The following is a 55,825-nucleotide window of genomic DNA, read 5'->3' on the forward strand; positions in this document are numbered from 1 at the left end:
GATTTCGCCGCGCTTGCGATCCCGACTACCTCATGGTCGCGACCCGCGGCGCCCGGCTTCGCCGCGCTTGCGATCCCGACTACCTCATGGTCGCGACCCGCGGCGCCCGGCTTCGCCGCGCTTGCGATCCCGACTCGGCTTCGCCGCGCTTGCGATCCCGACTACGCTCAACACCCGTGGCGACTGGCGGTGACGTTGATGACCAAATTACTCAGCTCGCCAAATCCGCGGGTCGGGGCGATCGGGCTGCGCTTACGGCATTCATCCAGGCCACGCAGCGCGACGTGTGGCGGATGGTCGCCTACCTGACGGATCCCGGCAGCGCAGACGACCTGACCCAGGAGACGTTCGTGCGCGCGATCGGTTCTCTGCCGCGCTTCGCCGGCCGTTCGACGGCTCGGACCTGGCTGTTGTCGATTGCCCGGCGCGTGGTCGTCGATTCCATCCGGCACAACACCTGCCGCCCCCGGACGGTTCATGTGGCCGATCTTGATGAGGCTCTCACCGGCGGGCAGCCGGCATGGGAGAAGCGGCCCAACCGGATTGAAAACATGGTGGAGATCCGGTTGTTGATCGACGGGTTGGAGGCCACGCGCCGCGAAGCGCTGATTCTCACCCAGGTTCTGGGGCTCTCCTACGCCGAAGCCGCCGACGTCTGCGGATGCCCCATCGGCACGGTCCGCTCCCGGGTGGCGCGGGCGCGTGACGATCTGCTGCGCGCGGCCAACGAAAGCGACCGGGTCGGCTAGCTCACCTGTTCTTGGTCGCCGGGTGATTGCGCGTCAGGAAGGGCAGCATCCACTCCGGCGGAGCCACCCGGAACAGCTCCGAGGAGATCCGGTTGGCGATGCCTGGCACGACGACAGCCTTTCCAGCTGCCAGGCCGTCGATTCCGGCCTGCGCAACCTTGTCGGCCGGAACCCACATGATCTTCGGTAACGCCGCGTCGGCTTCTTCCTTGCTGAAGCCCGCCGCCTCGCCGAATCCGGTGTCCACCGGTCCGGGGCAGAGTGCGGTGACATTGACCCCGGTTCCGCGCAGTTCGCCGCGCAGGCTGTGGGTGTAGGACAACACGAACGCCTTGGCGGCGCCGTAGGCCGCCTGCCCCGGCAAAGGGCCGAAGGCCGCGACCGAAGCGACGTTGAGGATGGCGCCCCGTTTGCGCTCGACCATTCCGGGCAGGATCCGGCTGCACAGGTCCACCACCGCAGCCACATCGACCTCGACGAGATTGAGTTCTTTTTCTGGATCTGATTCCGCAACAACTCCCAGGGTCGACAGGCCGGCGTTGTTCAGCAGGATGTCTGGGGTCAGACCAAGTGCCTCGACGCGATCCAGCAGGCTCGCTCGGTCGGCTCGGTTCGAGAGGTCCGCAGGCAACGGGCGAGCTTTCTCACCCAATCGGCCGGCGATCTCCTCGAGGCGGTCGGCGCTGCGCGCCACCAACACAACCTGATAGCCGCGCTCGGTGAGTATCCGGGCGAACTGCTCGCCGATGCCCGACGATGCGCCGGTGACGATCGCGGCACGGTCTTTTCCTGCTGGTGGGAGAGCCATAGCAGTGACCGTACCGGGCGGGCGGTTGCCCTAAGGCGGTCACTCGGCCTGTGCGAGGACGGCCAACCGATCAAGCGATGCCCGCAACATCTCGGCCGTGGTCGCCTGAGCGCGGACCAAGCGCTTGGTATCGGTCAGTGCCGTCCAGTCGTACGTGTGCGTGACCGTGGTCAGTGTGGGGTTCACCTGGCTGAGCTGAAAACGCCACAGGTGCCCGGGCGGCTGCTTGCGGAGTTCTGCCGGAAGCCAGGCGATCTGGCTGGCCTCGATGAACTCCACGATGTGGTTCTCCCTCACCTCGCCACCGGTCAGCGTCGTCTTGAATACGTCGCCCACTTGGCGGACCCGCTGCCCCGGAGCCGACGACGCCACATTGCCGTTCCCGTCCCACTCCGAGTGGCGGGACGGGTCGGCAATCAACGCGAAGATCCGATCGGCGCTGGCTGAGATGGCGCGGGTGGCGCTGACGATCCGGTCTTGGGTCATATCCGGATCCAAACACGTCCCGCCGGTACCCGCAGGGCGTCAGCCGGCCTGAAGGTTCTCGACCGGCCCGGATAGTCCCGCCTTCACCTGTCGGCTGAGGTCGTCTGCGAGGACCTCAGCGTCGTCACGCTCGACACCGTCGAGGATGTCGCGGGCCACCTGACGTGGGTCGTTCTTCGGTGCGTCGACATCGGCGACCATGTCGGTGTCGGTGTAACCGAGGTGGACCCCAGTGACCAGAGTTCCCTGCCCCTTGAGTTCCATTCGCAGCGAGTTGGTGGCCGACCAGAACGCTGCCTTCGAGGCACCGTAGGCGCCGAAGCCACCCAGCCAGGACAACACGGAGTGGATGTCGATCAGGGCCCCGCCGCCATTACGGGCCAGGACCGGCGCAAAGGCCTTCGCGACCCGAACCGCACCGAAGAAGTTGGTCTCGAAGACCTCCCGAATCACGTCGATGTCCGACTGCAGCAGGCTGTATCCACCGTTGGTGCCGGCATTGTTGACCACGATTTGCGCGTCGGAGGCCGTATCGGCAAGGGCCGCAATGGAATCGCCGTCAGTGACGTCGAGCGGGACGCTCACCACCCGCGGGTCGTCGCTGGGTTTCGGCGCCCGTGCGGTGGCGTACACCTTGGCCGCACCACGCGCCAGCAACTCGTCCACAATGGCCTTGCCGAGGCCACGTTGCCCGCCGGTGACTACGACCGTCGATCCCTGGATGTTGACCATGTTCAAAACTCCTTGAACTAAGTAAAAAGTCTTTGCCTCTGTCAGGCTAGTTGCCGATGACGACATATACAAGTAATCTTTGGCTATGTCGCATCCGTGGTTTGCGTCACAGCGCTACCGGCTCGCACCCGCCCCCGGCGGCTTAGGGCTGGTACAGGATTTCCTCAACACCGTCGGCATCGGCGATTACGGCCCGGACCTACTGGCCGATCCCGAACTCGCGCGCGAGTGGGCGGCGGAAGCAGCCCAGGCCTGGGCCGCGGCACGGGGAGTCGCCGCGGAGCCTCCTGCGCTCACTGACGCCGATGTAGCGAAGCTGTACGGCTTGCGCGACACCATCGCAAAGCTACTCGCCGGCGAAGCCGTGCAAGTGTCGACGAGATCGATCGCGGCAGCGTTCACAATTTCGCCGACCGGGCAGGTGCGGCTTGAGCCCGTTGGGAGTGGCTGGCGTTGGTTGGCTTCGGCGCTCTGGGCCGAGGTGCTGCAGAGTCAGTGGGAAGGCACCTGGCCGCGCCTGAAGCGATGCCGCAACCACCAGTGCGCGTCGACGTTCTATGACCGATCGAAAAACAACAGTGGCGTCTGGCACAACGTAAAAACCTGTGGGAATGCGGCGAATCTACGGGCGTCGCGGGCCCGCAAGCGCGAGCGTGGCGATCACAAGCTCGGCGAAGCCGGGCGCAGTGGGTCGCCACCGTCAAACCGTGGCGATCACAAGCTCGGCGAAGCCGGGCGCAGTGGGTCGCCACCGTCAAACCGCGAGCGGGCCACATAGGGCGGTCAGTACAGCGCCGGAAGCAATCGCAACAAAATAAGGGCAGAACTGGTCGCCACCTCGCCGACGAACCGATTGAAGTTCAACCCGGAATCGGCGCCGGCCAGATCGGACAGCGCGCGAATGACCAGCCAAGGGATGGCGAAGGATTCGCAGATCTGGGCCAGCGCCCCGCCCTCCATTTCCACCGCGAGACCGCCGAAGTCGTTGTGCAGCCGGGCACGAGTGCGTTCGCAGTGCAGGTACTGGTCGCCGGTCAGGATGGTGCCGTAGTTGATCCGTGGCGGCCTGCCGTCACCGCCGGCCGCGATGGACAGTGGCGGCAGAGCGAAGCCCTGAAGAAGGCCCTTGACCCGGTCGATCAGGACAGGATCGGCCGGATGCCCCAGCCGTTCAATGGGGTTGATAAAGGGGATGTGGCCGGGTTGGTAGGTACGCAACCGTTCGGCTTGCAGCAGACCGAAATCGTGCTGCACGACCCGGTCGGCGATGACGATGTCCCCGATACTCAGTTTCGGATCCAGTCCACCCGCGACCCCGGTGAAAATGATTGCGCGGCAGCCGAATCGATCGGCCAGCAACGTTGCGACCAGGCCCGTGTTCACTTTTCCCATACCTGCGGCGGCCACCACCACCGGGTGTCCGTCCAATTCGCCACGATCGAAGTCGATCTCAGCGATCCGCTCTCGGTACGAGCCGTGCAGCACATTACGTAGATGCGCCAACTCTTGCGGTATCGCGCAGATCACGCCGATGGTCACCGCGATATACCCGGCGGCACCAACGGTTTCACGACATTGGATTGTAGCGGCAGGTCAGCAACGCTCGGCTCCGCGCGGCATCACGCGCGGTGCAGTTGTCGGGCGCCGCGAATCGCTTTTCAGCGCGGCATGTAGCGCGTGGCAGGCGCGGGACCTGCTCGCGGCGACTTCGTCACCGGCGCTGTGGCTCTGGTTGATCCGTTTCGGTAATGCGGTCACGGTTATGGTCCTTTAGTGAGTGCGACGTGCTGCGTCGCTTAATCGAATTACAGCCTGGACGCTTTACGGGAGCACCGCGCGCGGGTAAACAGCGTGCTAAGCAGCCTTGTGCTGTCCGGCACAGTGCGAGGGTCTCTCCGACCGCGTCACAGCAAACCGCTTTCAGCGCTTCGCAATTCGCACCATGGTGTCGGCCAGCGAAACCTGGTGCCCTGCGGAACATCTTACTTCGGGCACGACCGCAGCACCGCATCCATCGTGTATCAGTTCCATCGCGCTGGACTCGCCCTGCAGGGTCCGGCCGAATTCGATCAGGCTGATCAGCACCGGATAGAGGTCCCGACCGCGATCGGTGAGCACGTATTCGTGGCGCTTGCGCTGCCCGGGTTCCTGATACGGCCGCTTCTCCAGCAATCCGGCGTCGACAAGCTGACGCAGCCGCTTCGCCGCGATCTGCTCTGTCACCCCGGCGCGACTGGCCAAGTCGTCGAAGCGGCTGCCACCGAAGAAGGCTTCGCGCAGCAACACCATCGCCGAATGCGTTCCGATCAACGTCAGGGCATGTTCCATCGGACACCAGTCGGCGGCCGTCCACCGACTTCGATCAGCGAGTCTGTCGGACAACTTCACTTTGCTCAGATCCCTTCGGCGGTGCGCCGGCGATCAAGGATTGAGTATCAGGCAGCTGCTGGTGGCGGTCGCCAGCAACTTGCCCGTGCTGCTGGTCAGCACTGCCTCGGCGATCGCGGTGCGCTTGCCAAGGTGAGTCACCGTGCCAGTGCACCGCACCGGACCGGTTTCGACTTTGATGGCGCCGACGAAGCGGACCGATAGATCCAGACTGGTGTATCCGACCCCGGGCGGCAGCATGGTGTGGACGGCACACGCCGCGGCGGAGTCCAGCAGCGTGCAGTACATGCCGCCGTGTACGGAACCGATCGGGTTGTAGTGAAATTCCGCCGGAGTCATGGTGAAGACCGCCGAGCCCGCCGAAACGGACTCCAGCTGGCCGCCGATGGTGCTCATCACCGGTGGTGGAGGCACCTCCCCGTCGACCATGGCCTGCAGAAACTCCAGGCCGCTGCGACTGCGCGCCGCCTCCGCCGCACTTTGCGGATCGGCCCACACGATGGTGCGGGTTCGGTCGGCTTCGCTTGTGTCCCAATCGGCTGAGCAGACTGTCTGGCTCACGACGTGCACACCTCCCGGGTTGCATCGCACACGGCAGACGCCGCGCCTCTCAGTCAGCCTGATAGCTGGCTCTACTTTAGTCAAGCCAGCTGAGTGTCGTCTGAGTCACACGTCGGGGGCTCAGGTCGCTGTCATGGCCGCGCGCTCCAGGTCGAGCAACTGCTCGCCGTGTAACTCCTCGTCGTACGCCTTGCGTCCGCCCCGCGCTCCGAAAAGCCGCTTCGAGATCACCAGATACACCACCGCAGCAATGTTGATGACCAGTGTCGCCACCCGGGTCGTCGTGACGCCTTTGAGCATCTCGTGAATCTCCAACGGCAGAAAAACCGAGGTGGCGACAACCGCGAAATACTCCCCCCAGCGCTTCAACAGCCACAGTCCGACTCCCTCGACGATCTGCAGCAACGCGTAGGCACCGAGCAGACAGGTAATCAGCGTCAGGGTGGATGGTTTGGCGGCCAACGCCTTTTCCAACTCGTGGATGGCCGTCATCTGGTCCACCTTGAATCCAGCGGCACGGAAGATCGGCAGATCCCGCTCGAGGGTCGCCTGGATCGCGCCGCGGGAACCGCGAAACGTCCACACCGCCCATGCGGCGAGCCCCAGAATGAGCGCCCGCCCAAGTCGTTCGACGGCCAGTAATCGAATGATTATTGCCTGTCGTAATGCCTTGCCGCGCATGATGAGCGGTGCATCTTCGGGGCGCCCTCGGCCATGCGGCTCCCCGAGCGCGAAGTCGCCACAACGCAGACAGCGCCACACCTCGCCGAGCTCGGTCTTGGCGTGCAGGCGCTCGGCCAGCGCCTCGTCATCCGGTGCATAGGTGGCGTGACCGGAGACTGCGCAGGTGACCAACTCCCACCGGTTGAGGGCGCGATTCTTCTTCATGGCCACGTGCGCTCCTTCGAGGGCGGTTTGAGTCCGGGTTACGCCGGAGTTCGCCGATCATTCAACGCGAGCAGCAAACCATGCAAGGGGACGCGCACACCATCGGCGTCGGAAGACACCTGAAGCCGTCAAAACCTCAGTGCGCTGCGGCGACGCGCGGCATGGGGACTGACGGCGCCGAGTAGGCGGGTGAGGTCGGTGATCGGGTTCGCGTCGATGCCTTCGACCGCCGAGACAATCTGGTCGCGAAGTCCGTCATCGCAGAAAGGTTCGGCCAACCAGCGGAACTTCGCCACGACCCGATCCCAGGACATCGGACGAATGGGCGAACCCTCGTAGTCGGCCTGCTCGTGGCTGAACTTGCGTCCGTCGCGCGTCGTGACATGCACCCGTGCCGCGGTACGCAGTGGATAGTCCGCGGTCAGGTCGGGGGCCGGCCGGACGTCAATCCGAGTCAGCAGTTCCTGCACATCGGAGCGCCGAACTCGTTCGTTCTCAAGCTGTTCGGGGCCCACTCCGCCATCGATCAGGGCGACCGCGCTCAGATATTTGAGGTTGTAGTCGGCCTGCTCTTTGGTCGACGGGCGGTCCTTGTTTCCGTACGCGCCGCCGCCTGCGAAGTCGTAGGCACCTTGAAATACTTCGAGGTTCACCGCGGCGATATCGCTGCCGCGAAGATCGTTGGCACTACGAATCGCCAGTACTGCGTCGATGACGACCTGACCGTGTATCAGTGCGCAGAACTGCTTGAGGTAGGTCTGATCGACGGCAGTGAGTCCTCGGTCGGCGGTGCGGAAATCGATTGGCTGGCCGAAAAGTTGGGTCAGACCGTGTGGTCCGTCGAACAGAGTGCGCGGCCCGGTGACGCCTCGACCCGCCAACATCGTTGTGTAGACGGCGCGCATGCCGGTGATCGCCGGCGAGATGCCCTTCCAGTTCGAGACCGGTTCGGCATGCACGGTCGCGAGCGAGACATTGTCGGCCGTGGAAGCAGAAATGGCATCAGCGGTCCGATCCTCGTTCAACCCCAACAGCTTGGCCGAGCCTGCTGCCACCGACATCGCTAGTTGCAGAGCGTGATTGAGGCCCCGCGCCATGACCGGGACTGCAGCGCTGAATCGGCATTGCACCTCATAGGCAACCGCGAGGGCGAGCAGAAAGTCTGCTCCGGGGGCATCGAGATACTCGGCGACGGCGAGAATGGCGCCGAAGTTATCGGCGGGATGACAAAGTCCGCCAACGGTCAGGTAGGTGTCGAGCAGGTCTGGGTAGCGGACCAGGACCGCGTTGAAGAATGCCGCCTGATCCACCGATGCCCGACCACCACCAAGGAGGGTCGCGGTGGGTCGTCCACTGAATTCTTCGGCGTGGGCGCGGATCGCGGGGATGAGTTCTCCGTCCAACGCTCCGATCGCGCAAGCGATACTGTCAAGCACGTTGCGCTTGAGCATGTTTCGGGATTGTCCAGTCAGATCCGCCTGCCGCGCTCCGACGACAAACGCGGCAAGGTCGTCGACCACATAGTTCTGTGCCATCACTTTTCATCCTCCGTGTCGCTACATACGACTGAAGCGCGACAATGCGGCGGCGTCCAGGACTATTTGCCTACCTCTGTTCGGCCCAGCTTCCTACGGCAGCTCAGCAGGCGCCCACCATCGGCCTTTGGGCGGAGTGCGCCATTCTCGACTGTCGGCCACGGCCAGTAGCGCAGTCACCAGATTGCGCACGCTGGTCCGACTGTCGTCCTCGCGATGCACCAGCGACCACGTCCACACGGGCACCGGATCGGAAATGGGTCGCTGCCCCAGAGTCGGGGGTGCTACGGCGTTGTGGCGCTTGGGCGAGGCCAAAACAGCGGCACCGATTCTGCGAACGTGGGCGAAGAACGCATCGCCCGCAATCCCGCCGTCATTGATCTTCACCACGCGAGCACCGGAAGCTGCCGCGAACTCGCCGGCAAAACGGTTCCAGGACGACCATGCCGACTCGTCAGAGTCGACGAGAACGTTAACTTGTCCTGCAGCAATGGGTTCCGCTGACGACACACCGGGAAGCACGGCGCGCAGCGGCTCGTAGCGCAGCAGATGTGCGGTCAATCCACGCTCTTCGACTTGCTGCGCGGTAATCCACGTCAGCGCGATGTCGAGCGTGCCTTCGGCCACGCGGTCCGCCTGTGCGTGCGACGGAAGCACCCATTCGTCAATGCGCAGTGCTACCGCGGATCCCGCCAGAGCGCTGATGTCGTCGGGCAGCCAACTGACGTAACCGAGGCGGAGCGGCGTGGCGGCCGCCGCGGCGTGCTGCACACGACTCCTGGCGTCATCGGAGAGGGCGAGAATGCGCCGAGCGTCCGCCAGCAGGGTTCGCCCGGCCTCGCTCAGCCGAACCGTGCGCCGGTCTCGAAAGAACAAGTCGGCGCCCAGTTCCCGCTCCAGCGCGATGATCTGTTGCGACAGCGCCGGCCCGGAGATGTGTAACCGATCGGCAGCGCGGCCGAAGTGCAACTCTTCGGCGACAGCCACGAAGTAGCGCAGCTGCCGAAGTTCCATGAGCTGAGCTTAGGTGCGGGTCGCCACCAGCGACGCTTCGTCGACCAGAAGTCGACCGACCGAGCGGATCTGGTTGCCGGTGAGCGGACGCAGTGGATGGACGGCGATGATGAGGGCGATCTCTTGTCGATGGTCGAACACCGGTGCGGCGATGGTGACCACCGGTTGTTTTGCACTGCTGGCGTCTTCGTCGAAAAGTGCACCGCTGGTGGTGAACTCGACGAGTAGCTGATCCATGATCTGTCGGACCGGGGCCGGGACTTCATCGCTTGGCAGCGTGCCGACCAATTGTGCGGCCTGCGCCAGTGCGGGCGTTGTGCAGTCCACGTCGAACCCCCGTTGCCGCGTTCGCGTGAGCACACCTTCCAGGCGCCGCGCCCGCTCCGGATCGGTGCCCGCGCCTCGACGGATCCAGGCCTGCCGTCGTTCATCGGTATCCCATGCCGCGAATGCGACACCGAAGGGCGGCGCGTAGGGGATGCGGTCACCGGGCAGTCCGGACGGCTCGGTGGCCTCGTCACCCTCGAACGCGGTGATCACCAGGGATTCCTCGAACCGCTCGACCACCGAACCCGCATATCCGACCGCGCTGGCTACCCGCAGCACCGCGGCGCGGGCAGCGTGTGAAAGTGGCCGCGCCGAGTCGGTGCGGGCAGCCACCACCGCGAGTGCGGGGCCCAGGGTGAACGTCTTGGCCGCGGGATCGCGACTGGCCCAGCCGCGGTCGCACAACGTTTTCAGGATCGCGTGCGCAGTCGCCTGGGTCAGGTCTAGTTCGCGCACCACGTCGGAGAAGCGCAGCTGTCGGCCACTCGACCGCGCGAGCAGTTCGACGACGTCGAGTACCCGGGCGGTCGGCGCCGATGTCGATCCGCGAATTCCTTGACTCCCTCGGGCGATTGTTCTTAGTGTGATTACGAACATTCGAGACTATATCTCAATTATTCGAGAAAACTAGCGAGGTCGCGCTGTGCGTGCAGTGATTCTGCGAGACGGCAAATTGCACGTCGGTGACACACCGGACCCCGAGCCGGGCACCGGCGAGCTGCTGTTACGGACGTTAAGCACCGCAATCTGTGCCTCCGACGTGCACTTCATGGACCATCCCGAATTGGGCATCGACGATCCGACAGGTCGCTCGCTCTATGACGAGAATCAGGACATCGTGCTCGGTCACGAGTTCGTCGGCGAAGTGATCGGACTGGGTCCCGGCTGTTCGGAGCAGATTACGGTCGGCTCGCGAGTCACCGCGATGCCGATCCGCTTGGTCGATGGTGGCACCGGCGGCCTGCGGATCATCGGGCAGCATCCCGAGGCTCAAGGCAGCTTTGCAGAGTTGCTGGTGGTGTCGGAGGCCGCGGCCAAGCCGGTCTCCGGCAGCGCATCCAGTGACGCCGTCGCACTGACCGACGCATTCGCCGTCGGCGAGTTCTACGTCCGCTCGGCACAACTCCAACCCGGGGAAATCCCTATCGTCATCGGCGCGGGCGCGATCGGCCTATCCGCCGTTGCCGCGTTGGCGAGTAGGGGCATCGAACCGATCCTCGTCGCGGATTACAAAGCCGAGCGTCGCGAACTGGCCCGCGACGGCTTTGGCGCACACGTTCTCGTCGACCCTGCCGAGCAATCGGCATTCGATGCGTTCCGGGAAGTACGGGCCGCGCGCGGGTTACCTGGTCCAGCAGTGGTTTTCGAGTGCGTCGGTGCGGCGGGACTGATTCAGAAGATTGTCGAGTCCGCCGAGATGGGCACCCGGATCTATTGTGCGGGTGGCTGGTACACCGGCGACACACTGGACATCACCACAGCTACCCGCCAAGGCGTCACGCTCCAATTCGGCGGTGGCCCGCACCCGCAGGATTGGTACGGAACGCTTGACGCGATCGCGGCAGGGAAGCTGGATCCGCTGCCCAGCGTCGGCAGCATCATCACGCTCGACGAAGTGCCGGATGCGCTTGAGTCGGCCCGCAGATCAGAAGGACCACCGCGCATAGTGGTTCACCCCAACGGAGACGTCATATGACCGAACGTGAAGACCGACAGGACATTTCCGAACTGCTGGTGCGTTATGCGACCGCAATCGACCGGCGCGAGTATCGACTGCTCGGCACCGTGTTCACCGCCGAGTGCGACGTCGACTACGGCGAGATCGGAAAATGGCACACCGCTGAGGAAGTCATCGAGTTCATGGACTTGGTGCATGCCATGGCGGGGTACACGCTGCATCGACTGAGCAACATGGCCATCACAGTTGACGGCGATCACGCCGAGGCCCGCACCTACATCGACGGACTGATCATGGCCGCCGACAACAACGGTGGCGTCAACGCAGTCGGCTTCTACGACGACGTGCTCGTGCGAACTCCCGAGGGATGGCGAATAGCCAGACGGCAGTTCACCTCGGTGCGCGTAGTGGCAGTGGGTTAGACGTATGACATTCACAGCGAAATACGGACCGTGGGCGTTGGTGGCCGGCGCTTCCGACGGCGTGGGAGCAGCCTTCGCCAAAGGCCTGGGCGAGCGCGGCGTCAACGTGGTGCTGCTGGCCCGACATCAGTCGGTCCTGGAACAGGTTGCCGCAGATATCAATTCATCGGCAGGGGTGCAAACCCGGATTCTTGCTGTAGATCTCGCCCAGCCGGGCGCAGCTGTTTCAGTCGCCGAGGCCACTGAAGATTTGGAGATCGGATTCCTGGTGTACTGCGCCGGCGCCGACCCGAATTACGAACCCTTCCTTGCCAATTCCATCGAGAATGCCGAAGCGATGGTGCAACGCAACTGCATGGTGCCGATGCAGCTCTGCCACCACTTCGCTCCCGCAATGGTCGAACGAGGCAGCGGCGGAATCGTCATCTTCGGGTCCGGCGCCGGGCTGGTCGGTGGACCGAACATGGTCGCCTACGGCGCATCCAAGGCTTTCGACATGGTGTTCGCCGAAGCGTTGTGGTCCGAACTGCACGACAAGGGCGTCGACGTGCTGGGCCTCATCCTGGGCAAGACCGATACCCCCGCGTTGCGCGAGCTCGAGTACAGCCGGGGCCAACTCAGCTCGCCCGACGACGTTCCGTCGGGAGCCGCCACCGTGGACGATGTCATCGCCGAAGCATTCGACAACCTGACCAACGGGCCTACCCTGATGGTCGGCGAGATGATGCGCGCCGCAATGCAGATGGTGGCATCGCTGCCGCGTAAGCAGGCCGTCGAGCTGTTCGCGCAGGTCGCTAAAGCTGCGATGGGCTCTGACACCTAGCCAATGGCACTACGGTCGGAGCTCATGGCCGGGCCGGCCGGCAGTGCGGCGTTCCTCCTTCATCCTCGCTTCATGCAAGTGCCGCGCACCCCCTTGCAGTTCCTGCCGCACACGCCGCTCATGATCGCGAAACACCGACCAGTAGTCGTCGTCGAACTCCTCGACAATCTGATAAGTCCACCGGCCCTGCAGGACATTGCGGCCGACCAAGTCGGTCAGCAGGCGATCGGCGACTGCATCGTGACCGGCGTCGCGTAGCTTGTCGCACGCTTGGCCTAGCAAGAGATCCGCATGTCCCATCAGCTGATGGAACGTGTACAACTCACCACGAGCGCGTTCGACATACTCCAAAGCCTCCGATACCGCACCGACCGCCTGCACCGTCGCTTCATCCACCTCCGGGTGCGGTCTCTCCGGTTCGCTCATAGCGTCTCTATGCCCAGTTCGTCAGACTTCACGCAGCGTCTCGTCGACGGCTAAGCCGGCGATCGCCAGGTGATGATCACCCGGCCATAAAGCAAACGGCTGATCCGGGCGCCGGGAAGTGTTTCCCGCACGTGTGCGCGCAGCTGCGAAAACGTGTCCGGCGGTGGCCATTTGATGGGGGCACTGTGCTCCCACTTCCCCTTGATGCGATTCGTGACGAAACAGGCCACGCCGGACCCCACGTTCCACAAACTGGTGCGGATCGAAAACCTGACGAATGTGACGACGGCCAATGTCCCGCCCGGCCCTACGAGTTCAGCGAGCCTGCCCAGGGCAGCGCGTGTGTCGTCGATGTGGTGAAGGGCGGCATTCGAGACCACAGCGTCGAAACCTCGAGCGGGCAACTCGGCAGTCATGACGTCGCCGTGTATCCACTGGATCGGCGCGGTGGCGAATCGGTTCTTCGCCCGGCTCAACACTGGCGCATCGCGCTCTATCGCAGTGACCTCGGGTATGCGGTCAGCCAGCCGCCCGGCCAGGAACCCGTCGCCACTGCCGACGTCGAGCACGCGCTGAGCACCGACCGGCACCTGGGATTCCAGCAGCGCGTCGTAATGGATGTTGAGGTTCCAAGGTTCTTCGCCCGACACTTCATCGAAGCTATCCGAATCTGGGGCGAGCGTGCGCGCACGGCGCCGAGCGTGCGCTCACGGCTGCTCAAGAGCCACTTCGGTAGCTGTGGCTGCACGCTCGGCGCCACCACCGCAGGCTCGGCGCCACCACAGCCCCGCCAGATGACCACCCCAATCAAGATCATGCGATTCTGGATCGGTGGTGTTCGTATGACGACTACGGAGGCAATTGAGTGACCGTATTTCGGGAAGTGCTGACCATCGTCGGGGTTGGCGGTATGGGGCAGGCCATTGCGCGGCGCCTCGGTTCTTCCAAAACCCTTCTGCTGGCGGACAACAACGAACAGACACTGACTTCCGTATCCGAGTCACTGGCAGCGGACGGCTACGACGTCGAGAGCCAACGTGTCGACGTGACGTCAGCCGACTCTGTGCATGGGCTCGCCGAATTTGCCGCTTCCCTGGGAAACGTCACCCAACTCGCTCACACCGCTGGGCTCTCGCCGGCGCAAGCCTCGGCTGACGCGATCCTTGCGGTAGACCTGCTCGGCGTCGCTCTGGTGCTGCAGGAGTTCGGCGACGTGATCGCGCCGGGCGGTGCGGGCGTGGTGATCGCCAGCATGGCCGGCCACCTGTTCCCTCCGCTGACCGCCGAGCAGGAACGCTTGCTGGCCCACCTCCCGCCGGAAGAACTGCTTCAGCTGGACTTCATCAGCCGGATCACCGAACCAAACTTCGCTTATCCAATAGCCAAGCAGGCGAACCACCTTCGGGTTCGATCCGCCAGCGCACTGTGGGGACGGCGCGGCGCGCGGGTCAACTCCATCAGCCCTGGCATCATCTCCACGTCGATGGGACAGCAGGAGCTGGCCTCGCCCGTCGGCGATGGCATGCGGTCCATGATCGCGATGTCCGGCACCGGTCGCATCGGAACCCCCGACGATATTGCTGCAGCGACCGCCTTCCTACTTGGTCCCGACGCCACCTTCATCACCGGAACCGACCTGCTGGTCGACGGCGGCGTCGTCGCGGCCTTGAAGGCCGGCACTCCGTAACCGGCGGACGTCAGACCAGGTAGTAGAGGGCTGGATCTTCGACCTTCACCCCGTTATTCTGCAGCGGCGCATCCGATTCCAGGGCTGCCCGTTCGGCGTGTGCATAGCGCACCGCCTTCAGGGTCGCCGAGTATTCCACGTCCTCTTCGGGGAATATGCGGTCCTCGGGGAACCAACTCAGCAGGCCGACGTTCTTCAACACGCCAAGCGTGTCCGCGCGCACGCCGGCCAACAGGACGGTCACTTCATGCGCGGAGAGTTCCGTCAAGAAATGGTCGATGCGCTCGATGCAGACGACATCTGGATGCCGTACCCGTTTAAGCCGCAAAACCACGAATTTGATGTCGTCGGCCTTGATCCGCTCTGCGATTGCTGTGAGATGGCGATCCAATTCTGGTGCGGCACCGAAGAACAACTCGCCCTCGAGGTCGTAGATGATGGTCGATGGATCGGTGGGATCGCCCGGAACCCGTTCGCGCACCACGCGTTCGGGAGTGACGATCAGCTCTCTGGCGTGCAGTTTCGCAGCACGCGGCACGAACAGCACAATCGAAAGAATGACGCCGAGCAGAACGGCTTTGTCGAGATCGATGGCCACACCCACGATCGCGGTCACAATCACCAAACCCGCGTCGTAGCGCGACGCCTTCACCGTGTAGATCAGCCGCTTGAAGTCGACCAGTCGCGCGGCGGTGACGAGCAGCAGACCGGCCAGCGCCGGCTGAGGCACGTAGCGCAGCAGTGGCGCGAACAGCAATAGCGCCACGGCAACCGTTGCGGCCGAAACTATTCCGGAGAATCGCGTCAACGCACCTGACTGGAAATTGATGGCTGAACGCGACAGCGACCCGGAGCCCGGAATGCTTTGAAAAAACCCACCACCCAGGTTGGCCAGCCCCTCGGCCATAATCTGCCGGTTGTAGTCGATCTTCTGCTGAGTCTGGTGCGCAATCGCTTTCGCGATGGACAGCGCCTCGATGATGCCGACGAAGGCGATGGCGAGTGCACCCGTCGAAAGTTCAGGCAGCCAACTGGTATCGACATCCGGGATGTGCGGCGTGGGCAGGCTCCGTGGCACCTTGGCGGCCACCGATACCGCCGTCTTGCCGCCGGCACCCGGAATCGACCATCCCGCAAGGTAAGCGATGAGAGCCGTGATGATCAGCACCGCAAGCATGTCGATCTGCGGCAACCCGTAGCGCTGCACGAGTTTGCGCAGCACGACTGCCAGCACTACCGCCGAAAGGCTCAATATCACTGCGCGATAGTTGATGTGGTCGCCGTGAAAAAGGGTGAGGTAGACGCGACGTAGCACCTGCATGTGCCCGTTGCCCTTATCCTTTACGCCGAACGCGTTGCCCAGTTGTCCCAGAGCAAGCAACAGTGAGGCGGCTGCCATGAAGCCGATAATGACCGATTCGGAGATATAGCGAGTCAGGTTGCCCAGTTTGAACACCGCGATGATGATCTGGAACGCGCCAACCAGCACACTCAGCAGGAACAGCGCCTGGAACAGGGCTCCGGTGTTCTCCGAATCGACGAAGGCCAGAGCGGTGAAGACAAGCAGGGAGATCGCGCTGGTCGGCCCGTTGATCAGATGCGAGGACGATCCGAAGATCGACGCGATCACCGTCACCACGATTGCCGAGTAGACGCCGAATCGGGGATCGACCCCGGCAATCAGTGCATAGGCGATAGCTTGCGGGAACGAGATGGCAGCGACAGTGAGGCCGGCGATGACATCAGCCCGCCCTTTCAGCCAGTTGTAGTTGAAACCAAGGCTCACGATGCAGCCTTTCCGCTATGCCGCCGGCGCCGCGGTAACCGGCGGCGCGGAGATGGTGTCGTAGATTCCGTTGTCGCTGAAGAACTTCTGCCGCGCATCGTTCCAGTCGTTGGCAAGAGCGGTGATCGGGAAGAGCTGAAGCTTTGGAAGCTTGGTGGCATATTTCGCCAGGATCTCTGGATTGAAGGGGCGGTAGCCGCGCTGCGCCATCACCTCTTGTGCGGCGTCGGTGAACAAGTAGTTGAGGTACGCCTTGGCGTGGGCCAGAACTTTGGGATCAGTGACATTCGCATCGACCCAGGCCACCGCGGGCTCGGCGCGAATGCTGACCGGGGGATAGACGACTTCGAATTCGTCCTTATTGGCAGCGACCTCGCGCAAAGCCTCGTTCTCCCACGTCAGCTGCACGTCGCCGATCCGCTGAGTGGCGAAACTGACAGCTGCGCTGCGTGCCCCCGCGTCAGAGACCGCGACATGGCTCAACAGCGAGCGGACATAGCCGGCCGCCTGCTCCTGGGTGCCGCCGCGGGTGGTCACCGAACCCCATGCGGAGAGGATGCTCAGCTGCCCGTTCCCCGAGGTGCGTGGGTTGGGCGTCACCACGGCTACGTCGTCTTTGATCAGGTCGGGCCAGTCGTGAATGCCTTTCGGATTGCCCTTGTGCACCACAAAGACGATGGTCGACGTGTAGGGAATCGAGTTGTTCGGCAGGCGGGTCTGCCAGTTCGCCGCGACCAGACCGCGCTTGCGCAGTGTGTCGATGTCACTGCTCAAAGCCAGCGATACCACCTCGGCCTTCTGCGACCCGTCGATGACGCTACGCACCTGTCGACCTGAGCCCCCATGCGACTGCTTGATCTCCAGCCGGGTGCCGGTCTGGTTTTGGTACTGCGCGACGAACGCGGGGTCGAGCGCCGCGTACAGCTCACGCGTCGGGTCATAGGACACGTTGAGTAGCTGGTTGGGTCCGTCGTTGGGCAGATTCTTGATCACGATCGCGGTTGCGGCAACAACGATGGCGACTACACCCAGCACATTCAGCCAGGACACGTGCCAGGGCACGCGCAGCCTTCGGATCCAATGCTGCGCTGACCGGTCGGTGTCTACCATCGGTGTCTCATCTTCGTTTGTGGTTCAAGAGTTTTGACGATGTTAACGATCAGACGGCCGTGCAGGAGTGATGAGAATCGGCCTGAAAATAAGTTTGCGCAGCTCAAGGCCATATCGGTGCAGTACTTACGCTGAGTAAATATCGCGCCTCGGCAAATCCGCGACCCGCGGTGCGCAGTTGAGGTCGGTGTCCGTTGCAATGCCGGCTACTGACGCACGCCTATCGCGTCTTCGCCGAGGCCGGTTACGACCAGACGATCGTCAGCTCGAATGGTGGTCACTCAGTGCAATCCAACTCGCCGACGGCGCGCGCCCCCATCAGCGAATGTTGTACTCGTGCAACACCTGGCTGGTTCCTTCACTGACGGTGACATAATCCTGACCATCGGGATGGAACGCGATTGCCTCACCCTGACGCTCGCTCGCTACGGGAGCCTCCACAGGCTGCTGGCTGAAGGGCGACCAGGAACTGCTGCCCGGTGCGCGGTTCCACAGCAGAACATCGTCATACGTCCGCACCGCCAGTTGCGAACCGTCGGGCGAGAAATCGGCGCTGGTCACGAGTTGTTCATTGGCGTGCGACAGATCCAGGGTGGCAACCTGGGTCAGCGTTTTGGCGGCACTGCTGCTGCCTGCGGCGCTCCAGCCACTGTCCGGCGTTGAGTACACCCGCGAGACATCGCCGCTGGTCTTCTCGATGACCAGCATGTTGTGGTTGACCGGGTCGACGGCCAGCGCCTCGGAGTTGAGTTTCAGGCCACCCGGATAGACCAGCTTCTGTTGCTGGACACCGGTCAGTGTTGCGTTGGTCGGGTTGCTCGCGGTTCCGGTGACGATCGGTTCCTCGACGCGATAGATGGTGACATTGCTGCGCGAATATCCGTTGTCACCGGTGTCGCCGACATAGATGTAGGACTTGCCGTCCGCCCCCTTGGCAACCTCGATGTCCTCCCAGTCATTGGCCGTTGCGCCGGAAAGTTTGTAGGTGGCCAGGGTCTGGCCCGTCTTCGCATCGACCGCGAAGATGCGTGCCGAGTCGCCTGAGTCGTTGTGCACCCAATAGACGTTCGGATTGTTGATGCCTGCGTCGATGCCGGAAACCTCGGCGAGGTTGCTATCTGTGAGGGTCCCGCCGTTGGACGATTTGATGTAGCCGTCGCGCGCCGCGTCAGTGGCGTTGGGCCCGGTCGGATTGGTCGGATTACCCGGATCGGTCGGGTTTCCCGGGTCGGTCGGGTTACCGGGGTCGGTCGGGTTGCCGGGATCCGTCGGGTTGCCCGGGTTCGTGGGGTTGCCGGGATCAACCGGGGTGGCAATCTTCGTCCCCGTCGCCCCTTTCGCGCCGTGATTGCCTGCGATCTGCCCGCCGGATCCACCTGCGCCACCCACACCAGGGGTTTGACCGGACCCGCCGGTGCCGCCGTCGCCGCCGTCGCCCACTAGACCGGCGTTGCCACCTGCGCCCCCGACGCCGCCGAACGCTCCTGCCCCGCCGACCCCGCCGGCACCACCGCTGCCGTACAACCTGCCGCCGTTGCCGCCTCGGCCACCCATCGGGGCGGCACTAGCCGCATCAACACTGGCGCCGCCCGCTCCGCCCGCGCCGCCGTTGCCGATCATTCCGGCGCTACCGCCGTTCCCGCCGGCCTGGCCCTGCCTGCCGGATCCACCCTTGCCGCCATTGCCGTACAGCAACCCGCCGTCGCCGCCGTTCTGACCGGTTCCCGCCAGGCCGTCGGCGCCGTTGCCGATCAGCGAACGGCCCAGCAAGGTGCGAGTGGGTGCGTTCACCAGGTCGAGCGCCGCCTGCTGCAGCGGGTTGACGTTGGCAGCCTCCGCCGCGGCATACGATCCCGCACCGGACTGCACCAGTTGGACAAATTGCTGGTGGAATGCCTCCACCTGCGCGCTCAGAGCCTGATACTCGCGGGCGTGACCGGTGAACAGCGTGGCCAGGGCAGCGGAGACCTCGTCCTGGGCGGCCGCAACAATCCCGGTTGTCGGCAATGCTGCTGCGGTATTAGCGATGCTCAGGGTCGATCCGATATTCGCCAGATCTCTCGCCGCAGATGACAAGAACTCCGGAACCGCTACCAAGTAAGACATCACTGACCATCCACGCCGGCTATATAACCAATCAATTGATCGTATGCACAATAAGCAGGTCGCGTGGACGTTTTCCTCAAATAATCAATCGTTTGATCGTATGCATCGCGCCGGGCCCGCGTTGGCGGTTTCGCAACCCGATGTCACAGATGCCAGGTTCAGGCCAAGCGCCGGCATCGGCGGTGGATACACCAGCGACTGGACAGCCCGCGACTCCAACGTCGCCGAGCAGGGGTAAAGAGGTCGCGCTGAGCGGGCTGCTCAATTGCGCGCGACCGCCTCTTGCGATGCAGCCGCCGGCTTTCCGGATGCACGGTGCAGCCACTCCCGCGGCCGTAGACGCCAGGTGCGACGCGCGTACTCCAACTCCGTGTACGGCCACTGGGTCACGATGCGCCCGGTGGGAGATCGGAAGTAGCTGGTGCACTGCGTCCAGATCGAACGCTCAAGGTCCGCGGAAAGTTCTATGTTGTATTGCTTTTCGATCTCGGGGCGCACCTCGAGGTAGCCGCCGCGGCTAGCGATCCGAGATACCGCGCTGGCCACCAGGCGGGCTCCGGCCTCCAGGATGTAGACGATCGAGTTGCCACCCTGGTTGGTATTGGGTCCGTAGAGCATGAAGAAGTTGGGAAAGCCGGCGACGGCAACACCAAGATAGGCGCTGGGGTCCGCACCCCACCGCTCGTGCAATCGCGCGCCCCCGGCGCCGACGACCTCGATACCTGACAGGTACTGAGACGTCTCAAATCCGGTCGCTAGCACGATCGCATCGACGTCGGATTCACGCTGGGCGGTGACGATCGATGTATTGGTCACTCGCTCAATCGGTTCCGTGACATGCTCAACGTTGTCCTGTTGTAACGCCCGGTAGAAATCCTCGCCCAGCAGCACGCGTTTGCACCGGAACGGATAGCCCGGCGTCAGCGCGCGACGCAACCGCTCCTCGGGTACGGTGCGCTCCAAGAACGAAGTCGCGAACTGCGACCGGGCTGCCACCACCGGGTCATCGGCCATGGTGGCGGTGTTGTCATGCTGGAACTTCCAGATCTGCCAGCGGGTACGCCGCACAGCCAGCGGGTTGCGTCGAAAATTCGCCAATTCACTTGCACTGTAGGGTCGGTCGTCCTTGGGCACCATCCAGGGCGGTGTCCGTTGGTAGACCGTCAGGCGCTTGGCGATCTTGGCAAGTTCGGGAATCACCTGCACCCCACTGGCTCCGGTGCCGACTACCGCAACCGTTTTCCCGGTCAGGTCCACGCCATGATCCCACTGCGCGGTGTGCATGAGTGTGCCACCGAATTCGCTGAGGCCGGCGATATCCGGCAGCTTGATCGATCCGAATAGTCCAACGGCCGATACAACGACGTCGACGATCAGCGTCTCGGCAGTGGACGTCTCCGAGCGTGCGCCGCGGTCCAAAGACAGGCTCCATTGGCAAGTTTCGGCGTTCCAGTGGGCCGACTCCACCCTGGTGTGCAGCATGAGGTGGCGACTGAGATCGAAATCGTCGGCCACCGACTCCAGATAGGTGAGAATCTCGGGCTGCCGTGCGTAAGTGCGACTCCACGATTTGTTGGGTGCGAAAGAAAACGAGTACAGGTGACTCTGGATGTCGCAGGCGGCACCCGGATAGGTGTTGCGCCGCCACGTTCCCCCGACGCCGTCGGCGTCCTCAATGATCACCAAGTCGTCAATGCCGCTGCGGCGCAACGCTACCGCGACACCCAGTCCGCCGAAACCCGCGCCGATGATCGCCACCTTGGGAGAGCGCCGTCTCGAACGACACCACCGGGTCGCGGCCCTGATTCGGCCGACGGTGTACCGGCGGCGGCCCGTCACGGCCCGTCCTGGGCGTGGCGGATCCGGTAGCCGTGCAGATCCCCTTCGGCCCGCCACGCCGCCAGGATGTCGGCGTACTCGGTGGGACCGCCGAAGAAAAAGCTGCCCTGCCGAGTCTTGGCGTCCGCCTTGCCTTCTCTGTTGTAATAACCGGGCGTGCAGGTCTTCGCCCGTTCGGCGGTCGCGATCGAACGTTGCACCACCGTCTCGACCCAGGCCGCCTCCGCGGCGGCGGTTGCCTCGACTTCGCTGACATCGTGCTCCAAGGCCCAGGCGATGACCCACGCGGCGTGCGTCGCCTGCACGTCAAGCAGATAGGGGAAGTTGACGGTCAGCCCTGCCTGGGCAATGCTCTCGATGAAGCAATTCGGGAAACCGTTGGCGCACAGGCCCTGAAAGGTGCGCACCCCGTCGCTCCAGCGATCGGTCAACGTCAGGCCGTCGCGGCCGATCAGTTCGAACCCGCTCCGGCGGCAGTAATCGGTGCCCACCTCGAAACCCGTTGCGAAGATCAGGCAATCGAGTTCGTAGGTGACCCCGCCGACCACCACACCTGTCTCGGTGATCTGGTTGACGCCCCGGCCCGCGGTGTCGACCAGCGTCACGTTCTCGCGGTTGAATGTCTGCAGGTAGTCGTCGTGGAAGCAGGGCCGCTTGCAGAAGTAGCCGTACCAGGGCTTGAGCGCCTCGGCCGTCGCGCGATCAGCGACGATGCCGTCGACCCGTGCCCTGATCTCTTCCATCTTGGCGAAGTCCGCGATCTCGATGTCGCGCGTGCGTTGCTCGGGGCTGATCGTCGCGTCGTCGTCGTGACGCATCACCGGGAGCTTGCGGGTGATGCTCGTCCAAGCGTCGGCGACCAGATCCTCTTCGGCCTGCCCGCCGGACGTGAGAATCTGGAAGTTCTGGATGCGCCTGCGCTGCCATCCAGGCTGTAATGCGTTGGCCCACTGCGGATCTGTCGATCCGTTGGCGCGCACATCGACCGAAGACGGAGTGCGCTGAAAGACAACCAACTGTTGCGCCGCGGCGGCCAGGTGCGGCACGCACTGCACCGCGGTCGCCCCGGTCCCGATGATGCCTACCCGCACGCCCCCGAGGTTCTCCAGGTGTTCGCCGGTGTATCCGTAGTCCCATCGGCTGGTGTGGAAGGTATGCCCACGAAACTCGCTGATGCCGGCAATGCCGGGCAACTTGGGCTTGGCCTGATACCCGTTGGCCATCGAGACGAATCTCGCCCGCATCTCGTCACCGTGATTTGTGCGGATGATCCAGCGCGAAGATGTTGCATCCCAACGAATTTCCTGGACATCGGTGCGCAGGCAGGCATCGCGGTAGAGGTCGTAGCGATCGGCGATGCGCCGGCAGTGCGCAAAAATCTCCGCACCCGTGGAGTACTTGAGCTCTGGTACATAGCCGAGCTCTTCCAACAATGGGATGTAAACGTAGGACTCGACGTCACAGGCGATGCCCGGATACCGGTTCCAGTACCAGGTGCCCCCGACGTCGGCAGCCCTGTCGATCAAACGGATGCTGTCGACCCCGAGTTCGCGCAGCCGTACACCCGTGAGAAGCCCACCGAAGCCGGCTCCGACAATTGCGACGTCTACCTCGTCGGTGAGCGGCTCGCGGGTGTAGTCCCCCTCCGCCCAAGGGTCTTCGCCAAACCTGGCGAACTCGCCGGCGATCTCCACGTACTGCGCGATCCCGTCGGCGCGCAACCGGCGAGCCCGCTCCGCGGCATATTTCTCGCGCAGTGCCTCGACATCCAGCGCGGCCGCAGCGGTCCGGGTGCCGGCAGTCTCGGTCAAGCCTTCTCCCCCGCCGATGGCGGTCTGTCCGCCCCGAACAGTTCCCCCCTGATCATCACCTTGGCCGAGTTCAGCGCCGCGTGGTAATCCTCCGACGGCAGAGTGGCCGCCAGCTCGGTCAAGCCATAGATGAGCGCATAAATCGCTTCCACGGTGGCGCGCGGATCGGGGTCGGGACCGAGATCGCCATTGCGGTGGGCCTCGTCAACCAAGCGCTCGATGATCTCGCGGAACGTCTCGAAACTGGCCCCACGCTCTAGGTCTGCGGGAGCTGGATCGTCGTGGCCGATGACATGTTCTGCCCTTATCGCCCACTCGAACGCCGCCAAGTCCGGGTATTTGCGCATCAGGTTGCCGCATTCGCTGAGCACGGCTTCGATTCGGTCGATGATGTCGCCGGGACCGTCAGCGGCCCTGCGCAAACGCGGGATGGCGGCCTCGGACCTGGCCGCGATCGTGGCCTTGATCAGCTCGGACTTATTGGGAAAGTAGTTGTACAGACTGGCGCTGGTCACGTTGGCCATCCGCGCGATCTCACGGATGGTTGCGTGCGAATAGCCGACCTCGGCCACGCACCTCATGGTTGCGGCCATGATGCGCTGGCGGGTTTCCCCACCACTGGCGCCAATGGGGCGGCCCAGCTGCGTTCGGGCCTGTAATTGCGCCAAGTCGAGCCTCACTCGCGTGTCTGCCCACCCTCCGGGCGACGGGCGGGGTACCGACATCATCGAATATATTCGACTGATCAATTAGTTTCAGCGTCTGGGGAGGACGCGCGGTGGGTGACCAACAGCAATTTGGCGGACAATCGTGACCGCCGCTAAAAGCCAGCCGGGGACCCAAGCGGAACCCCAGGTGGTGTCTCAACTGGGCCGTCCGGTCGGAGCGAATGGCGAGCAGACCCGCAAGCGCATCATCGCGGCGGCCATGCGATGCGTCGCCGAGGTCGGCTACTCCCAAGCAACCATCCGCGAGATCGCGCGCTTGGCAGATATGACGAGCGGGAGCCTCTACCACTACTTTCCCAACAAATCCGATCTGCTCAAGGCAACCAGCGATGAGATCGAAGACATCGTGCTGCCCCGCCTGCGCGCCGCCGTCGCGCAATCCGACGACGTGATTGACCAACTCGAGGCAGTCCTCGACGAGTCGAAGCTGCTGCGGAGCGACTTCCCGTACCTGGCCGCGTTCCTGCGCGCGATCCGGTCCGGGACCACAGCGCAGTCCCGGCAGAGCGGTCCGCAATACCCCGGGTCCCGGGCGCTACGCGACGTTGTCACCGAGATCGTCGAGGATGCCTCCGCGCGGGCTGCGCTATCCCCCGACACGAGTGCCCGGGCCGCGGCGGATGCGATCTGCGCGCTGACCCGCGGCTTGACGGAACCCGCCGCGAGGATGTCGCCGGAGGCTTATGACGCAATTCTGCGCGCGGCCAAGCGCATGATCCGGGGAACACTGTTCGTTCGGGCCGACGCTACGCCGTCCGGGCAGTAATCGGGCGAACATGAGTCTGCTCACCGCGCTGCGGCTGAACATGACAAATAGTGCCGATCCCGCGGCACAGCACGGAGACCGCTACCGGGCCGCGCTGGAGATGGCGCAGTACGCCGATGAGAACGGTTTCACCGCGATCAGCGGCGAGGAACACCACCTGGCCGCGACGGGCTGGCTGCCGTCGCCGTTGCTGCTGGCCGCCGCGATCGCGGGACGCACCCGGACGGTCCGCATCAGCATCAACGCGCTGATCGTGCCGCTGTATCACCCTATCCGGCTCGCCGAGGATGTCGCCGTGCTGGACAACCTGGCCCAGGGCCGGTTCAGCTTCGTGGCCGGAATGGGTTACCGCCCTGAGGAATACCACGCCGCCGGCAAGGACTGGTCACAGCGCGGCGCACTGATGGACCGGTGCCTGTCGGTACTCCTCGAGGCTTGGGGTGAGGAACCTTTCGATTACGAAGGTGCCGTCATCAATGTCACGCCCAAACCGCACACCCGACCCCATCCGATCGTGTTCGTCGGCGGGATGACCGCCGCGGCGGCCAAGCGTGCCGCCCGCTTCGGACTGCCCTTCTCGCCGCCGATGGCCATGCCCGAATTGGTAGCGGTTTATGAGCAGGAGTTGCGCAGCCAGGGCAAGTCGGGGTTTGCCTACTACCCCGAGAACGGCAGCACGGTGACGTTGTTGCATCCCGACCCGGACGAAGCCTGGACTCGCTACGGCGGCTATGTGATGAATGAAGCTGCCGAGTACAGCGCCTGGCGAAGACGAGGGGTACCGCGTCCCAACGAGGCACCCGCAACATCGGTTGAAGAACTGCGTCGACTCAACACGGTCGAGATTCTCGCCCCGGAGCAACTGCTCGCGCAGATTCAGCGCGGCCGACGAGAAATCGTGGTGAACCCACTCGTGGGAGGGCTACCGATCGACGACGGATGGGCGAGCCTGCATCGCCTGGTCGAAGAGGTACTTCCGCACCTGTAAGCCGGACGCGAGATCGGCGCACGCCGTCGTGTTGAACGCGCGCTGTTAAATTTTTCTGTGACAATTGACGGATGGGTTTGGAATTCGTCTAGATGGGCAAAATAGGCGGCATGATCAGTCGTTTCGTTGGTTCAGCAGCCATCGTGGCCTCAGGCATAGGTGCCTCTTTCCTGTTCTCCGCAGCCCCGGAAGCCTCCGCCGAGCCGTGCCCCGATGTCGAGGTGGTGTACGCCCGGGGCACGGGCGAGGATGGCTTGGGGGGAACGGGGCAGGCGTTCGTGGACAACCTGCGACAACGCATCGGCGCCCAGTCGCTTGGCGTGTATTCGGTCAACTACCCCGCCAGTGACGAGTGGGCAACGGGGATCGACGGGATCAGGGATGCCGGCGCTCACGTGAATTCGATGTCCGGCGCCTGCCCGAAGACAAAGATGGTGCTTTCCGGCTTCTCGCAGGGGGCGGCCGTGATGGGCTTTGTCACCTCGTCGCGCGTGCCGGACGGAGTCGACCCGGCCACCGTGCCCAAGCCGTTGGATCCTGCTGTGGCCGAGCATGTCTCCTCGGTTGTCTTGTTCGGCACGCCCAACGTACGGGCGATGGAATTCCTCGGCCAGCCACAGGTCGCGATCGGTCCGCTGTACCAGGGCAAGACCATCAAGATCTGCGCAACCGACGACCCGGTGTGCTCCGAGGGGATGAACTTCTCCGCGCACAACTCGTACGCGGACGACGGGGCGTCGATCGACCAAGGCGCAGCATTTGCGGCGAGCCGGCTGGGCAGCCCCGGCCCAGCACCCGCCCCGGTTCCAAGCGGCTTCGGCGAATAGGGATCTATGGCGACTGGCGCCGCGCCAGTCCTTCGATGATCAGCCGTAGCCCGAAGGCGAACTCGTTTGCCAACGGCACCGGGAGATGTTCGGCGACCTCGATAGTCGCCGGATAGCGGTCCGGATCCAGCGCCCTAAACGACGCGGAGACGTCGGCGTCGTGCTGCTCGGCCACAGCGGACCCGAAGACCTGCATCGCAAATCCGAGGATGTAGCGGGACAAGGTTGCGTAGCTGTGCGCCGCGTCCTGCGCCGCGAAGCCGGCGCCCAGCAACAGCGACAACACGTGTTCTCGCTGCGCCATTGCGTTGGGTCCCATCGGTACATGTCCGATCAACAGGGACGCAACGTTGCCGTGCCGGCCGAGTGCCTCGAACATGTTCTGCGCGAACGATTCACAGGCGCGGTCCCAAGGCAAATCGGTCGCCGTGGCGTCGAAGGTGACTTCGCCGAATATCCGATCGACGACCTCGGCAACCAGTTCGGCGCGGTTGTCGAAGTGACGGTAGAGGGTGGCCGTGCCCGACCCGAGGCGTTGGGCGAGCGATCGCATCGACAGCGCATCGGCGCCTTCTTCGTCGACGAGTTCGAGGGCCGCAGCAACAATCCGATCAAGCGGTAACGACGGACGTCCCCGGGACCTGCTCACCGATCACCCTTTCCAGAGGTTGACAGCCTGACTATTTATGGACACACTGTATCCATAAATAAGTGACGGGTCAACGCCCCTGTGACTAAGGATGTTTCGACATGCTCCTCCCGCTGGCAGCAGAGCCATACACCGCACCAACCGACCGGGACATGCTCCCCTCTGAGCGACGCGAGTTCGTCCGCACCCATCGCACCGCGGTGTTCGGCTACCGACGCCGTAACGACGGCCCTGCCATGTCGATCGTCTACTACATCCCCACCGACGACGACGAGTTGCTGGTGTCCACCATGGCCGGTCGCGGCAAAGCCCGCATCATCGACCGCGACGGCAAGATCAGCCTGTGCGTGCTCGACGAGCGCTGGCCCTTCACCTATTTGCAGGTTTACACCGACGCGACGCTCGATGAAGATCCCGCACTCGCGGTCGACGTGATGATGGCGGTGGGTGGCCGCATGTCAGGGAAGGCACTGGGCGAGGAAGCGCGGCCGTCAGTGAAAGCCATGTGCGAGCGGGAAAACCGGGTGGTGATCCGGTGCCGGCCCTATTCGACATTTGCGACACCGCCGCGCCACCTACACCGCAACGACCAGGTTGAAGAACTGTCGCACTGGGTGTCCGGCGTGGTGCCCTGGGACGCCGCCGACCCGAGTCTCGGCTAAGTAGTCTCGTAGCGGTCACGCAATTTGGCCAACGTCGCCTCGATACCGGTCGCGTTTCCCTTCGCGAAACCCGTTGACTCGTAATACTTCAGCGCATTCTTCACGGTCCCGGCGCTGTGGTAGTCGAAGGTCTCGGTGACTCGGGTGCTGGTCGGTGAGAGCGCCTCGAATTCCCACCGCCACCGATGGCCCAGCGGGTGACGCCACTCAATCACTTCGTCCGGCTTGAACGCGGTCACCGTGCTGGTGATGCGGTAGGGCAGGCCGAACATCTTCATCTTCGTCGAAAACTTGGATCCCTCAGCCAAGTTCGCGGGCACCTTGATGTTGTCGCCGACCGTGCCCGATCCGTCGAGTTCGCTATGACGTCGGGGATCGGCCGCCATTGCGAACAACTCGGCCACCGGAGCGGCGACATCAACTGACCGACTCACTCTGCGGGGTCCTGCATCGACAACGGTGACGGTCATCGTGATTCCTTTCTCAATTACTCTCTTTTACTGCTGGACTTTCTGCGAAGTTCGGATCCCATGCCGGCGACTGCACCTTTCTTGCCTGCCAGAGCCCGGCCCGGACCAGTCGCACGACCTCTTCTCGAATCAGTACCCCGATCTTGGCGGCAAATTCGCGCGGAACCTCCAGCGCGGCGGTCGCTGCCACGCCGAGTTGATGACTGATCTCAGGCTCGCAGATCGGCGCGTAGCGCAGTCGACCGGCTTTCACGTCGGCACCGCAAGCCGACAGCGGAAGTACCGCGTACCCAAGACCCGCTTCGACCAGGTCCTTGCAGACAGTCGGCGAGTTAGTCGAAAAGCGCGCCGTGATAACGACTTTGCGCCGCAGCGCGGTGTTCTCCAAGGTGTTCCTGATCCCGGTCGGTGCACTGGGCAGCACCAGCGGCAGGGCGGCCAACTCCGTGAATTGGATAGGAACCGCCGGCGACAACTCGGAGGCGGGTCCCCCGAACAGCACCAGGTCCTCAACCAGTAGATGCCGGAAAAACAGCCGGTCGTCGGGCACCGGGTTGATGATGGCGAGATCGACCGCGCCGTTGAGCATTCGTTGTACCAGGTCGTCCGTCTCGGCCACCGCGATGTGCACATGCACGTTCGGGAATGCCGCGCCGAGGCTGGCCACCAACGGCCCCGCCAGTACACCGGCGACAGCCGGCACCATCCCCAACAACAAGCTACGCTCGATGCGCGCCAACGGTGACCCGGCGTATTGAACAGCGAGTTCCAGTTGCCGCAGCGGTGCCGCGGTCGACGCCCGCAACCGCTCGCCCTCCTCGGTCAGGAGAACACCCCGCCGCGTCCAGTGAAACAGCGTGATGCCGAGGTCTTCCTCGAGCAGGCGGACCTGGCGACTCAACGCGGGTTGCGCGATCCCGAGCGCGGTTGCGGCACGGGTGATGGAGCCTTCTTCGGCGATACGCAGGAAGTACTTCAGTCGGTGGGTATCCATCGCTTTCCACATCTACCAGCCATACAAATTGAGCATGACTGCTTTCCTGAACTGGGATTACCGGGCAGGTCTGGTATGTCGGCGGTGGCTCGCATCTCCGGCAGTGAGTCGCATCACGCTGCTTGTTGGCCGCTTCAGACGAACGCTCCCACCATCGAAGTCGCTTCGCACTCGAAATACTAAGTGCCGGTGGGTGATTGTCGGTCCTCAACCTGAGTGACAGCCGGCTCACGCGTTGAATAACAGCCCCCTCCCGTACTGCCGTTTCCTTGACCTCAATACCCCCACTGGGTATACATTCTAGTACCCCCAAGGGGTATACCCAGGAGGAGCGCTGTGATGATTTCGAAGGAGTACCAAGTGGACGGAATGTGCTGCGGAAATTGCGAAATGACCGTCCTCGACGAGGTGGCCCGGGTGAAGGGAGTCGAAGTCGCCGAAGTGAGCGCCCGCACCGGGGTTCTCGTCGTCACCAGTTCGAACCGGGTCGACACGCTGGCGGTTCTGGATGCGGTCGAAGAAGCCGGATACCCGGCGCGGTTGATCTCATGAGCACGGCGATCGCGACGAGCACCATCGAACTCGAGATATCCGGAATGACCTGCGCCTCGTGCGCCGCGCGCCTGGAGAATAAACTCAACAACCTCGACGGCATCGCCGCCACTGTCAACTACGCGACGGAAAAAGCCAGCCTCGCAATACCTTTCGGCTACGACCCGCAGCTACTGGTCGCCGAGATCGAAAGGGCCGGTTACTTCGCGGCGCTGCCGCAAAAAGTTCTTGAGGCCGGCGCCGAGGACACCGAGCTGACGTCGTTACGGCAGCGCCTGGTCGCCTCGGCGGTGCTGGCCACCCCGGTGATCCTGATGGCGATGGTCCCCGCCCTGCAGTTCCGCTACTGGCAATGGGCATCGTTGGTGCTGGCGGCCCCGGTCATCGTGTGGGCCGGCAAGCCGTTCCACCGGGCAGCATGGGCGAATCTCAGACACGGCGCGGCGACCATGGACACCCTGATCTCGATCGGGACCCTGTCCGCTTTCCTCTGGTCCCTGTACGCCCTGTTCTTCGGCACGGCCGGCGAACCCGGGATGCGCCACCCGTTCGAGCTGACCGTCGCCCCCGGCGACGGCACGGGGAATATCTACCTCGAAGTGGCCGCCGGGGTCACGGTGTTCGTCCTCGCCGGACGTTTCTTCGAGAAACGCTCCAAGCGCCGCGCCGGGGCCGCCTTACGCGCGCTGTTGGAGCTTGGCGCCAAGGATGTGGCGGTATTGCGTGACGGTGCGGAGATTCGAATCCCCGTGGACAACCTCGCGGCGGGCGACGAGTTCGTAGTGCACCCGGGAGAAAAGATCGCCACCGACGGCGTCGTCATTTCGGGCTCATCTGCGGTCGACGCGTCCATGCTCACCGGCGAGTCGGTCCCAGTCGAGGTCGGCCCGGGCGACAGCGTCACCGGAGCTACCGTGAATGCCGGCGGGCGGCTGGTGGTGCGGGCCCGCAGGGTGGGTGACGAAACCCAACTCGCGCAGATGGCCAAGCTCGTCGAGGCGGCCCAATCAGGCAAGGCCCAGGTGCAGCGTCTCGCAGACCGCGTGTCGGGCGTGTTCGTGCCGATCGTCATCGGCATCGCCTTGGCCACTCTCGTGGTGTGGATCGGCGCCGGTTTTCCCGTCGCGGCGGCGCTGACGGCCGCCGTCGCGGTACTCATCATCGCCTGCCCATGCGCTCTCGGACTCGCGACTCCGACCGCACTGCTGGTCGGCACCGGACGTGCCGCACAGCTCGGCGTGCTGATCAAGGGGCCTGAGGTCCTGGAATCCACCCGCACCGTCGACACCATCGTGCTCGACAAGACGGGCACGGTGACCACCGGCAAAATGGCCCTGGTCGAGGTGGTCACAGCGGCCCACGCCGACCGCGACACAGTGCTGCGCTATGCCGGCGCCCTCGAGGACGCCTCCGAGCACCCGATCGCACAAGCCATAGCTAAGCGAGCCAAGGCCGACTTCGGCACGTTGCCGACGCCGCAGGACTTCACCAACGTGGCAGGTAAGGGCGTGCAAGGCATCGTCGACGGTCACGCGGTCGTGGTGGGGCGGGTCGGCCTGCTGGCTGATTGGGCCCAGCACCTCGATTCGGAACTCTTGGCGGCCAAAGCCCGCGCCGAAGCCGACGGTAATACCGCCGTCGCCGTCGGGTGGGACGGCCGGGCCCGTGGAATCCTGGTGGTCGCCGACACCGTCAAGCCCACCAGCGCAGAAGCCGTCCGTGAGTTCCGGCGACTGGGCCTGACGCCGGTGCTGCTCACCGGCGACAACCGGACGGTTGCCCGGCGCATTGCGGCCGAGGTCGGTATCGACCAGGTCATCGCCGAGGTGCTGCCCGCAGACAAGGTCGCCGTGGTCCGGCGGCTGCAATCCGAGGGCAAGGTGGTGGCCATGGTGGGCGACGGCGTCAACGACGCGGCTGCGCTGGCAACCGCCGACCTGGGACTGGCGATGGGCACCGGTAGCGACGTTGCGATCGAGGCAGCCGACATCACCTTGATGCGTGGCGACCTGCGCGCGGCGGCCGACGCAATCCGACTCTCCCGCCGCACGTTGGCCACGATCAAGACCAACTTGTTCTGGGCCTTCGGTTACAACGTGGCCGCACTGCCGCTGGCCGCGCTCGGACTGCTCAACCCGATGCTGGCCGGGGCCGCGATGGCGTTCTCCAGCGTGTTCGTCGTCGGTAACAGCCTGCAGCTGCGGTCCGTTCTGCCCACCGATACGGCACTGTGATTGCCGCAACAATCGAGCGACCCGCCCGCGCTTCGCCCGGAGTATCCGTCCTGGTCATGGTACGGTTCGCTGCTGTGGTGTGGTCGGTAGTCAGGCTAGGCAACCCCGTTGATGCGGGCGCAGCCAGATGAGCACGCACCGTGCGGTCGCTCGCAACCGCGAAATGTCCGAGTTGAACCGGCGACGCTTCCTCGGAGGCCTCGCCTTCGCCAGCGTTGCAAGTGTGGGGTTGGCCCGGTGCATGGTCGACCCCCAGCCGCGCACGTTCGCCCAAACGCCGGTAACCGCGCCAGGTGCGACAGCGCCGCCGGCAGGTCCGACCGTTGCGGGTCTGCTGCCCCCACCGCCCCCGAGCGCGCGCATCCGCTTACCCGGCGGTGGCGCCCTCATGCAACTCCCCGGTCAGGGTGACCTGCTGGCGTTGACCGTCGACGACGGCACCAACACCGAGGTCGTGCGCGCCTACACCCAACTCGCCAAGGACACCGGCATCCGGCTGACGTTCTTTGTCAACGGTTGCTACGACTCCTGGACAGACAATCTGGCGCTGCTCCGTCCGCTGGTCGAATCCGGGCAGATCGAACTCGGCAACCACACCTGGTCGCATCCGGACTGCACTACGATCTCCAAGGGCGAGATCGCCAAACAGCTCACCCGCAACGACGAATTCCTCAAGAAGACGTACGGCGTTGGCGCAAAACCGTATTGGCGACCACCGTATGCAAAGCACAATTCCACGGTTGACGCCGTGGCCGCCGACCTCGGCTACAGCGTCCCGGTCCTCTGGTCAGGTTCGCTGTCGGATTCGACGTTGATCACCGAGGAATACATCGTCAAGATGGCCGATCAGTACTTCACCCCACAGGCCATCGTGATCGGACATCTCAACCACCTGCCGGTCACGCACGTCTACGGACAGATGGTCGACATCATTCGTGACCGCAAACTGCGTACCGTCACCTTCAACGACGTTTTCCTCAAGACGCCCTAGGGATTTCGGCTGCGGCGGCCATGGCTGAAGAACCTCAGTTGAAAATGGAACGCGACGGTGCCGTCGTCGTGCTCACGATGAACAACCCACGCCGTAAGAACGCGCTGACGCCGACGATGCTCGCGTTGATGGCTCACGCTTGGGACGAAATCGACGGTGACGACAGCATCCGGGCTGCCATCCTCACCGGTGCGGGCGATTCCTACTGCGTAGGAGGGGATCTGGCCGACGGGTGGATGGTGCGAGGACCCAAGGCTGCCACCGGATCAACGACACCGCCGCCGACCAAATCGGGCGGGTCGGTCATCAGCGAGGGACTGCTGTTGAGTCGTTCGCTGACCAAGCCGTTGATCGCGGCGGTGAATGGGCCCTGTCTGGGTGGCGGGTGTGAGATGTTGCAGCAGACCGACATCCGCATCGCTGAGGAGCATGCGACGTTCGGCCTACCCGAGGCCAAGTTCGGCCTGATCGCCGGCGCCGGGTCGACCGTGCGACTCAAGCGCCAGATTCCCTACACCAAGGCCATGGAGATGATCCTGACCGGCGACCCACTGACCGCTGCCGAGGCCTATCACTTCGGCCTGGTCGGGCATGTGGTGCCCACTGGGCAATCGCTGGACAAAGCGCGTCAGATTGCGGACCGGGTGGTTGCGAACGGACCACTGGCCGTCCGCAACGCGAAGGCCTCGGTGCTGAAAAGCGGCTGGATCGACGAAGAAGATGCGCGAAAGATTGAGCAGCGGTTCGTGATTGAAGTCGTTCGCTCTGAGGACGCGAAGGAAGGTCTGGCGGCCTTCGCGGCCAAGCGCCGGCCCCGGTTTACCGGCAAATAATCATTCGGCCGGCCTGAAAATTTGACGTCCATTGTGGGTGACGTCAAATCATGATTTGATGTTCATCACCATGGACACGAAATCTCGGCGCTATGAGATGCGGTCCCGCAGGGACGCGACGGAGGCAACGCGCGACGCCATCACGGCGGCCGCCGTGGCGGCCGTGGAGGCGGAACGGACACTGGGAATCACGCTGGGTGCCGTGGCCGAGCGCGCCGGCGTCACCGTCAAGACCGTGTTGCGCCATTTCGGCAGTCGAGACGCGCTCATCGATACCACCTGGTCCCGAGTCAGGGAGCAGGCGCTGGCCGAGCGCACCGCTCCACCAGGTGACCCGGCGCAGGCTTTGGCCGTACTGATCGAGCACTACGAGCACCGCGGGGAGATGGTCCTCGGCCTGCTCGCCGAGGAGGACAGCGAACCTCGGGTATATGCGATGTGCAGCGACGGCCGTACTTTGCACCGCCAATGGGTCGCCGAAGTCTTCGCCGCCGGAATGCCCGCCGAGTCGAGCGCGCACGATCGACTCATCGATGCGCTCGTGGTCGCGACAGACGTGTACTGCTGGAAGCTGCTGCGGATCGACCGTGGTTTGAGCGTCGAGGAAGTGCGCGACAGGATGCAGTTCATGGCCGACGCCGTTATTGCTGCAACGCGAATCGGCCGCGATAGAGGCGAATTGCTGACCGGATAGGGACCCGGCGATGAGAGTTCTGTTTGTCACAGTGGACGGCGGCGGCAACATACCCCCGCAGTTGGCAGTTGCCCGGGTCTTGCGCAACCGCGGCGCACAGATTCGTTTCCTCGGCCACCAAGGCGTCGGCAGCAAGGTGCGGGCTGCGGGATTTGAATTCGAATCCTTCACCACTGGAATACATTTCGACCCGATCCAGCGCCACCGATGGACGGGCGTGATGGGTGGCATGGTCAAGGTGCTCGCGGATCGCAGCTTCGGCCACGACATCATCGACGCGGCGCAGCGGCACGGCGCGGATGTGATTGTCGTTGACATGTTGTTGACGGCAGCCATACCCGCAGTGGCTGCGACCAACGTTCCGACCGTGGTGTTCGTGCACTGCTTCTACCGGGCCGTCCAAGACGCGGCCGCCGGACCGCCCGGTTGGTTGTTGCGGCTACGGGGCATCCCACCGCTGGGTGCGGAGCGCAGCGGCGTACTGCAACTCGTCACTGCCCGTGCGGATCTCGATCCGATGCGAGGAAGCCCGGCGGTGCACCATGTCGGTGCGGTATGGCAAGGCGTCCCCAGAGCAGCACAGCCGCAACCGGTCCCGCACATTCTGGTCAGCCTGAGCACCTGTGCGTTTTCCGGTCAGCGGCGGATGATGCAGAACATTCTCGACGCCGTCGCGACAATGCCGGTGCGGGCGACGGTGACGGTGGGACCAGCGATCGATGCCTCCCAACTTCGCGTTCCGGCGAATGCGTCGATTCACGCCTGGCTGGATCACGACGAAGTACTAGCGACGACGTCACTAGTAGTGAGCCATGGCGGGCACAGCACGGCAATGCGCGCACTGTCTTTCGGTGTGCCGCTGGTGATCATGCCGGCAAGTGCGCTGATCGACCAGAAGCGGGTCGGTGCCGCAGTGAACAATGCCGGCGCTGGTGTCTTGCTCCGCAAGCGCACCGGTGTTCGGCGCATCCGCCGAGCGATCAGCACGGCCCTTCAGGACGGTAGCTACCGTGCGGCGGCCGACCGTCTCGGAGAACAGATCCGCGAGCACGACGGCGCCGAAACTGCCGCCGATGCCATTAGCCAGTCGGCCAGGGCTTGCGTCTGACGGCAGAATTCGCCGAACTCGGGCGGGCGATTCAGCCTGTTGACGCACTGCGGATTTCCGCTAGTGATGCGGCTGGCACCCTTCGACTGCTGAATACTGAGCCATTCGCTCATCAAGCATCGCGTGAAAATGCCCGATCGCACTCTCATGACGTCCGAACTCAACGAATTCGTTTGCGCCCGAATGTAAACCCCGCTGCACACCTTCCGACATCTCGTTGTCCTCGACGGCGCCGCGAGCGATGAAAGTTCCCGCGGCCGCCGGATTGCCGTCTTCGCGCGACATCCGCTCGGCGACATCAGGTTTGACCATCGAGTAGATGACCACCGTACTGTGACCGACGTCGACCGGGTCGACCACAATCACCAGCATCAGGTCCGGGAACGTCGCCAGCATGACATTGGGGAACAACTGGTACAGATACGTCACCCGCGCATCGGTCGTCCAGGTAGCCTGCGGACGGTCCCGCAGGCGTTCAATATTGCGGTACGGGAACGTGATACGGCTATTCGGCCCGAATGTCTCAACCACGTTCAGATCGTCGTACTGCACGGGGAAGAAAGTTTCTCTATGCGTCCATCGGATGTGGTAGCCCTCGAGGAACTGTTCGACCAGCACCTTCCAATTCATCGCTCGTGCAGTGGAATCGACATACACCAGCCGTTCTGCCGGCAGCAGCTTGTCGCGCCAGGGCGTTCCGTCGGTCAGCCAGGTCAGTGCCTGCGCCTGGTGGTCCGAGCCGACCCACCGGGTTGCATCGAGCGCGTCGATGACGATGAGACCGTCCACCTCACGGCTCGGCACCTCGACCAGACCGCGCGCCGGCAAGTCCAGATCGGGAAACGCCTCCCGGTGCGGCACATGCGCCAGCGCACCATCCAGTCGATATGTCCAGCCGTGGTAACGGCATACCAGCGCATTTGCACACCCGGCGTCCTCGACCAGGGCGAAACCCCGATGCCGGCAGGCGTTGCGGAAGACCCGCGCTCGCTGATCGTGGCCCCGAACAGCGAACAGGGGCACTCCGAACGCTGTGCGTTCAACGTGGTCACCTGGCTTCGGAATCGCTGCCGCCGGCACGAAGACACTCGGCATCGCGCGCAGTAACCGCAACTCATCCGCGAATCGCTCTGGTTTCAAATAGTTTTCGACCGGCTCACGCCAGGCGGCACCCTCATCGGTGGTGCCGGCGTCTACATGCGCAAGCACCCGACGAACGACCTCAGAGTCATCGGCAACCAACGGCTTGGTCGGAGCTCCCATGAGCGCTAGCATCACACTTCTGATGTCACGTGTCAATGATTCAGTAATACGCGCGTTGATCAGCAAAGATGAGGGAATGCCGGCCGTATCCCCGCCTCGCGTCCGCGAGTTGATCGGCAACCGACCGCTCAGCGCGCGCTCGGTACTCGCGTCGGCATTGTTGGGGTCCGACGACGCCCGCCTCACGGTTGGGGAACTGGTCGCTCTGGCCTCGCTGTTCGGCATCAGCGACGGCGCTGCCCGCACCTGCCTGTGGCGGATGGTCTCCACCGGCGAACTCAGCAGCGAAGACGGGAGCTACGCGCTCGCGGGCCGATTGTTGGATCGCCGCCAGCGCGTCGATGAGGCCTCTAGGTTCGGCGACACCGCCCGATGGGACGGAACATGGGAGCTCGCCATCGTTTCGTTGGACCGTCGTTCCGCCGCCGACCGTCTTGAACTGAGGAAGGCTGCGACAGCCCTGCATCTCGCCGAGCTTCGCGAGGGGGTCTGGATCCGTCCGGACAATCTCGATCCGCAACGTCTTTCGGCATCCCGTGCGGTACTGGATCAGCAATGCACTCACTTTCATGGCGCAGCCACCGAGATCGGCGCTGACAAGATGCGTGCGCTTTTTGCCCTCGACGGCTGGGCCGATGACGCCAGGGCACTCGTCAACGCGATGAATACCGTCCTCGACGGCGAGAACGACGGATCGACCGAAAGTTTCAGCTACGAGTTCGCGCTGTCCATCGCGGTGGTGCGCCACCTTCAGCTGGACCCGTTGCTACCTACCGAACTGATTGAGGACCGCTGGCCGGGGCACACTCTGCGAAGCGACTACCGCCGTTTCGACGACGCCTTCAAGAAGCGGATGAACAGTGCCTTCGATAAGTGAGCCGCGCATGCACCGACGTCGTCGGTCGACAGCGCCTGCCCTCCTGGCGTTCTCACTCCTTCTGTTGACCGCGTGCGGCGGCGGATCGCACGACCCGGCCGGTCCAACAGGCACTTCGGCACCGTCCAGCACGCGACAGGCAAAGCACGGCCCGTCGATTCCCGAGTGCGGCGGCGTAAGCGATCAGACCATCTCCCAATTGACCGGCATCGCCGGACTTGTCGTCACCGCCCGAAACCCATTGGGCTGCCAATGGCTGGCGCATGGCAGCATCGACGGCCCGTGGTTCTCGTTCAGCTGGTTTCGCGGCAGCCCGATCGGCCGGGAACGCAAGAATGAAGACCTCACCCGCTCCACCGTCGACGACATCACCATCGACGGGCACAGCGGCTACATCGCGATGGCCACCGACCGCAACGGCACCCGCCTGTGCGACGTCTCTATCCAGTACGACGACGACTTCTTCGAATGGTCGATCCAGTTCGTCAGGAAACCGTTCCCGAATCCGTGTGACATCGCCAAAGAGTTGACTCGCCAGACGATTTCCGCGCTCAAATGACTCGGCGGCTCGCGGCGGATCAGGGCCAAGGGGTAGCGAAATTGGTGTAGCTGCTGTTGAACGAACCGCAGAAGTCACCCGACGTACCGGCCAGCAGGATGTAATAGGTTTCCGGGCGGTGGTTTTCGCCCGAGGTGGGATAAGTCCATCCGTTGGCGCACATGCCACCGACAGTGGATCCCGTCCAGATCGCTTTGACACAATTGGTCAGCGCTTCGATGTTCGAAGTTGTACTCTTGGCGATGACCAGTACCGCACCGCCCCACAGGCCGTCGGCTCGCCGGTAGGCCCGGGCCCCAAATGAAGTGTTGTCCTTCTGGCAACCGAGTGCTCGTCGCAGTGGCGTGAACGTGGAGCTAAAGCGCGGGTTGGACAAGCCCGCGGAATCCAAGATGAACGTCGCCGCGTCCGCGCCGTCGCCCTGCTGCACATCGGGGTTGTCGAGGCTGGTCAGTTGCAACGAGATTCGGGCCTCGGCCGCCTCATCGCCCCCACCAATGATGGGCCCGCCCCCGGTCGAAGTGATCGGGGGCAGCGCGACATTGGGGTCGGCTTCGGCTGCAGGTCCACCGAGGCCGGTGGTTGCTATCGCGGCGAGGGACAGCCCGAACGCCGCGATGCTTTTAGCAATCCGAGATGTCACTACTCCCCTCTCACTTCAGTGAGAGGCAAGCTTACCGTTCCCGCGCCGCTGGGCGAGTTTGCCGAGCCACCTGCGGATCTCCCCGCTATGCTCACCCAGTCGTGGCGCCCTGGTGCGGTAGGTCATCGGCGTGTTGGACAATCCGATAGGGCTGGCCACCTCACGGCCGAGACTGTCGCCGTCCTCGGTCTCGCGAATTGGGTTCAGCCCCAGCTGTTCAGCGAGCGCAAATGCCTCGGCGACGTTGTTGACCGCTCCGGCGGGAACCCCCCACTCGGGCAGGATCTTCGACCAGTAGGCTGCCGAATTGGGCGCCAACGCCCTTTCGAGTATCTCTCGCAACGATGTTCGGTTGCCCACGCGTTGTTCGTTGGTGAGGAACCGTAGATCGTGCGCCACCTCGGCGATGCCCAAGGCGTCACAGAGTGCACCGAATTGTTTGTCGTTGCCGACGGCCAGCACGAGCGTCCCAGCTCCGGTCGCGTATGTGTCGTATGGGGCGATGCTGGCATGTCCGTTGCCCATTGCGCACGGAACCTTTCCTGCTAGAACATAACTGGCAGATTGGTTGGCCAAAGCGGACAACAGCACCGACATCAGGTTGACCTCGACGTACTGCCCATGTCCGGTCTTATCGCGCTCCCGCAATGCGGCCAGAATGCCGACCGTCGCGAACAATCCCGCAAGGACATCCACCATTGCCACGCCGACCTTGGTCGGATGATCGGAGTCAGAACCGGTAATGCTCATCAGCCCGCCGAGGGCCTGGACCAGTAGGTCGTAGCCGGCAAGTTGGTGACCCCCTTCGGTCCCGAAAGCCGAAATGCTGCAGTACACCAAGCCTGGATTGACGCTACGCAGGCTGGGCTCGTCCAGCCCGAACCGGGCCATGGTGCCAGGACGAAAGTTCTCCACCAGCACGTCGGCACGCTCGGCGAGCAACTGCGCCATCCGCAGGTCTTTGGCCTCGCGCAGGTCCATAACGACGCTGCGCTTATTTCGGTTCACGCCCAGGTAATACGTGCTCTCGCCGTCGACGAACGGCGGCCCCCACGCCCGGGTGTCATCCCCGCTGGGACGCTCCACCTTGATGATCTCAGCCCCCAAGTCGCCCAGTGTCATCGTGCAGAACGGCCCGGCGAGCACCCGCGAGAAGTCGGCCACCAGGACGGATGACAGTGGTTGTGCCGCAGAGATTTTCATCGGCGCGCCGCTCCGAACATGAGCTCCTCTAGCGAGACATCGGCACCGAACCAGATGCGCCTGGCCTGCGGCGCAATCTCGGCGGCACGACTGTCGAGTTTTTCGAGGGTCAGGCTGCTGATCGGATGGGTCGCGATTGCCGGTTCCAGTCCGACCATGCCCCTCGACTCGCGCTGTAGGCGGGCCTCAAGCTCGAACTCCGTGGTCACCACGGCGACCGTCGGCACTCCGGCTTCCTCCAGGCGCACCGCGTCGTTGACGCAGGCCGAGCAGCAGGAGCCGCAGTCTCCGATAGCGGTGATGGCGATGTCGTTCTCGGCCGCGATCTGATCAATCAGTTCGGGGCTGGCATCAGAGGAGAAGTGGTGCTTGTCGTAGTAGGTAACACTGGTGAAAGCCATTCCGTGGTCGATCAATTGGCGCACCGTCGCACGCAATAGCTTGGCCGCGTTCCACTTCGTATTACTCAACACACCGAGGCGAAGCTCGACTGCGCCCCTGGGACGGGGCGCCATGGGAATTGCCTGCACCTCAACGGCGCCGCGCGGGTCGTAAACATAACCAGTCATCTCAAATACTCCTTCGTGATGGGTCTTCGGGAAATCAGAGCCGGCAGGAGCCGTCGGAGCACTCCAACTCGCGGACGTGTGCGTCGGCGTTGTGGGTGATGTCGGTTGCCCTCTGGTGGGCGACAGCCCGCAACACCGGCGTCGTTGCGGTGCTCCACCCAGGCAAGAACGCCGAGAAACGGCCGGCCGACCCGCCGGCCACGAACAGGTGAATGTCGTCCGGGGTAAAGACAATTGGCACCCGCTGGCCCGATTCGCGCGGATACCACTTCGGCAGGTTCCGGTTGTAAGTGCGCGCACCGGGCGGGGCGTACCGATCGCCGTAGCTCACGTCGGCCCAGTCGTTGGTGCCGTTGAACCACAGATAGCGCCGGACGTCGTCACGGGTCCAGCCGAAGGATGCGATGGTGCGGGCGTGCTCGACACCGATGACGACCGTGCAGGAGCCACCCAGAACCGCATTGTTGTGCCCAATGGTGCTCATCGCCGAGGCGATGGAGTCCAGAACGCCTTGCGGGTCATCGGAAATGTGGTTGGTCACGCTGTGCGGGGCTTCCGCCCCGATCACGAGCACCGTGCTGTCCTCGGGTGAGTACCCGTGTTCCACGTGGTACGGCGCCCACGGGCTGGCCTCCTCGTTTTCGGCAATGCAAAAGGTGTACTTGCCAGGGTGTCCGAGCGTGCTCTTGTCCAGCTCACCCGGTATGCCCCCGCCAACGCTGAGCAAAATCAGTCGCACCGCCCGGCCGATGGTCGCGTTTGCGCGGTTGCCAGAGCCGAATACATTTCCGCCCGAATTCATTCCGATCTGACGCGCGATCGGACCGTTGACCACGATCAGGGGCGAGACCACGTGGGTGGTGGCCTGGATGCCGTTGAGATTGAACCGCGCGTCGGCCAAAGCCAGCACGGCGGCGCACACCACCGGCGCGTACTCGGGCTTGCACCCGGCCATCACCATGTTCACTGCGAGCAGTTCGCGGGTCAGACTTCCCCACCGCGGCGGAATGCGGGCAACTAGTTCGCTGGGCTGCCCGCCGAGCACATCCAGCACGGCTGCGACACGTTCTGGTGTGGGCGGGACCACGGGCAGACCGTCGCTCCATGGTTGATCGAAGTAGTACTCGACGAGATCACGCTCGTCGGCGGTAACAGCCGTCATGGGTTGCCTCCTAGGTTTGCTAGTCAGGGCAACGGTAGGTCCGCGACATCATCCATGTCCAAGACATACTCGGACATCTTTTATATTCTGTAGATATGGTCGATCCCGAACTGCGGTTGCTTCGGTACTTCGTGACCCTCGCCGAGGAACGGCACTTCGGCCGCGCCGCCGAGCGGCTGCACATCGCTCAGCCGCCGCTGAGCCAGCAAATTCAAAAGCTCGAGCGCCAACTGGGCACCGAACTCATCGATCGTTCCCGGCGTCCCATCGAGTTGACCGATGCCGGCAACGCGCTGCTCGAAGAGGCGCGGCTAGCGCTCACCCATGCCGGGCGAGCCTTTGCTGCGGCCCGCCGCGCCGGCACCGGCCAGCTCGGCCATCTCCATATCGGAGCGATGCTGGCGGCCGTGGACGGCGTCCTGTCCTTCGTCATGCGCGCACACCGTAGGGCCTACCCAGACGTCAAACTCGAACTCACCGAACTAGGCAGCGTCGAGCAGGTGGAGCAGCTGCTCGAACATCGCATCGACGTCGGGTTCCTGCGCGGTCCGGTCGATGAACAGTCGCTGACGGTCCGACCGCTGATCGACGACCCACTTGTCGCGGTCGTCTACGAGGACCACGAGCTCGCCGAACGGCAGCGGATCGATCCGGCAGTGCTGGCTCATGAACCGATAGTTCTGTGGGCACGATCCGGTGCAACCACAACCTATTCCGACGTCATCGAACTGTTCCGCCTGCACGACATCGAGCCACCTATTGCCGACGAGGTACCGCGCGTTCAGACGATTCTCGCGCTGGTCGCCTCCGGTGCCGGAATTGCCCTGCTGCCAACATCATTCATCAATCTCAATCGAAACGGTGTGCGGTTCATCCCGTTGAGCGGACTCCTGCCGCACCGGCCCCTGGCGCTGGCGTGGCGCACCGCCAACCAATCACCGGGCGTGCGTTGTTTTCTCGACGTCGCAACCACGGCGTCCCCGGACTACCTGCACGATCTCGCACGGCGCTATCCACAACTCGATCCGGCGGCTAAAACTTCTTGACGCCCTTGATGATCTTGTTGAACGAGGCCGTTGCCACGAGCCCCTTGCGCATACTCCGTTGTAGAAAGCTCAGGTTGATCAGCACCAAGTAGCGGACTCCGCAGTCACGCCAGTGCGCGAGCTGCTCGACGATCTCGGCCGGGGTTCCGTGGACCACCAAGTCCCGAACTACTTCGGGAGGCATGTCAGCGGCGTACGACAATGCCGTCTGCTCGTCGATGTCGTGCGGCACTAGATCCTGGGCGCCCGAGAAGCCTTCACCCAGCGGATGCCGGGCACCGTGCCGCGCGAAGACCTCATCACCGGCGTTGAGCCCGAACAACCGGAGCAGTTCGGAGTCGAGCGCTTCGTCCACGTCGTCCCGGTTACCGCCGGTGACGATGAACAATTGCAGCGCCGGAAGGATCGCGGCCGGATCGCGGCCCGCATCGGAAGCGGCCAACCGGACAACATCGAGACGTTGTGCGTAATCGGTTGGCGGGTGCGGAAGGGCGGGGAAGTAGGCATCGCCGTACCGTCCCGCGGCTCGCAGCATCCGCGGACCGTGCGCGCCGATCCAGATCTCCGGCCACTTTCCGCGGTAGGGGGGCAAGTCGAAGACCGCGTTACGCAGCGGAAAGTAAGGGGAATCCCGGTTGACGAGTTCGCCGCCGGAATTCCACAGCGCTCGGATAGTCGCCATCGCTTCCTCAAAGCGCGCGACCGGTTTCGACCAGTCAACGCCGTAGGGCTCGTTCCCTTCCCGCTCGCCGGGACCGATGCCCAGGATCGCCTTTCCGCGGGTGAGCAGGTGCAGCGTGGCGGCGGCTTGCGCGGTGACGGCCGGATTGCGGCGGCCGGCATCGGTCACCGCCACGCCGAGGCGCAGTCGACCCATGCGGTTTCGACCGGCAACGTGGCCCAGCATCGTCCACGGTTCCATGACCGCATCGATCTTGGGTATGAGCTTGGCGGCACCGCAGTACTTTGGCTGCCAAACCGAGCGTGGGAATAACTGATTCAGGTGGTCAGGGACCCAGAACGAGTCAACGCGGTTGGCAACTGCGCCCAGGTAATTGGCTCGCGTCAAGATCTCCGCTCCCCGACGTGCAACGGCGAGCCCGTCCCCCACTCCCACCCGAAAACCAGTCATGAACTGCCCTTTCACGCGGCGGTGCCGAGCGTCCAGTATCAAACAGGTGCACGGGGCGGGTAAGGGTATCCGGCTACTCGATTTTCAGCTCTCGAGCATCCCGTCAATCAGCCGACGCAGCACCCGACGGACCTCTTCACGGGCGAGTTCTTGGTCGTCGGCGGTGGCGATGGCCATGGCGGCCTCGTCCAGTGCACCGATCAGCACGGTGGCGGTCGCCCGCACCGGCAGGTCCGCGAGTTGGCCGGCTTTGATGGCCTCGGTGATCAATTGTTCGGTCATGCCCAGGCTGTACTTCTGTGCGACGTCGCGGAACCCGGCCCAGCCGAGTACCGACGGCGCGTCCAGCAGGATCAGTTGACGCACTTCCGGATCGCCGGACACCTCGAGCCAGGCGTCGACCGCCGCGCGGATCATGTCCGCGGGGGTCGCCGCGCCCGTATCGGCCGCGGAAGTGGCCACCAGGGTGGCCAGTCGCATCATCACGTCTTGCTCGACCACCTCGACCACCTCGCGGAATAGCGCTGCCTTGTCGGTGAATTGGTGATACATCGCACCGCGAGTGACGCCGGCCTCGGTGGCGATCTCCGGCGTGCCCACCTCGGCATACCCGCGCTGACCCCAGAGCGTGCGGGCAGCCGCGATCAGCGCCTCGCGGGTTGCCGCGGAGCGCTCGACCTGAGTGCGCCTCTTGATTTCCATACAACCTGTTGGTAATTTACGAACAGACAGACTGTTTGTAAGTGTAACCCCTTCAGGAGATCCGATGCCGTCGATCGACATTAATGCCGGAACCATCCATTACGAAGTAACTGGACCCGATAACGGTAGGCCGGTCGTGTTCGTACACGGGTACATGATGGGTCGCGAGCTGTGGCGTCAAGTCAGCACGCGACTCGCCGCGCGGGGGCTCCGCTGCATCGCCCCCACCTGGCCACTCGGCGCCCATCCCGAACCCCTGCGCCCCGGCGCCGACCAGACCATCTTTGGCGTGGCTCAGATTGTCTCCGATGTGCTTGACGCCCTTGCCCTTCAAGACGTGGTGCTGGTCGGCAACGACACCGGCGGTGTGGTCACCCAATTGGTAGCGGTTCACCATCCCGCACGTCTCGGTGCGCTGGTACTCACCAGTTGCGATGCCTTCGAACACTTTCCGCCACCGATTCTCAAGCCGATTATTCTCGCGGCGAAGTCCAAGATGACATTCCGGGCGGCGTCCCAGCCCATGCGGTTGCCGGCCGTACGCAGGCGGGCGTACGAGGGCCTGGCCCACAGCGACATCGATGAGCTCACCAAGATGTGGGTTCAACCCGGCCTGGCCAATCCGGCCATCGCCGAAGACCTGCGCCAGCTTTCACTCTCGCTGCGCACAGAAGTCACCACGGAAGTGGCGGCGCGACTGCCCGAGTTCGACAAACCGGCACTCATCGCGTGGTCTTCCGACGATCTCTTCTTCCCACTTGAAGACGGCCGGAGACTGGCGGCGACCCTGCCCAACGCTCGTCTCGAGATCATCGAGGGAGCGCGGACGTATTCGATGCTGGATCAACCGGAGCGGCTTGCCGATCTGCTGAGTGCGGTCGCCGTGCGGGCCTAGCTACTCGCGCGAATCCTCAGGGACGCCATGCATATTCAGCGACCCGGCAGAAGTTACCGCCCAGCACGGCGGCAACGTCGACGGTACCCCATCCTCGGCTGACGAGGTGCGCGCCGAGAGTGAGCAATGTCTCTGGCGGCATCCACTGGATCGGCCCCCATCGCGTGTAGCTGTCGTCGAACAAGTGTGGGTTGCGCGTCAGCTCGTCGATGAAATCGTCGTAGTCGAAGGAGAAATCGCTGCTGATGCCGACGTGTTCGATGCCGACCAGCTCAACCGCGTACTCCAGGTGTCGAGTCATGGCTTCCAGGGTTGGGGTGTTGGGCCCCAAAAAGATCCCGACGCCGGTGATGCCGATGACGCCGCCACTCGCCGCGCACGCCCGAGCCTGCTCATCGCTGATATTGCGCGGGTGATCCCACACCGCCCGCATGCACGAGTGGCTGTAGATCACCGGGCCGGTAGAGACCTCGCACAGGCCGAGCCCGGTGCGAGCGCTGCAGTGCGATCCGTCCGGAACGATTCCGACCCTGTTCATCTCGGCAACGATCGAGCGGCCCCAGGGCGTGAGACCGCGGTCGGTGGTGTCCAGGCAGCCGCTGCCGGCGCGGTTGGCGTGGTTGTACGTGGGAAGTAGGGTCCTTACCCCGAATTCGGCCAGCACGGCCAGGTTGTCCAGGTCGTCGCCTATCGGATGTGAATCTTCGAGGTCGAAGACAACTGCGATACGGTCCTGACCCGCAATGGCTTTCACATCGTCGACAGTGGCCGCCAGCTCCAGGTCCGGGTGGGCATCCACCGCCGAACGGAAATGCCGCAGCAGCGCCATGGTGTCGTTGAAACTGTGTGGTGAATAGCCCGCGTTGACCGAGAGGAACGCGCCGCCGCGGCGTCGGTAGCGGGCCAGCGGTGCGGCTTCGGCGTCACCCTGCAGTGGCAGGCAGGTGTGCTGGTCCCACAGCAGTGCCGTCATGGATACCGATACTGCCTCAGCCTGGTCTGGAGTCGGCCCGTCGCGCCGGTTAGCGTTGCCAGAATGTCAGATGCGACGTTGCAAGGTCGGCGAATCCTGGTTACCGGAGGGGCCACCGGTATCGGCGCCGCGGCGGTCGCGGTTCTCACCGCGGCGGGGGCCGAAGTGACCGCCACCTATCACCGGACCCCTCCGCCGGAGGGCCTGAGCGCTAACTGGCTGCAGTGCGATGTACGCGAAGCGGATGCCGTCACAGCCACGGTGCAAGAGGCGGCCGGACGCTCCGGTGGCCTCGACGTCCTGGTGAACGCGGCGGGTCTGTGGCAGGCGGGAATCCCGGGATACATCAACGCCGAGGACATCTCGTTCCTGCTCGACACCAACGTCAAAGCGACCATTCTCACCAACCAGGCCGCCCATGCCGTCATGAAGGACCAAGATCCCAAGGGCGGCAGGATCATCAACTTCGGCTCATCCGAAGCCGTTATGGGCAGTCCGATTTCGGCTGTGTATGCGGCGACCAAGGGTGCGGTGCAGGCGTGGACGCGATCGGCGGCTCAGGCGTGGGCCTTCGACAGGATCACGGTGAATGCACTGGCGCCCGCGGTACAGACACCGGGCGCGGATCGCTTGCGGGAGTTCCTCGGACCCGAAGCCGGGGCCCTCATCGACCAGCAGCTCAAGACGAGGATTCCGATCGGCGGCGCGCTCGGAGATCCGGCACGCGACCTCGGACCGATGTTGGTCTTCCTGGCGGGGCCGGGCTCTGGATTCATCACCGGGCAACTGCTGGCGGTCGACGGCGGATTGGTGATGCTCGGCGGTTGACGCAGGCGACGGTCAGCGCTGATCCGTTGGTCGCGACCCGCGACTGGACGCCCGGCGTCGGATCTGCCCTTTGGGTCGCCGAACCCGTGCAACCGGATCTCTTGTTGTGCCGGTGGCAATTTCGTCACGAAGTTGCTGGATGTTGGAGATCTCGGCGTACAGGCCGCGGATCGCATAGTCCAGAACCGCGAAAGAGTAACGCTGATCTGGATCGTCGATGATGCCGACTTCGCGAGAACGCTGGCGAGACCACAGCGCCTCGTCCAGACGCGCCCGGGTCGCCTCGAGGTGCCGATCCAACGTTTCGACGACACGTTCCGGGTCCTCGCCCCTGGCCAGCCAGGTCCGCAGGATGACCGGGTGTTTGATGACCACCTGATCCTGACCGGGAAAGTGCTGCACCCAGCGGCGCAGCGCATCGAGTCCGGACCCGGTGGTCTCGTACAACGTGATGGCCCGCTTGCCGGACTGGGCTTCGATCTCGTTGACCATCCCCCCCGCCAGCAGTCTGTTCAGTTCCCGGCGAACATGGCTGACCGATGGCGACCAGTAGAAGTGGCCTACCGACAGTTCGGCGCGCATCTTGACTTCGCCGGCGGTGAGTTGTTCGTCGGTGGCCGCCAGCACCCCCAGTACGAGGTAAGCGGTTACCGGCAGACCGTTGGTGGTGCGGGCGGGACTCACGGCGACCCGGTGAAGTACGGAAGGGTCAAATCCTGTTCAAGGGAATGGAATTGGACCTGCACTCGCAGTCCGACGGTCAGCTCGTCGGGCGCTATCCCCACGATGTTGGTCAACATCTGATAGCCCTCGTCCAGCGTGACGATCGCCGGCGCGTAGGGCGGTTGAAACTCCGCGGTGACCGGCCGGTGAACGACTGTCCAGCTGTAAATCTCGCCGACGCCGCGACTCTGTTCCCAGGGCACTTCGGCCGAAAGACATTGGCGGCAGTGCTCAGTCGGGGGAAAGTTGGCCAGCCCGCAGTCGGCGCAGCGTTGGAAGCTCAGCTTCCGCGATCGGCAGCCGTCCCAAAACGGCGCGCTAACAGAGCTTTCAGCATGCGGCACGGAGCCGGATTGCGGTCGCAGAATCATCGCGGCTCGACCCCCAGCAGCATCACCGTGGTGAACAGGGCCCCAGCTCCCCCGTTGCTGCACAAGGCAACATGGGCGTTGGGCACCTGCAGGATCCCGGCTTCGCCACGTAGCTGATGGACAGCTCGCACCGCGCGCTGCATCATCTGCGGGTTTGCGCCGGCATGGCTGAATGACATCGTTCCCCCGTCCGTGGTGATCGGATGACTTCCATCGATGGCGATATGCCCGTCGGCGACGAAGGGGCCGCCTTCGCCTTCGCCGCAGAACCCGAAGGCCTCCAACTGTCGGATGATCTCGAACGAGAACGGATCGTAGAGTTCGAGCACATCGACATCGTCGCGCCCCAGTCCGGCATGGGTGAAGGCGCGATCCGCCGCACGCCGGCCGACCACGCCGTTCACGTGATCGCCTCGGCGCCCGGCTAGATCCCAAGCGGGTGGATGCTGATACGACGGTCCGTGAAAGTCGGCGCCGCTGCCCAGGACGAAGATTGGTCGAATATCGTTGTCCGACTTGCCTTTCACCGTGTCGAGGTTTGCGACCACCAGCGCGCAGCCACCTTCGGACGTGGTGGCGCAGTCGAGGAGATGAAACGGATCGGCGATGAGCCGGGAGGCGGTGATGTCGGCCGGCGCGAACGGGCCACGCTGGTAGTAGACGGCTTCCGGATTGTTCGATCCGTTGTTGCGGATGGTTGCGGCGACCATTGAAAGTTGTTCGCGCGTCGTACCGTAGACGTGCATGTGCCGCCGAGCGATGAGCGCGAACTCCGCGGTGGTGAACATGCCCCACGGAGCGACGAATTCGTTCTCCGGCCTGGTCCACGGCGCCGTGGCTTCGTGATCACGATATTCACCCGCCTGGGCGGCGACGAGCACCACCACGTCGGCCATACCGTGTTCGATTGCGGTGGCCGCTTCAGTGATCATTCCGACGCCGAAACCCACACCCTGCCAGGCAGGTCCGATGCGCAGGTCATAGATCAGTGCGGTGGACATCGCCCCCGCACTGATCCCGTCCACGTCAGCGAGACTCAACCCGGCGTCTGCGAGCGCACCCTGGATGGCCTGAATCGACAGGCTTCGCGAGGTCTCGCCTTCCAGGCGACGTCCCTGTGCGGTGTTACACACCCCCACGATGGCCGCTGTGCGCTTGACTGCACTCACCCTGTCTCCTTCAGTTTTCGTCGGCGACTACGCCGAGATAGGTGCCCACCACGTCGTATTCCCTGCCATCCCGAATGATCTTGCCAATCCATCTGGCTCGGGCTTCAGCGCTCGTAATGCCTTGATTATGAACACCTTCCAAAATGTCGATCCGTACATCCACCGGGCGTGCGGTCTGCGGATCGGTGATCTCGACGACCATCGCCAACGCGGACTCCGCTTCGTCCCACTCGACGCTGGTGATGCGGTGCCGCGCAGTCAGTTCCATCACGACGGAATCCTGGCGCAGCAGGAATCGAACCGGTGCGCACAACTCACCCGCGCGCGGCGGTACGCACAGTGTGACCGCCATCTACAGGCCCGCCGGCCGGGTCGCGGTGATCCCCGACTCGCGTAGCACAGCCAGATCATCTGGACTGCAACCCAATACCTCGGTCAGCACCTCCCGGCTGTGCTGGCCGTACAGCGGAGCCACTCGCCGGATCCAGCGCCTCGGCTTCCCGACGAAGGTGAACGGCATGCCCGTGCACAGGAACGAGCCCGCGACAGGGTGGTCGACCCGCTCCCAGAACCCACGGGCCAGTAGGTGTGGATCGCTGAGGAGGCCCGCCGGAGCGGTGAGCGGCGCAGCGGCCACACCTCGGGAACGCAGTGCGGCAACCGCTTCGGCCACAGTGCGGGGTTCCGCCCAGGCAGCGATCAACTTGTCGAGTTCCTCGGCTCTCTCACGCCAACCGGCTTCGTCGAGATTCAAGTCCGGTTGGCCGATGAGACCGGCCACGGCCATCCGCGCGGTGTCGTCGAGCGCGGCGAGCGCGACCCAAGCATCGCTGGATTCCGGGTCGCCCTGACAGGCGTATACCCCCTGCGGACTCGCCCCTGGGCCGCGGTTTCCCTGGCGGCGCAGCTCAATTCCGTTGCGCGAGTATTCAACGAGCATCTCGGCTGCCACATTCAACGCCGACTCCGCCATCGTCGACTCGACGTGCACGCCCACCCCGTCCCGGTCCCGGATGACCAGCGCCGCTACGGCCGCAAAGGCCGCATGCAGTCCCGCGATCGGATCGCACACACCGCGCGGAATCAGCGGTGGGCCGTCGGCATGTCCGGTCATCCAGGCCATTCCGGTCGCCTGCTCCATCGTTTGTGCGAAACCCACGCGATCGCGCCAGGGGCCGTCAAGCCCGAACGCCGGCATCCGAACCACGACCACGCGTGGGTTGGCCACCTGCACGGTGTCCCAGTCGAGGCCGAAGTTGTCCATCACCCGTGGCGAGAAGTTCTCGATCACCAGGTCGCTTGCGGCGATGAGATCGAGGGCAACCGACCGCCCGGCCTCGGTGCCGAGTTCGACGCTGACATCACGCTTGTTGTTGTTGCTGCACAGAAAGACTGGGCCCCATTCCCACCACTGGTCCCAATCGGGCGGACGGCCGGCGGAGAACCTCATGCCGTCAGGTCGGCGAACGCCCTCGACCTTGATGACATCGGCGCCGAGCGCGCCGAGGAACTGGGTGGCCACCGGACCGGCCCAGAACGCGGTCAGGTCGGCTACCCGGACATCGGATAGGGGAAGCGCGCCGTCATCCACACGGTCCGCTGGGGCGGGGCGCGGTGGCCAGTCCACGCCGCCGGTGTCCGCACCAAGCTCGGGGGCCGGACCGGGTGGCCTGGTCACGATCGCTTCCCCGCGATAGGGCACCCGTGGTTGCAGCACGCCGAGTTCGGATTCAACGAACACGCCTCGTTGCACGAAGTGATCGACGTTAGGCAGCGTCGTCGGAGTGGCTATGGGAGCTACCGGAATTCGGAATGCCACCGCGAGATCGACGATCTCCTGCGTGGTGCGGGTTGTGGTCCACTCACAGACCATCTCCAGGAACTCGGCGCGACGCGCGATACGGCCGTCGATCGAGGCCAGCCCCGGATCGTCGATCAGGTCTGCGCGTTCGATCAGCACCAGAAAGTCTTGGAACTGCTGCGCGGTGATGGTGCAGAAGCCGATCATGCCGTCGGCAGTCGGGACGATCGACGGCAGTTCCAAACTGCGGGAGTTCATCAGGGAGTCTAGACCCATCACGCTGGCCGACATTGCGGGCAGCCCGCCCATGGCGATGGCCATTGCCTCATACGTTGAAACGTCGATGATTTCGCCGCGTCCGCAGCGGACGGCGCTCCGGGTGGTAGCAGCGGCGACAGCCGCCGCAAAGGTCCCGGCCAACCATTCGCCCAGTCGCCCACCTGCCTGCACGGGCTCGTCACCGGGCCACCCGCGGCTGGCGATCGAGCCGCACATCGCCTGCAGGATGAACTCATTCGCGCGCAACTGGTCATCGACGTAAGGCCCGGTCGTTCCGAACGGCGTCACCGCGACAATGACCGCCGCTCCGCCGGTCATTGCTGCGAGGCCGTCCAGGGTCCATCCGTCGGTCAGGTCCGTGAACACGACGTCAGCGCCGGCCAGCAGATCCGCAGTGTCGCGATCGGTCACCGACTTCTTGCCGGCAGCCAGGTACCCGAACAACGCACCGGGCGGCCCGCCGGCAGCAGACCACCTTCGTAGCGAATCCCCTTGCGCAGTCTCGATTTTGACGACTTCAGCACCGGCATCGGCGAACATCTTGGCGGCATAGGCCGGCGCGATCCCGTTGGACAGCTCCAGTACGCGCCATCCGGCGAACGGCGCGCGGGTCAGGTCTGGCACTGTCAGTTGCCCAAAGTGGCGGCGCGACCGGCAATTCCGCTGACTTCGACCGTCGTCGGTCGGGCGCCTTGTGCCTGCAGTGCGAACTGGGTCATCCGTGTCCACGCATCGCGGTCCCGCTGACTGGCCTGATGGCCCACGTGTGTCACCACGTCAACATCGGTGGCTTGGCTGCGCAGGTAGCCAGCCCGGGCGTGCTCCTTGGGAATGTGCTGAAAAGGCTCGAAAGAGTATGCGGCCATGGCATTTTCGTGAGTGATCTTGTTGATGACCGAATCCTCGAGATGGCCCATCGTATCGATGACGTCCTCGGGTGCGAACGGCCAGTTGCTGTCGGAATGCGGGAAGTCGGATTCCCAGCACAACATGTTCTCGTTGAACCAATTCAAGTTGTGCACACCAACTTTGTCGCTGATGAAGCAGGTGTAGAAGTGTCGCTTGAATACGTCCGCCGGACCGGCGTATCCCGGCGGAAATTTGGCCAGCGTCCAGCCCGAATGGCGGTTGTAGACGTGCTCAGCACGCCAGAGGAAGTAGGGCATCCAGCCCACGTCGCCTTCGGTCAGCGAGAACTTCAGATTCGGGAAATCCGACCAGAATTCGGCCCAGATCAACTCAGTGAAGGTGAACATGCTCATCATCGACGACGCGGTCATCATCACGCTGGCCGGGGCATCCATCGACACCATCGGAGACCGCGATGCCGACCCGACGTGTGTGCACAACACGGTGTTGCTGTCGCACACCGCCTCGAACAGCGGGTACCAGTACTTGGTGTGAATGCTGGGCATCTGCAAGGCTTCCGGATTCTCCGAGAACGTCACCGCGTGACAGCCCTTGTCCGCGAGTCGTTTCACCTCCTTGGCCGCTTCGACCACGTCATAAAGCGGCAGGATGCCGCACGGGATGAACCGCCCCGGATACGCGGCACACCACTCGTCCACGTGCCAGTCGTTGTAGGCCTTGATCATCACCAGATTGACGTCGCGGTCGGGTCCCTGATTGAGCACCTGACCGGAGAAACCGGTGAAGTTGGGGAAGTTCAGGCCGGCCAACTGGCCGCCGGCATTCATGTCGCGAACCCGCTCGTCGACGTTGAAGCACCCCGGACGCATCTCGTCGTAGCGGGAGGCGTCGACGTTGTACATCTCCCGTGGTTTGCCCGCTACGGCATTCAGGCCCATGTTCCGTCCGCGAATGTCGCCGTAGTACCACTGCTGGATGCCGTCGGGTTCGATAACCACTCGGGGCGCGAGGTTTTTGTACTTTGCCGGAACGTGGGCGTCGAACATGTCCGCGGGTTCGGCGATGTGGTCGTCAACGCTGATCAGGATCAGATCGTCGGTGTTCATGGTGACTCCCTGCGATTGCAATCAGTGACTAGTAGATAATGATTTGGATCACCGGTCAACGGTATTTAGCGTCTTCACAGCGCAACCACCCGCGTGTCACTATCAACTATTAGTCACAGTAACGTCAGCACCGAATCCAGTTCCGTGCGGTGCCGATTGCGGGCACGTGCCACCATGAGGCGTGCGCGCGAGCGTGGCGATCGCAAGCGCGGCAGCGCCGGGCGCGGCGGGTCGCCACCAGTACATCGTGGGAGGTGATGAGTTGAGCACGGACAAGAATGTCCGACCCACCACCGCAGACGTGGCCCGATTGGCAGAAGTCTCGACCGCGACGGTCAGTTACGTCCTCAACAATGCCGAGGGGCGCCGGATCTCGGCGCAAACCCGGGACGCGGTCAACCACGCAGCAGAATTGCTGGGTTACCGACCGAACATGGCGGCGCGCAATCTTGCCCGCGGTAAGAGTGGCGTCGTCCTCTTCGTCGTTCCACACATAGCCGTCGGTGACATGCCGATCCAGGCCGGCTCCAGGATGACCACGGAATTCGCACGAATCGGTTTGCTGCAAGTACAGATCTTCGAGACCGAGGACAACCATCACGTCGTCGATGCGATCGAGAACCTCGACCCGGTTGCTGTCACGAGTCTCTTCCCGCTGAGTGAAGCGGCGTCAAGGGCGGTGACGGCTGCGGGCATCCCCTATGTCGAGATCGGTACGCTGCCCGCTCTCGGAGATCCACACCTCGCGGTTGGCGAGATGCGGGTCGCGCACCTCGTCTCGCGCGGGCACCGGCAGATCGCCTTTGCCTATGGCGGGAGCGCCAAATGGCGCGCCCTGGGCGACTACTGGTTCGACGGCGTATCCCGCGCGGCCAAGTCGCGCGACCTGCCGTCCGTGGGCGTCGCCGAGATCGCGGTGGATAACGCGGCAGACGTGGTGCGCGGATGGGTCCGGGACGGGGTGACTGCGGTGTGCGCGCAGAGCGACGACATAGCCTGCCTGGTTCTGTACGGCATCCACGCCGCGCACCTGCGTTGTCCCGAGGATCTCGCCGTGATCGGCGTAGACGCCAGCCCGATGGGCGCGGTCAGTACACCGCCGCTGACCTCGGTCGAATTCAACCCGCGCGCGCTGGCCGACGCTGCCATTGCCGCCGTTTACGAACAGTTGGGATATCCGGCCGCGCCGTCTCCCGACATCACCGACATCGCCCGCGTCGTGGTGCGGTCCTCCACCTGACACCTTGGTTTGTGAACCTCGGGGTCGCTGGACAAGTTTTGGTTAAGCGCATAACCTCGCGGTTGGTGATAGTGGCGCGACCCGTTGCGAACGGCTGCGCCGCCCTTGCGATCGCCACGTGACGAGCCAGCTACTCAAGGAGGAGTACCCATGACGGTCCAGACTGTCTTGGACGATCTTCGGCAGCGCCCAGGCACCGGTGAGGCGATCACCGTTGTCGATCCCGCCACCGAAGAACAGGTAACCGAGTTCAAGGATTGCGGTCCGGAGGCCGTCGACGAAGCGGTCGCGCGGGCGAGGGCATCCTTCGAGTCGGGAGTGTGGCGAGACAAGTCGCCCAGCGACCGGGCGAAGATCCTGTGGAAAGTCGGCGAGCTGATCGACAAGAACGCCGGACTGCTCGCCGAACTCGAATCGCTCAACGCCGGAATGACCCCGCTGCAGGCCCAGGGCACGGTGACCGTCGGCTCCGAGTTCTTCCGGTACTACGCCGGCTGGTGCACCAAGATCGAAGGCATCGCGGCCGACATCCACACCGGCGGCCTCACCGGGATCGACTCACACCAGCACGCCTACACACTCAAAGAGCCCTACGGCGTGGTCGGCCTGATCTTCCCCTGGAACGGCCCGGTCTTCAATTTCTGCGCAAAGCTCGCGCCGTCGCTAGCGGCGGGTTGTAGCAGCGTCGTCAAACCCGCTGAGGAGACGCCGCTTTCGGCTCTGGTGCTGGACAACATCCTGC

58 protein-coding genes (1 of these 58 cut by a window edge) are annotated in these 55,825 nt (G+C 64.0%); 23 read left to right on the forward strand and 35 right to left on the reverse strand.

Annotated features, from left to right (window positions below):
- Positions 1 to 176 precede the first annotated feature (176 nt).
- Positions 177 to 749, forward strand: coding sequence for an RNA polymerase sigma factor SigC (gene sigC, locus ACZY1I_RS13180; RefSeq protein ID WP_463755122.1), 573 nt, complete (start codon positions 177 to 179; stop codon positions 747 to 749).
- A 1-nt stretch (position 750) separates the two neighbouring features.
- On the opposite strand, the gene ACZY1I_RS13185 is transcribed toward sigC, so the two are convergent.
- Genes ACZY1I_RS13185 through ACZY1I_RS13195 form a run of 3 tightly spaced genes read right to left on the reverse strand, consistent with a single transcriptional unit; the run spans position 751 to position 2,775 of the window.
- Positions 751 to 1,557 (reverse strand): SDR family NAD(P)-dependent oxidoreductase, encoded by an 807-nt coding sequence (locus tag ACZY1I_RS13185; protein WP_463754837.1) that lies wholly within the window; start codon positions 1,555 to 1,557, stop codon positions 751 to 753.
- A gap of 39 nt (positions 1,558 to 1,596) precedes the next feature.
- The gene (locus tag ACZY1I_RS13190; RefSeq protein ID WP_463754838.1) at positions 1,597 to 2,043 is read right to left on the reverse strand and encodes an SRPBCC family protein; all 447 of its coding nucleotides are present in this window, start codon (positions 2,041 to 2,043) and stop codon (positions 1,597 to 1,599) included.
- A 39-nt stretch (positions 2,044 to 2,082) separates the two neighbouring features.
- Positions 2,083 to 2,775, reverse strand: coding sequence for an SDR family oxidoreductase (locus ACZY1I_RS13195; RefSeq protein WP_463754839.1), 693 nt, complete (start codon positions 2,773 to 2,775; stop codon positions 2,083 to 2,085).
- Between the two features lie 85 nt (positions 2,776 to 2,860).
- Here ACZY1I_RS13195 and ACZY1I_RS13200 point away from each other — a divergent pair, with 85 nt between their 5' ends.
- Positions 2,861 to 3,553 carry a CGNR zinc finger domain-containing protein gene (locus tag ACZY1I_RS13200; RefSeq protein WP_463754840.1) on the forward strand — a complete coding sequence of 231 codons (693 nt, stop codon included), beginning with the start codon at positions 2,861 to 2,863 and terminating at the stop codon, positions 3,551 to 3,553.
- A gap of 5 nt (positions 3,554 to 3,558) precedes the next feature.
- Here ACZY1I_RS13200 and ACZY1I_RS13205 read toward each other — a convergent pair whose 3' ends face one another.
- From ACZY1I_RS13205 to ACZY1I_RS13235, 7 genes are all read right to left on the reverse strand, one after another.
- Entirely contained in the window at positions 3,559 to 4,320 is a 762-nt protein-coding gene (locus tag ACZY1I_RS13205) for a 5'-methylthioadenosine/adenosylhomocysteine nucleosidase (protein ID WP_463755123.1), read from the reverse strand.
- Between the two features lie 375 nt (positions 4,321 to 4,695).
- Positions 4,696 to 5,103 carry a winged helix-turn-helix transcriptional regulator gene (locus ACZY1I_RS13210; RefSeq protein ID WP_463754841.1) on the reverse strand — a complete coding sequence of 136 codons (408 nt, stop codon included), beginning with the start codon at positions 5,101 to 5,103 and terminating at the stop codon, positions 4,696 to 4,698.
- A gap of 93 nt (positions 5,104 to 5,196) precedes the next feature.
- Positions 5,197 to 5,724, reverse strand: coding sequence for a PaaI family thioesterase (locus ACZY1I_RS13215; protein ID WP_463754842.1), 528 nt, complete (start codon positions 5,722 to 5,724; stop codon positions 5,197 to 5,199).
- A gap of 120 nt (positions 5,725 to 5,844) precedes the next feature.
- A complete protein-coding gene (locus tag ACZY1I_RS13220; RefSeq protein WP_463754843.1) occupies positions 5,845 to 6,612 on the reverse strand; it encodes a DUF2127 domain-containing protein in 768 nt (255 codons plus the stop codon).
- Positions 6,613 to 6,740: 128 nt separating this feature from the next.
- Positions 6,741 to 8,147, reverse strand: coding sequence for an MmgE/PrpD family protein (locus tag ACZY1I_RS13225; RefSeq protein ID WP_463754844.1), 1,407 nt, complete (start codon positions 8,145 to 8,147; stop codon positions 6,741 to 6,743).
- A gap of 93 nt (positions 8,148 to 8,240) precedes the next feature.
- Positions 8,241 to 9,161, reverse strand: coding sequence for a LysR family transcriptional regulator (locus ACZY1I_RS13230; protein ID WP_463754845.1), 921 nt, complete (start codon positions 9,159 to 9,161; stop codon positions 8,241 to 8,243).
- A 9-nt stretch (positions 9,162 to 9,170) separates the two neighbouring features.
- Positions 9,171 to 10,085, reverse strand: a complete 915-nt coding sequence (locus ACZY1I_RS13235) for a helix-turn-helix domain-containing protein (protein WP_463754846.1) — start codon at positions 10,083 to 10,085, stop codon at positions 9,171 to 9,173.
- Between the two features lie 55 nt (positions 10,086 to 10,140).
- On the opposite strand from ACZY1I_RS13235, the gene ACZY1I_RS13240 reads away from it, so the two are divergent.
- From ACZY1I_RS13240 to ACZY1I_RS13250, 3 genes are read left to right on the forward strand one after another with little or no spacing between them, the layout of a single operon-like run.
- The gene (locus tag ACZY1I_RS13240; RefSeq protein WP_463755124.1) at positions 10,141 to 11,184 is read left to right on the forward strand and encodes a zinc-binding dehydrogenase; all 1,044 of its coding nucleotides are present in this window, start codon (positions 10,141 to 10,143) and stop codon (positions 11,182 to 11,184) included.
- Positions 11,181 to 11,588 (forward strand): nuclear transport factor 2 family protein, encoded by a 408-nt coding sequence (locus tag ACZY1I_RS13245; RefSeq protein ID WP_463754847.1) that lies wholly within the window; start codon positions 11,181 to 11,183, stop codon positions 11,586 to 11,588. Before ACZY1I_RS13240 ends, ACZY1I_RS13245 begins: the two co-directional genes overlap by 4 nt.
- A 4-nt stretch (positions 11,589 to 11,592) precedes the next feature.
- Positions 11,593 to 12,411, forward strand: coding sequence for an SDR family NAD(P)-dependent oxidoreductase (locus ACZY1I_RS13250; protein WP_463754848.1), 819 nt, complete (start codon positions 11,593 to 11,595; stop codon positions 12,409 to 12,411).
- A gap of 9 nt (positions 12,412 to 12,420) precedes the next feature.
- Here ACZY1I_RS13250 and ACZY1I_RS13255 read toward each other — a convergent pair whose 3' ends face one another.
- Together ACZY1I_RS13255 and ACZY1I_RS13260 are read right to left on the reverse strand one after the other, a co-directional pair.
- The gene (locus tag ACZY1I_RS13255) at positions 12,421 to 12,837 is read right to left on the reverse strand and encodes a hypothetical protein (RefSeq protein ID WP_463754849.1); all 417 of its coding nucleotides are present in this window, start codon (positions 12,835 to 12,837) and stop codon (positions 12,421 to 12,423) included.
- Positions 12,838 to 12,887: 50 nt separating this feature from the next.
- Positions 12,888 to 13,487 (reverse strand): class I SAM-dependent methyltransferase, encoded by a 600-nt coding sequence (locus ACZY1I_RS13260; protein ID WP_463754850.1) that lies wholly within the window; start codon positions 13,485 to 13,487, stop codon positions 12,888 to 12,890.
- Positions 13,488 to 13,702: 215 nt separating this feature from the next.
- Between ACZY1I_RS13260 and ACZY1I_RS13265 the strand changes: the two genes are divergently transcribed.
- Entirely contained in the window at positions 13,703 to 14,524 is an 822-nt protein-coding gene (locus tag ACZY1I_RS13265; protein ID WP_463754851.1) for an SDR family oxidoreductase, read from the forward strand.
- A gap of 10 nt (positions 14,525 to 14,534) precedes the next feature.
- Here the strand turns inward: ACZY1I_RS13265 and ACZY1I_RS13270 are convergent, their stop codons facing one another.
- From ACZY1I_RS13270 to ACZY1I_RS13295, 6 genes are all read right to left on the reverse strand, one after another.
- Positions 14,535 to 16,310, reverse strand: coding sequence for a SulP family inorganic anion transporter (locus tag ACZY1I_RS13270; protein WP_463754852.1), 1,776 nt, complete (start codon positions 16,308 to 16,310; stop codon positions 14,535 to 14,537).
- 15 nt (positions 16,311 to 16,325) lie between these two features.
- The gene (locus tag ACZY1I_RS13275) at positions 16,326 to 17,420 is read right to left on the reverse strand and encodes a sulfate ABC transporter substrate-binding protein (protein ID WP_463754853.1); all 1,095 of its coding nucleotides are present in this window, start codon (positions 17,418 to 17,420) and stop codon (positions 16,326 to 16,328) included.
- Positions 17,421 to 17,738: 318 nt separating this feature from the next.
- Positions 17,739 to 19,526: a PE domain-containing protein gene (locus tag ACZY1I_RS13280; RefSeq protein ID WP_463754854.1), complete on the reverse strand. Its 1,788-nt coding sequence runs from the start codon at positions 19,524 to 19,526 to the stop codon at positions 17,739 to 17,741.
- Positions 19,527 to 19,787: 261 nt separating this feature from the next.
- Positions 19,788 to 21,332 (reverse strand): flavin-containing monooxygenase, encoded by a 1,545-nt coding sequence (locus ACZY1I_RS13285; RefSeq protein WP_463755125.1) that lies wholly within the window; start codon positions 21,330 to 21,332, stop codon positions 19,788 to 19,790.
- Between the two features lie 29 nt (positions 21,333 to 21,361).
- The gene (locus ACZY1I_RS13290) at positions 21,362 to 23,176 is read right to left on the reverse strand and encodes a flavin-containing monooxygenase (protein ID WP_463754855.1); all 1,815 of its coding nucleotides are present in this window, start codon (positions 23,174 to 23,176) and stop codon (positions 21,362 to 21,364) included.
- A complete protein-coding gene (locus ACZY1I_RS13295) occupies positions 23,173 to 23,901 on the reverse strand; it encodes a TetR/AcrR family transcriptional regulator (RefSeq protein WP_463754856.1) in 729 nt (242 codons plus the stop codon). Before ACZY1I_RS13295 ends, ACZY1I_RS13290 begins: the two co-directional genes overlap by 4 nt.
- An 85-nt stretch (positions 23,902 to 23,986) precedes the next feature.
- On the opposite strand from ACZY1I_RS13295, the gene ACZY1I_RS13300 reads away from it, so the two are divergent.
- From ACZY1I_RS13300 to ACZY1I_RS13310, 3 genes are all read left to right on the forward strand, one after another.
- Positions 23,987 to 24,670 carry a TetR/AcrR family transcriptional regulator gene (locus ACZY1I_RS13300; RefSeq protein WP_463754857.1) on the forward strand — a complete coding sequence of 228 codons (684 nt, stop codon included), beginning with the start codon at positions 23,987 to 23,989 and terminating at the stop codon, positions 24,668 to 24,670.
- 10 nt (positions 24,671 to 24,680) lie between these two features.
- On the forward strand, positions 24,681 to 25,658 hold the full coding sequence (locus tag ACZY1I_RS13305; RefSeq protein ID WP_463754858.1) for an LLM class flavin-dependent oxidoreductase: 978 nt from the start codon (positions 24,681 to 24,683) through the stop codon (positions 25,656 to 25,658).
- Positions 25,659 to 25,750: 92 nt separating this feature from the next.
- Positions 25,751 to 26,485, forward strand: a complete 735-nt coding sequence (locus ACZY1I_RS13310; protein WP_463754859.1) for a cutinase family protein — start codon at positions 25,751 to 25,753, stop codon at positions 26,483 to 26,485.
- 4 nt (positions 26,486 to 26,489) lie between these two features.
- Here the strand turns inward: ACZY1I_RS13310 and ACZY1I_RS13315 are convergent, their stop codons facing one another.
- The gene (locus tag ACZY1I_RS13315) at positions 26,490 to 27,134 is read right to left on the reverse strand and encodes a TetR/AcrR family transcriptional regulator (protein WP_463754860.1); all 645 of its coding nucleotides are present in this window, start codon (positions 27,132 to 27,134) and stop codon (positions 26,490 to 26,492) included.
- 101 nt (positions 27,135 to 27,235) lie between these two features.
- On the opposite strand from ACZY1I_RS13315, the gene ACZY1I_RS13320 reads away from it, so the two are divergent.
- Positions 27,236 to 27,796: a pyridoxamine 5'-phosphate oxidase family protein gene (locus ACZY1I_RS13320; RefSeq protein WP_463754861.1), complete on the forward strand. Its 561-nt coding sequence runs from the start codon at positions 27,236 to 27,238 to the stop codon at positions 27,794 to 27,796.
- Here ACZY1I_RS13320 and ACZY1I_RS13325 read toward each other — a convergent pair.
- Positions 27,793 to 28,266, reverse strand: a complete 474-nt coding sequence (locus ACZY1I_RS13325) for an SRPBCC family protein (protein ID WP_463754862.1) — start codon at positions 28,264 to 28,266, stop codon at positions 27,793 to 27,795. The genes ACZY1I_RS13320 and ACZY1I_RS13325 overlap by 4 nt on opposite strands.
- 13 nt (positions 28,267 to 28,279) lie before the next feature.
- Positions 28,280 to 29,260, reverse strand: coding sequence for a LysR family transcriptional regulator (locus ACZY1I_RS13330; protein ID WP_463754863.1), 981 nt, complete (start codon positions 29,258 to 29,260; stop codon positions 28,280 to 28,282).
- Positions 29,261 to 29,599: 339 nt separating this feature from the next.
- On the opposite strand from ACZY1I_RS13330, the gene ACZY1I_RS13335 reads away from it, so the two are divergent.
- The 6 genes from ACZY1I_RS13335 to ACZY1I_RS13360 all read left to right on the forward strand — a co-directional run bounded on the left by ACZY1I_RS13335 (position 29,600) and on the right by ACZY1I_RS13360 (position 35,672).
- Positions 29,600 to 29,812 carry a heavy-metal-associated domain-containing protein gene (locus ACZY1I_RS13335; RefSeq protein ID WP_463754864.1) on the forward strand — a complete coding sequence of 71 codons (213 nt, stop codon included), beginning with the start codon at positions 29,600 to 29,602 and terminating at the stop codon, positions 29,810 to 29,812.
- A complete protein-coding gene (locus ACZY1I_RS13340; protein WP_463754865.1) occupies positions 29,809 to 32,046 on the forward strand; it encodes a heavy metal translocating P-type ATPase in 2,238 nt (745 codons plus the stop codon). Before ACZY1I_RS13335 ends, ACZY1I_RS13340 begins: the two co-directional genes overlap by 4 nt.
- 172 nt (positions 32,047 to 32,218) lie before the next feature.
- Entirely contained in the window at positions 32,219 to 33,037 is an 819-nt protein-coding gene (locus ACZY1I_RS13345; protein WP_463755126.1) for a polysaccharide deacetylase family protein, read from the forward strand.
- Positions 33,038 to 33,057: 20 nt separating this feature from the next.
- A complete protein-coding gene (locus ACZY1I_RS13350; protein WP_463754866.1) occupies positions 33,058 to 33,870 on the forward strand; it encodes an enoyl-CoA hydratase-related protein in 813 nt (270 codons plus the stop codon).
- A 58-nt stretch (positions 33,871 to 33,928) separates the two neighbouring features.
- Entirely contained in the window at positions 33,929 to 34,564 is a 636-nt protein-coding gene (locus ACZY1I_RS13355; protein ID WP_463754868.1) for a TetR/AcrR family transcriptional regulator, read from the forward strand.
- 10 nt (positions 34,565 to 34,574) lie between these two features.
- Positions 34,575 to 35,672, forward strand: coding sequence for a glycosyltransferase (locus tag ACZY1I_RS13360; RefSeq protein ID WP_463754869.1), 1,098 nt, complete (start codon positions 34,575 to 34,577; stop codon positions 35,670 to 35,672).
- A gap of 60 nt (positions 35,673 to 35,732) precedes the next feature.
- Here the strand turns inward: ACZY1I_RS13360 and ACZY1I_RS13365 are convergent, their stop codons facing one another.
- The gene (locus ACZY1I_RS13365) at positions 35,733 to 36,935 is read right to left on the reverse strand and encodes an aromatic ring-hydroxylating oxygenase subunit alpha (protein ID WP_463754870.1); all 1,203 of its coding nucleotides are present in this window, start codon (positions 36,933 to 36,935) and stop codon (positions 35,733 to 35,735) included.
- 76 nt (positions 36,936 to 37,011) lie between these two features.
- Here ACZY1I_RS13365 and ACZY1I_RS13370 point away from each other — a divergent pair, with 76 nt between their 5' ends.
- Together ACZY1I_RS13370 and ACZY1I_RS13375 are read left to right on the forward strand one after the other, a co-directional pair.
- Positions 37,012 to 37,812 carry a PaaX family transcriptional regulator C-terminal domain-containing protein gene (locus ACZY1I_RS13370; RefSeq protein WP_463754871.1) on the forward strand — a complete coding sequence of 267 codons (801 nt, stop codon included), beginning with the start codon at positions 37,012 to 37,014 and terminating at the stop codon, positions 37,810 to 37,812.
- Positions 37,813 to 37,819: 7 nt separating this feature from the next.
- Positions 37,820 to 38,371 (forward strand): DUF3558 domain-containing protein, encoded by a 552-nt coding sequence (locus ACZY1I_RS13375; protein WP_463754872.1) that lies wholly within the window; start codon positions 37,820 to 37,822, stop codon positions 38,369 to 38,371.
- Between the two features lie 19 nt (positions 38,372 to 38,390).
- On the opposite strand, the gene ACZY1I_RS13380 is transcribed toward ACZY1I_RS13375, so the two are convergent.
- Genes ACZY1I_RS13380 through ACZY1I_RS13395 form a run of 4 tightly spaced genes read right to left on the reverse strand, consistent with a single transcriptional unit; the run spans position 38,391 to position 41,948 of the window.
- The gene (locus ACZY1I_RS13380) at positions 38,391 to 39,014 is read right to left on the reverse strand and encodes a hypothetical protein (RefSeq protein WP_463754873.1); all 624 of its coding nucleotides are present in this window, start codon (positions 39,012 to 39,014) and stop codon (positions 38,391 to 38,393) included.
- A 15-nt stretch (positions 39,015 to 39,029) separates the two neighbouring features.
- Positions 39,030 to 40,217: a CaiB/BaiF CoA transferase family protein gene (locus ACZY1I_RS13385; protein WP_463754874.1), complete on the reverse strand. Its 1,188-nt coding sequence runs from the start codon at positions 40,215 to 40,217 to the stop codon at positions 39,030 to 39,032.
- A complete protein-coding gene (locus ACZY1I_RS13390) occupies positions 40,214 to 40,786 on the reverse strand; it encodes a UGSC family (seleno)protein (protein WP_463754875.1) in 573 nt (190 codons plus the stop codon). The genes ACZY1I_RS13385 and ACZY1I_RS13390 overlap by 4 nt, the downstream gene beginning before the upstream one ends.
- 34 nt (positions 40,787 to 40,820) lie before the next feature.
- Positions 40,821 to 41,948, reverse strand: coding sequence for a hypothetical protein (locus ACZY1I_RS13395; RefSeq protein ID WP_463754876.1), 1,128 nt, complete (start codon positions 41,946 to 41,948; stop codon positions 40,821 to 40,823).
- 95 nt (positions 41,949 to 42,043) lie between these two features.
- On the opposite strand from ACZY1I_RS13395, the gene ACZY1I_RS13400 reads away from it, so the two are divergent.
- Complete coding sequence (locus tag ACZY1I_RS13400) at positions 42,044 to 42,994, forward strand: LysR family transcriptional regulator (protein WP_463754877.1); 951 nt, start codon at positions 42,044 to 42,046, stop codon at positions 42,992 to 42,994.
- On the opposite strand, the gene ACZY1I_RS13405 is transcribed toward ACZY1I_RS13400, so the two are convergent.
- Together ACZY1I_RS13405 and ACZY1I_RS13410 are read right to left on the reverse strand one after the other, a co-directional pair.
- The gene (locus ACZY1I_RS13405; RefSeq protein WP_463754878.1) at positions 42,981 to 44,126 is read right to left on the reverse strand and encodes an LLM class flavin-dependent oxidoreductase; all 1,146 of its coding nucleotides are present in this window, start codon (positions 44,124 to 44,126) and stop codon (positions 42,981 to 42,983) included. The two genes, ACZY1I_RS13400 and ACZY1I_RS13405, sit on opposite strands and share 14 nt — an antisense overlap.
- Positions 44,127 to 44,210: 84 nt before the next feature.
- Positions 44,211 to 44,828, reverse strand: a complete 618-nt coding sequence (locus ACZY1I_RS13410; RefSeq protein WP_463754879.1) for a TetR/AcrR family transcriptional regulator — start codon at positions 44,826 to 44,828, stop codon at positions 44,211 to 44,213.
- 64 nt (positions 44,829 to 44,892) lie between these two features.
- Between ACZY1I_RS13410 and ACZY1I_RS13415 the strand changes: the two genes are divergently transcribed.
- The gene (locus tag ACZY1I_RS13415; RefSeq protein ID WP_463754880.1) at positions 44,893 to 45,723 is read left to right on the forward strand and encodes an alpha/beta fold hydrolase; all 831 of its coding nucleotides are present in this window, start codon (positions 44,893 to 44,895) and stop codon (positions 45,721 to 45,723) included.
- A 16-nt stretch (positions 45,724 to 45,739) separates the two neighbouring features.
- Here the strand turns inward: ACZY1I_RS13415 and ACZY1I_RS13420 are convergent, their stop codons facing one another.
- The gene (locus tag ACZY1I_RS13420) at positions 45,740 to 46,696 is read right to left on the reverse strand and encodes a dipeptidase (RefSeq protein WP_463754881.1); all 957 of its coding nucleotides are present in this window, start codon (positions 46,694 to 46,696) and stop codon (positions 45,740 to 45,742) included.
- Positions 46,697 to 46,759: 63 nt separating this feature from the next.
- On the opposite strand from ACZY1I_RS13420, the gene ACZY1I_RS13425 reads away from it, so the two are divergent.
- Entirely contained in the window at positions 46,760 to 47,524 is a 765-nt protein-coding gene (locus ACZY1I_RS13425; RefSeq protein WP_463754882.1) for an SDR family NAD(P)-dependent oxidoreductase, read from the forward strand.
- Between the two features lie 12 nt (positions 47,525 to 47,536).
- On the opposite strand, the gene ACZY1I_RS13430 is transcribed toward ACZY1I_RS13425, so the two are convergent.
- The 6 genes from ACZY1I_RS13430 to ACZY1I_RS13455 are packed head-to-tail and all read right to left on the reverse strand — an operon-like array spanning position 47,537 to position 53,843.
- Positions 47,537 to 48,208, reverse strand: a complete 672-nt coding sequence (locus ACZY1I_RS13430) for a MarR family transcriptional regulator (protein ID WP_463754883.1) — start codon at positions 48,206 to 48,208, stop codon at positions 47,537 to 47,539.
- Complete coding sequence (locus ACZY1I_RS13435; protein WP_463754884.1) at positions 48,205 to 48,618, reverse strand: Zn-ribbon domain-containing OB-fold protein; 414 nt, start codon at positions 48,616 to 48,618, stop codon at positions 48,205 to 48,207. Before ACZY1I_RS13435 ends, ACZY1I_RS13430 begins: the two co-directional genes overlap by 4 nt.
- Positions 48,615 to 49,787, reverse strand: a complete 1,173-nt coding sequence (locus tag ACZY1I_RS13440; protein ID WP_463754885.1) for a thiolase family protein — start codon at positions 49,785 to 49,787, stop codon at positions 48,615 to 48,617. The genes ACZY1I_RS13435 and ACZY1I_RS13440 overlap by 4 nt, the downstream gene beginning before the upstream one ends.
- 10 nt (positions 49,788 to 49,797) lie before the next feature.
- Positions 49,798 to 50,139 carry a hypothetical protein gene (locus tag ACZY1I_RS13445; RefSeq protein WP_463754886.1) on the reverse strand — a complete coding sequence of 114 codons (342 nt, stop codon included), beginning with the start codon at positions 50,137 to 50,139 and terminating at the stop codon, positions 49,798 to 49,800.
- The gene (locus ACZY1I_RS13450) at positions 50,140 to 52,482 is read right to left on the reverse strand and encodes a CaiB/BaiF CoA-transferase family protein (RefSeq protein WP_463755127.1); all 2,343 of its coding nucleotides are present in this window, start codon (positions 52,480 to 52,482) and stop codon (positions 50,140 to 50,142) included. It abuts the gene before it with no gap.
- A gap of 11 nt (positions 52,483 to 52,493) precedes the next feature.
- A complete protein-coding gene (locus ACZY1I_RS13455; protein WP_463754887.1) occupies positions 52,494 to 53,843 on the reverse strand; it encodes an amidohydrolase family protein in 1,350 nt (449 codons plus the stop codon).
- Between the two features lie 262 nt (positions 53,844 to 54,105).
- On the opposite strand from ACZY1I_RS13455, the gene ACZY1I_RS13460 reads away from it, so the two are divergent.
- Positions 54,106 to 55,083, forward strand: a complete 978-nt coding sequence (locus ACZY1I_RS13460; protein WP_463755128.1) for a LacI family DNA-binding transcriptional regulator — start codon at positions 54,106 to 54,108, stop codon at positions 55,081 to 55,083.
- A 150-nt stretch (positions 55,084 to 55,233) separates the two neighbouring features.
- Positions 55,234 to 55,825: the start of an aldehyde dehydrogenase family protein gene (locus ACZY1I_RS13465; protein ID WP_463754888.1), read on the forward strand. 863 nt of this gene lie beyond the right edge of the window; 592 of the gene's 1,455 nt are visible here — the first part of the coding sequence; its start codon is at positions 55,234 to 55,236; its stop codon lies off the right edge, out of view.

Source organism: Mycobacterium sp. IDUB_37 (genome assembly GCF_055419245.1).

Coding starts and splice junctions, on each gene's coding strand:
- ACZY1I_RS13185 (WP_463754837.1), bottom strand. CDS start 1,557: ATGGCTCTCCCACCAGCAGGAAAAGACCGTGCCGCGATCGTCACCGGC.
- ACZY1I_RS13190 (WP_463754838.1), bottom strand. CDS start 2,043: ATGACCCAAGACCGGATCGTCAGCGCCACCCGCGCCATCTCAGCCAGC.
- ACZY1I_RS13195 (WP_463754839.1), bottom strand. CDS start 2,775: ATGGTCAACATCCAGGGATCGACGGTCGTAGTCACCGGCGGGCAACGT.
- ACZY1I_RS13200 (WP_463754840.1), top strand. CDS start 2,861: ATGTCGCATCCGTGGTTTGCGTCACAGCGCTACCGGCTCGCACCCGCC.
- ACZY1I_RS13210 (WP_463754841.1), bottom strand. CDS start 5,103: ATGGAACATGCCCTGACGTTGATCGGAACGCATTCGGCGATGGTGTTG.
- ACZY1I_RS13220 (WP_463754843.1), bottom strand. CDS start 6,612: ATGAAGAAGAATCGCGCCCTCAACCGGTGGGAGTTGGTCACCTGCGCA.
- ACZY1I_RS13225 (WP_463754844.1), bottom strand. CDS start 8,147: ATGGCACAGAACTATGTGGTCGACGACCTTGCCGCGTTTGTCGTCGGA.
- ACZY1I_RS13230 (WP_463754845.1), bottom strand. CDS start 9,161: ATGGAACTTCGGCAGCTGCGCTACTTCGTGGCTGTCGCCGAAGAGTTG.
- ACZY1I_RS13235 (WP_463754846.1), bottom strand. CDS start 10,085: ATGTTCGTAATCACACTAAGAACAATCGCCCGAGGGAGTCAAGGAATT.
- ACZY1I_RS13245 (WP_463754847.1), top strand. CDS start 11,181: ATGACCGAACGTGAAGACCGACAGGACATTTCCGAACTGCTGGTGCGT.
- ACZY1I_RS13250 (WP_463754848.1), top strand. CDS start 11,593: ATGACATTCACAGCGAAATACGGACCGTGGGCGTTGGTGGCCGGCGCT.
- ACZY1I_RS13255 (WP_463754849.1), bottom strand. CDS start 12,837: ATGAGCGAACCGGAGAGACCGCACCCGGAGGTGGATGAAGCGACGGTG.
- ACZY1I_RS13275 (WP_463754853.1), bottom strand. CDS start 17,420: ATGGTAGACACCGACCGGTCAGCGCAGCATTGGATCCGAAGGCTGCGC.
- ACZY1I_RS13280 (WP_463754854.1), bottom strand. CDS start 19,526: ATGTCTTACTTGGTAGCGGTTCCGGAGTTCTTGTCATCTGCGGCGAGA.
- ACZY1I_RS13295 (WP_463754856.1), bottom strand. CDS start 23,901: ATGTCGGTACCCCGCCCGTCGCCCGGAGGGTGGGCAGACACGCGAGTG.
- ACZY1I_RS13305 (WP_463754858.1), top strand. CDS start 24,681: ATGAGTCTGCTCACCGCGCTGCGGCTGAACATGACAAATAGTGCCGAT.
- ACZY1I_RS13310 (WP_463754859.1), top strand. CDS start 25,751: ATGGGCAAAATAGGCGGCATGATCAGTCGTTTCGTTGGTTCAGCAGCC.
- ACZY1I_RS13320 (WP_463754861.1), top strand. CDS start 27,236: ATGCTCCTCCCGCTGGCAGCAGAGCCATACACCGCACCAACCGACCGG.
- ACZY1I_RS13325 (WP_463754862.1), bottom strand. CDS start 28,266: ATGACCGTCACCGTTGTCGATGCAGGACCCCGCAGAGTGAGTCGGTCA.
- ACZY1I_RS13330 (WP_463754863.1), bottom strand. CDS start 29,260: ATGGATACCCACCGACTGAAGTACTTCCTGCGTATCGCCGAAGAAGGC.
- ACZY1I_RS13335 (WP_463754864.1), top strand. CDS start 29,600: ATGATTTCGAAGGAGTACCAAGTGGACGGAATGTGCTGCGGAAATTGC.
- ACZY1I_RS13340 (WP_463754865.1), top strand. CDS start 29,809: ATGAGCACGGCGATCGCGACGAGCACCATCGAACTCGAGATATCCGGA.
- ACZY1I_RS13350 (WP_463754866.1), top strand. CDS start 33,058: ATGGCTGAAGAACCTCAGTTGAAAATGGAACGCGACGGTGCCGTCGTC.
- ACZY1I_RS13355 (WP_463754868.1), top strand. CDS start 33,929: ATGTTCATCACCATGGACACGAAATCTCGGCGCTATGAGATGCGGTCC.
- ACZY1I_RS13360 (WP_463754869.1), top strand. CDS start 34,575: ATGAGAGTTCTGTTTGTCACAGTGGACGGCGGCGGCAACATACCCCCG.
- ACZY1I_RS13365 (WP_463754870.1), bottom strand. CDS start 36,935: ATGGGAGCTCCGACCAAGCCGTTGGTTGCCGATGACTCTGAGGTCGTT.
- ACZY1I_RS13370 (WP_463754871.1), top strand. CDS start 37,012: ATGCCGGCCGTATCCCCGCCTCGCGTCCGCGAGTTGATCGGCAACCGA.
- ACZY1I_RS13375 (WP_463754872.1), top strand. CDS start 37,820: ATGCACCGACGTCGTCGGTCGACAGCGCCTGCCCTCCTGGCGTTCTCA.
- ACZY1I_RS13385 (WP_463754874.1), bottom strand. CDS start 40,217: ATGAAAATCTCTGCGGCACAACCACTGTCATCCGTCCTGGTGGCCGAC.
- ACZY1I_RS13390 (WP_463754875.1), bottom strand. CDS start 40,786: ATGACTGGTTATGTTTACGACCCGCGCGGCGCCGTTGAGGTGCAGGCA.
- ACZY1I_RS13395 (WP_463754876.1), bottom strand. CDS start 41,948: ATGACGGCTGTTACCGCCGACGAGCGTGATCTCGTCGAGTACTACTTC.
- ACZY1I_RS13400 (WP_463754877.1), top strand. CDS start 42,044: ATGGTCGATCCCGAACTGCGGTTGCTTCGGTACTTCGTGACCCTCGCC.
- ACZY1I_RS13405 (WP_463754878.1), bottom strand. CDS start 44,126: ATGACTGGTTTTCGGGTGGGAGTGGGGGACGGGCTCGCCGTTGCACGT.
- ACZY1I_RS13410 (WP_463754879.1), bottom strand. CDS start 44,828: ATGGAAATCAAGAGGCGCACTCAGGTCGAGCGCTCCGCGGCAACCCGC.
- ACZY1I_RS13415 (WP_463754880.1), top strand. CDS start 44,893: ATGCCGTCGATCGACATTAATGCCGGAACCATCCATTACGAAGTAACT.
- ACZY1I_RS13420 (WP_463754881.1), bottom strand. CDS start 46,696: ATGACGGCACTGCTGTGGGACCAGCACACCTGCCTGCCACTGCAGGGT.
- ACZY1I_RS13425 (WP_463754882.1), top strand. CDS start 46,760: ATGTCAGATGCGACGTTGCAAGGTCGGCGAATCCTGGTTACCGGAGGG.
- ACZY1I_RS13435 (WP_463754884.1), bottom strand. CDS start 48,618: ATGATTCTGCGACCGCAATCCGGCTCCGTGCCGCATGCTGAAAGCTCT.
- ACZY1I_RS13445 (WP_463754886.1), bottom strand. CDS start 50,139: ATGGCGGTCACACTGTGCGTACCGCCGCGCGCGGGTGAGTTGTGCGCA.
- ACZY1I_RS13455 (WP_463754887.1), bottom strand. CDS start 53,843: ATGAACACCGACGATCTGATCCTGATCAGCGTTGACGACCACATCGCC.